Annotated in this window: 49 protein-coding genes (1 of these 49 only partly in view); 27 read left to right on the top strand and 22 right to left on the bottom strand. The window is 41.9% G+C overall.

What is annotated here, in order from left to right:
- The 6 genes from C4F40_RS19835 to C4F40_RS19860 all read left to right on the top strand — a co-directional run.
- Positions 1-189 carry the final stretch of an RNA polymerase sigma factor gene (locus tag C4F40_RS19835; RefSeq protein WP_196941170.1) on the top strand. Its footprint begins 390 nt before the window's first position, so the window shows 189 of its 579 coding nt (coding positions 391-579); its start codon lies off the left edge, out of view; it ends in the stop codon at positions 187-189.
- A 157-nt stretch (positions 190-346) separates the two neighbouring features.
- Entirely contained in the window at positions 347-1288 is a 942-nt protein-coding gene (locus tag C4F40_RS19840) for a FecR family protein (RefSeq protein WP_196941171.1), read from the top strand.
- Between the two features lie 172 nt (positions 1289-1460).
- Positions 1461-4811, top strand: coding sequence for a TonB-dependent receptor (locus C4F40_RS19845; RefSeq protein ID WP_196941172.1), 3351 nt, complete (start codon positions 1461-1463; stop codon positions 4809-4811).
- 38 nt (positions 4812-4849) lie between these two features.
- Entirely contained in the window at positions 4850-5695 is an 846-nt protein-coding gene (locus C4F40_RS19850) for a hypothetical protein (protein ID WP_196941173.1), read from the top strand.
- 149 nt (positions 5696-5844) lie between these two features.
- Entirely contained in the window at positions 5845-6054 is a 210-nt protein-coding gene (locus tag C4F40_RS19855; protein WP_196941174.1) for a DUF6965 family protein, read from the top strand.
- A 102-nt stretch (positions 6055-6156) separates the two neighbouring features.
- Positions 6157-6945, top strand: a complete 789-nt coding sequence (locus C4F40_RS19860) for an AraC family transcriptional regulator (RefSeq protein ID WP_196941175.1) — start codon at positions 6157-6159, stop codon at positions 6943-6945.
- On the opposite strand, the gene C4F40_RS19865 is transcribed toward C4F40_RS19860, so the two are convergent.
- Positions 6942-9386 (bottom strand): TonB-dependent receptor, encoded by a 2445-nt coding sequence (locus C4F40_RS19865; protein WP_196941176.1) that lies wholly within the window; start codon positions 9384-9386, stop codon positions 6942-6944. The genes C4F40_RS19860 and C4F40_RS19865 overlap by 4 nt on opposite strands.
- A 162-nt stretch (positions 9387-9548) precedes the next feature.
- Between C4F40_RS19865 and C4F40_RS19870 the strand changes: the two genes are divergently transcribed.
- Positions 9549-10850 (top strand): DUF389 domain-containing protein, encoded by a 1302-nt coding sequence (locus tag C4F40_RS19870; RefSeq protein ID WP_196941177.1) that lies wholly within the window; start codon positions 9549-9551, stop codon positions 10848-10850.
- Between the two features lie 124 nt (positions 10851-10974).
- Here C4F40_RS19870 and C4F40_RS19875 read toward each other — a convergent pair whose 3' ends face one another.
- Positions 10975-13038, bottom strand: a complete 2064-nt coding sequence (locus C4F40_RS19875) for a BCCT family transporter (protein ID WP_231390152.1) — start codon at positions 13036-13038, stop codon at positions 10975-10977.
- A 262-nt stretch (positions 13039-13300) separates the two neighbouring features.
- Here C4F40_RS19875 and C4F40_RS19880 point away from each other — a divergent pair, with 262 nt between their 5' ends.
- The gene (locus C4F40_RS19880; RefSeq protein WP_196941178.1) at positions 13301-14743 is read left to right on the top strand and encodes an alanine/glycine:cation symporter family protein; all 1443 of its coding nucleotides are present in this window, start codon (positions 13301-13303) and stop codon (positions 14741-14743) included.
- A gap of 4 nt (positions 14744-14747) precedes the next feature.
- Positions 14748-15926 (top strand): Na+/H+ antiporter NhaA, encoded by a 1179-nt coding sequence (gene nhaA / locus C4F40_RS19885; RefSeq protein ID WP_196941179.1) that lies wholly within the window; start codon positions 14748-14750, stop codon positions 15924-15926.
- Between the two features lie 156 nt (positions 15927-16082).
- On the opposite strand, the gene arsB is transcribed toward nhaA, so the two are convergent.
- From arsB to C4F40_RS19905, 4 genes are all read right to left on the bottom strand, one after another.
- Positions 16083-17123 carry an ACR3 family arsenite efflux transporter gene (arsB, locus tag C4F40_RS19890; RefSeq protein ID WP_196941180.1) on the bottom strand — a complete coding sequence of 347 codons (1041 nt, stop codon included), beginning with the start codon at positions 17121-17123 and terminating at the stop codon, positions 16083-16085.
- A gap of 3 nt (positions 17124-17126) precedes the next feature.
- Positions 17127-17741, bottom strand: a complete 615-nt coding sequence (locus tag C4F40_RS19895) for an arsenate-mycothiol transferase ArsC (protein ID WP_196941181.1) — start codon at positions 17739-17741, stop codon at positions 17127-17129.
- An 18-nt stretch (positions 17742-17759) separates the two neighbouring features.
- The gene (locus C4F40_RS19900; RefSeq protein ID WP_196941182.1) at positions 17760-18233 is read right to left on the bottom strand and encodes a DUF6428 family protein; all 474 of its coding nucleotides are present in this window, start codon (positions 18231-18233) and stop codon (positions 17760-17762) included.
- A gap of 65 nt (positions 18234-18298) precedes the next feature.
- On the bottom strand, positions 18299-18628 hold the full coding sequence (locus C4F40_RS19905; protein WP_196941183.1) for an ArsR/SmtB family transcription factor: 330 nt from the start codon (positions 18626-18628) through the stop codon (positions 18299-18301).
- Between the two features lie 162 nt (positions 18629-18790).
- Between C4F40_RS19905 and C4F40_RS19910 the strand changes: the two genes are divergently transcribed.
- A complete protein-coding gene (locus C4F40_RS19910) occupies positions 18791-19735 on the top strand; it encodes a CvpA family protein (protein WP_196941184.1) in 945 nt (314 codons plus the stop codon).
- Between the two features lie 47 nt (positions 19736-19782).
- Here the strand turns inward: C4F40_RS19910 and C4F40_RS19915 are convergent, their stop codons facing one another.
- Both C4F40_RS19915 and C4F40_RS19920 read right to left on the bottom strand, forming a co-directional pair.
- Complete coding sequence (locus C4F40_RS19915) at positions 19783-21165, bottom strand: FAD-dependent monooxygenase (protein WP_231390153.1); 1383 nt, start codon at positions 21163-21165, stop codon at positions 19783-19785.
- A gap of 269 nt (positions 21166-21434) precedes the next feature.
- Positions 21435-22253 carry a ZIP family metal transporter gene (locus tag C4F40_RS19920; RefSeq protein WP_196941186.1) on the bottom strand — a complete coding sequence of 273 codons (819 nt, stop codon included), beginning with the start codon at positions 22251-22253 and terminating at the stop codon, positions 21435-21437.
- A 202-nt stretch (positions 22254-22455) separates the two neighbouring features.
- Between C4F40_RS19920 and C4F40_RS19925 the strand changes: the two genes are divergently transcribed.
- On the top strand, positions 22456-22887 hold the full coding sequence (locus C4F40_RS19925) for a DUF2721 domain-containing protein (protein ID WP_196941187.1): 432 nt from the start codon (positions 22456-22458) through the stop codon (positions 22885-22887).
- A 26-nt stretch (positions 22888-22913) separates the two neighbouring features.
- On the opposite strand, the gene C4F40_RS19930 is transcribed toward C4F40_RS19925, so the two are convergent.
- Entirely contained in the window at positions 22914-23804 is an 891-nt protein-coding gene (locus C4F40_RS19930; protein WP_196941188.1) for an SDR family oxidoreductase, read from the bottom strand.
- A 133-nt stretch (positions 23805-23937) separates the two neighbouring features.
- Between C4F40_RS19930 and C4F40_RS19935 the strand changes: the two genes are divergently transcribed.
- Positions 23938-24900, top strand: a complete 963-nt coding sequence (locus C4F40_RS19935; RefSeq protein WP_196941189.1) for a TIGR03885 family FMN-dependent LLM class oxidoreductase — start codon at positions 23938-23940, stop codon at positions 24898-24900.
- Between the two features lie 2 nt (positions 24901-24902).
- Positions 24903-26531: an alpha-amylase family protein gene (locus C4F40_RS19940; RefSeq protein WP_196941190.1), complete on the top strand. Its 1629-nt coding sequence runs from the start codon at positions 24903-24905 to the stop codon at positions 26529-26531.
- A gap of 11 nt (positions 26532-26542) precedes the next feature.
- Here C4F40_RS19940 and C4F40_RS19945 read toward each other — a convergent pair whose 3' ends face one another.
- Positions 26543-26941 carry an SPW repeat domain-containing protein gene (locus C4F40_RS19945; protein WP_196941191.1) on the bottom strand — a complete coding sequence of 133 codons (399 nt, stop codon included), beginning with the start codon at positions 26939-26941 and terminating at the stop codon, positions 26543-26545.
- Positions 26942-27146: 205 nt separating this feature from the next.
- On the opposite strand from C4F40_RS19945, the gene C4F40_RS19950 reads away from it, so the two are divergent.
- The 6 genes from C4F40_RS19950 (at position 27147) to C4F40_RS19975 (ending at position 34330) form a co-directional block, all read left to right on the top strand.
- Positions 27147-27953 carry a chemotaxis protein CheB gene (locus C4F40_RS19950; protein ID WP_196941192.1) on the top strand — a complete coding sequence of 269 codons (807 nt, stop codon included), beginning with the start codon at positions 27147-27149 and terminating at the stop codon, positions 27951-27953.
- Positions 27935-30079, top strand: coding sequence for a CheR family methyltransferase (locus C4F40_RS19955; RefSeq protein WP_313785888.1), 2145 nt, complete (start codon positions 27935-27937; stop codon positions 30077-30079). Before C4F40_RS19950 ends, C4F40_RS19955 begins: the two co-directional genes overlap by 19 nt.
- 1 nt (position 30080) lies before the next feature.
- Positions 30081-31688 (top strand): PAS domain-containing sensor histidine kinase, encoded by a 1608-nt coding sequence (locus C4F40_RS19960; protein ID WP_196941194.1) that lies wholly within the window; start codon positions 30081-30083, stop codon positions 31686-31688.
- Positions 31689-31693: 5 nt separating this feature from the next.
- On the top strand, positions 31694-32692 hold the full coding sequence (locus C4F40_RS19965; RefSeq protein WP_196941195.1) for a chemotaxis protein CheB: 999 nt from the start codon (positions 31694-31696) through the stop codon (positions 32690-32692).
- 154 nt (positions 32693-32846) lie between these two features.
- A complete protein-coding gene (locus C4F40_RS19970; protein ID WP_196941196.1) occupies positions 32847-33590 on the top strand; it encodes a nucleotidyltransferase in 744 nt (247 codons plus the stop codon).
- A 2-nt stretch (positions 33591-33592) separates the two neighbouring features.
- Complete coding sequence (locus C4F40_RS19975) at positions 33593-34330, top strand: metallophosphoesterase family protein (protein WP_196941197.1); 738 nt, start codon at positions 33593-33595, stop codon at positions 34328-34330.
- Between the two features lie 7 nt (positions 34331-34337).
- Here the strand turns inward: C4F40_RS19975 and C4F40_RS19980 are convergent, their stop codons facing one another.
- Positions 34338-35876 carry an FAD-dependent oxidoreductase gene (locus C4F40_RS19980; RefSeq protein WP_196941198.1) on the bottom strand — a complete coding sequence of 513 codons (1539 nt, stop codon included), beginning with the start codon at positions 35874-35876 and terminating at the stop codon, positions 34338-34340.
- A 12-nt stretch (positions 35877-35888) separates the two neighbouring features.
- Positions 35889-36611 carry a type 1 glutamine amidotransferase domain-containing protein gene (locus C4F40_RS19985; protein WP_231390154.1) on the bottom strand — a complete coding sequence of 241 codons (723 nt, stop codon included), beginning with the start codon at positions 36609-36611 and terminating at the stop codon, positions 35889-35891.
- Between the two features lie 217 nt (positions 36612-36828).
- Between C4F40_RS19985 and C4F40_RS19990 the strand changes: the two genes are divergently transcribed.
- Positions 36829-37482: a YciE/YciF ferroxidase family protein gene (locus C4F40_RS19990; protein ID WP_231390155.1), complete on the top strand. Its 654-nt coding sequence runs from the start codon at positions 36829-36831 to the stop codon at positions 37480-37482.
- Positions 37483-37565: 83 nt separating this feature from the next.
- Here C4F40_RS19990 and C4F40_RS19995 read toward each other — a convergent pair whose 3' ends face one another.
- Positions 37566-38540, bottom strand: coding sequence for a glycosyltransferase family 9 protein (locus C4F40_RS19995; RefSeq protein ID WP_196941199.1), 975 nt, complete (start codon positions 38538-38540; stop codon positions 37566-37568).
- A gap of 681 nt (positions 38541-39221) precedes the next feature.
- On the opposite strand from C4F40_RS19995, the gene C4F40_RS20000 reads away from it, so the two are divergent.
- The 3 genes from C4F40_RS20000 (at position 39222) to C4F40_RS20010 (ending at position 41507) form a co-directional block, all read left to right on the top strand.
- Entirely contained in the window at positions 39222-40343 is a 1122-nt protein-coding gene (locus tag C4F40_RS20000) for a baeRF3 domain-containing protein (protein WP_196941200.1), read from the top strand.
- 199 nt (positions 40344-40542) lie between these two features.
- On the top strand, positions 40543-40941 hold the full coding sequence (locus C4F40_RS20005) for a hypothetical protein (RefSeq protein ID WP_196941201.1): 399 nt from the start codon (positions 40543-40545) through the stop codon (positions 40939-40941).
- Positions 40942-41045: 104 nt separating this feature from the next.
- Entirely contained in the window at positions 41046-41507 is a 462-nt protein-coding gene (locus C4F40_RS20010) for a PA2169 family four-helix-bundle protein (RefSeq protein WP_196941202.1), read from the top strand.
- Between the two features lie 56 nt (positions 41508-41563).
- Here C4F40_RS20010 and C4F40_RS20015 read toward each other — a convergent pair whose 3' ends face one another.
- The 8 genes from C4F40_RS20015 to C4F40_RS20050 form a co-directional block, all read right to left on the bottom strand.
- Positions 41564-43798: a mechanosensitive ion channel family protein gene (locus C4F40_RS20015; RefSeq protein ID WP_196941203.1), complete on the bottom strand. Its 2235-nt coding sequence runs from the start codon at positions 43796-43798 to the stop codon at positions 41564-41566.
- An 89-nt stretch (positions 43799-43887) separates the two neighbouring features.
- Positions 43888-44682, bottom strand: coding sequence for a rhamnogalacturonan acetylesterase (locus C4F40_RS20020; RefSeq protein ID WP_196941204.1), 795 nt, complete (start codon positions 44680-44682; stop codon positions 43888-43890).
- Positions 44683-44726: 44 nt separating this feature from the next.
- Positions 44727-45722, bottom strand: coding sequence for a pectinesterase family protein (locus tag C4F40_RS20025; protein ID WP_196941205.1), 996 nt, complete (start codon positions 45720-45722; stop codon positions 44727-44729).
- Positions 45723-45729: 7 nt separating this feature from the next.
- Positions 45730-46716, bottom strand: coding sequence for an alpha/beta hydrolase (locus C4F40_RS20030; protein WP_196941206.1), 987 nt, complete (start codon positions 46714-46716; stop codon positions 45730-45732).
- Between the two features lie 66 nt (positions 46717-46782).
- Positions 46783-49263 (bottom strand): glycoside hydrolase family 95 protein, encoded by a 2481-nt coding sequence (locus C4F40_RS20035; RefSeq protein ID WP_196941207.1) that lies wholly within the window; start codon positions 49261-49263, stop codon positions 46783-46785.
- Between the two features lie 39 nt (positions 49264-49302).
- A complete protein-coding gene (locus C4F40_RS20040) occupies positions 49303-50955 on the bottom strand; it encodes a glycoside hydrolase family 28 protein (RefSeq protein WP_196941208.1) in 1653 nt (550 codons plus the stop codon).
- A 326-nt stretch (positions 50956-51281) separates the two neighbouring features.
- Positions 51282-52202 (bottom strand): alpha/beta hydrolase, encoded by a 921-nt coding sequence (locus C4F40_RS20045; protein WP_196941209.1) that lies wholly within the window; start codon positions 52200-52202, stop codon positions 51282-51284.
- 187 nt (positions 52203-52389) lie between these two features.
- Entirely contained in the window at positions 52390-53244 is an 855-nt protein-coding gene (locus C4F40_RS20050) for a sugar phosphate isomerase/epimerase family protein (protein WP_196941210.1), read from the bottom strand.
- Positions 53245-53504: 260 nt separating this feature from the next.
- Here C4F40_RS20050 and C4F40_RS20055 point away from each other — a divergent pair, with 260 nt between their 5' ends.
- The 4 genes from C4F40_RS20055 to C4F40_RS20070 all read left to right on the top strand — a co-directional run bounded on the left by C4F40_RS20055 (position 53505) and on the right by C4F40_RS20070 (position 57138).
- Positions 53505-53963 carry a MaoC family dehydratase gene (locus tag C4F40_RS20055; RefSeq protein WP_196941211.1) on the top strand — a complete coding sequence of 153 codons (459 nt, stop codon included), beginning with the start codon at positions 53505-53507 and terminating at the stop codon, positions 53961-53963.
- An 11-nt stretch (positions 53964-53974) separates the two neighbouring features.
- Positions 53975-55501 carry an NAD(P)H-hydrate dehydratase gene (locus tag C4F40_RS20060; RefSeq protein WP_196941212.1) on the top strand — a complete coding sequence of 509 codons (1527 nt, stop codon included), beginning with the start codon at positions 53975-53977 and terminating at the stop codon, positions 55499-55501.
- 99 nt (positions 55502-55600) lie between these two features.
- Positions 55601-56668, top strand: a complete 1068-nt coding sequence (locus C4F40_RS20065) for a PAS domain-containing sensor histidine kinase (protein WP_196941213.1) — start codon at positions 55601-55603, stop codon at positions 56666-56668.
- Between the two features lie 191 nt (positions 56669-56859).
- Complete coding sequence (locus tag C4F40_RS20070; protein ID WP_196941214.1) at positions 56860-57138, top strand: hypothetical protein; 279 nt, start codon at positions 56860-56862, stop codon at positions 57136-57138.
- On the opposite strand, the gene C4F40_RS20075 is transcribed toward C4F40_RS20070, so the two are convergent.
- Positions 57132-57614: a hypothetical protein gene (locus C4F40_RS20075; protein ID WP_196941215.1), complete on the bottom strand. Its 483-nt coding sequence runs from the start codon at positions 57612-57614 to the stop codon at positions 57132-57134. The genes C4F40_RS20070 and C4F40_RS20075 overlap by 7 nt on opposite strands.
- Positions 57615-57671 lie beyond the last annotated feature (57 nt).

The raw sequence follows: 57671 nt of genomic DNA on the forward strand, positions 1-57671 counted from the left end.
AGGCAGGAAGTTTTCCAAATTGTAAGATTTGAGGATAAAACGTATGAAGAAGCGGCCGAAAGATTATCTATAAGCGTAGATACCGTTAAATACCATCTAAAAAAAGCAGATCGGGCAATTAGGTCACAAAGTTTATCTTTTGACAGCATTTACCAGATTGTCCTCATTTTCACTTTGCTCTACGCCTAACAGTGGTATACCCCCTATCTTCCGACAAATAAATAAAAAGTAATACCACTGAACGTCAAGCATTTGTGATTTAACCTAAAATAAATCACAAATACTACTACCCGTTTTGCGCTTCTCATGCATATAAGTTAATAAGTAAGCATAAGTAAACGTATACATGGAGGAGAACGATCCTAAAGAACTACACCGACGTTTTCTGGCCGGGGAGCTTTCGGCACAGGAACTGGAAACATATATCCAACAGTTAGCCGAAGGAAAATTCGACGACAGCTTTCCCGACTTTGAGCAGGTTGCTAGCCAATACCCTTATCCGGTAAAACAGGAGACCGTAACACAAAGACCAAAAACACGCGGGGTCTTATGGCGTAGCATAGCAGCAACCGCCGCTTTAATACTATTATTGGGGGGCTACCAGTTATGGGTAAAGAGGGATATGGATTCACAACAGATTGTCTATAAAACCATCCGGGTCGATCCGGGCAAAAAAACAGAGATCATCTTAACCGATGGAACATCCGTTACCCTCTCTCCGGGTACAGTTTTCTGCTATCCCGAAAGCTTTGCGGATACGCTAAGGGAAGTACATGTAGTAGCGGGAAAAGCATTTTTCAATGTTTCCAGAGATACGTTACGTCCATTTAAAGTCCATGTCGGAAAACTCGAAACCATTGTATTGGGTACTTCCTTTACCGTAGAAAACTATAAAGAACAAGGATTTGAAAAAATTAATCTCTATACCGGAAAGATTAAAATACGGAACACAAATACCAATACAGAATTGGCGCTTACACCTGGGCAGCTCTTCGAATGGGACGATCAAACGGCAATAGGGCGCCTTTCGGAATTCGACACCGAGGCCAATCCGGCAAAAGCAGAAAGCCTCTCCTTTGCACAGGCAAGTCTAAAAAGCGTTTTATACAGAATTGCTTACCTGAAAGGTATAAAGATCACATTGGAGGGTAACGGTCTAGCCAATTATTATATCAGCGGTACATTTGATGGTATGCCTATTGATCAGATACTGCAGTCTATGGAACTGGTACACAAACTGAAAATTAACAAAATAGACAACAAAACCTATACGATTATGAAAAAATAGCTACTGCAAAAAAGACGGAAGCACTGCCCTGACCGACAGTACTTCCTGATGTTGTGTAGGCAAGGCCCGTACAACTGTTAAATAATACGTAAACATGCACAGAACATTATTCACCCATTAATCTCCGAAAGTACGGAAAAAAGCAATGAAATCCATTAAACAAGCATTCATAATGATTACATTATGCCATATACTCCTTTTCCTCGCGGTGCCTTTCCAGACACAAGCGAGCTTGAAGGATATCAACGCTACTGTTAATGTTAATTACCAACATATACACGCCCACTTGCTCATCAACGAAATGGGCAAACAGACGAACATCAATTTTATCTTTGACCTCGAACAGATCAAGGGCATAGCACTCAAAAACATCCACTATCGGAATAAAGCTTTGGGAGAAACTCTTTTGGACCTGGAAAGTCTTAGCCCTTTGGTTTTCAAAATGATCAACAACAAAAGTGTAGTCGTGACGGTTGAAAACAATAAAAAACGCGCTCCGAAACCTCAAGCACAGCAGCGGGGTCGCATCTTCGGTAAAATAATTGATGACCGTGGCGCACCACTGCCCGGCGCATCCATAAAAATTGGACAAACCAACCAGATCGTACAGAGCAGTCTGGACGGAAGCTACAATTTCAGCCTCACCCCTGGCCCTTACACCATTGAGGTCAGTTATATCTCATTCCAGACCAAGCGCATTACACAGGTAGAAGTGAAAGCAGGGCAAACCACCAGCCTTAACATTGTACTGAATCCTGCCACCAATGACCTGAGCCAAGTAACGGTTACAGGAAGCTTCAAAAAAGAAAGCGTTGCCGGATTATATGCACAGCAAAAGAATGCCGCTTCTGTAACAGATGGTATTTCTGCTGAGCAGATCGCCCGAACACCAGACAACGATATGGGGCAGGTATTGAAACGTGTGACAGGTTTGACAACCGTGAACAACCGAAGTGTAATTATAAGGGGAATGTCCGATCGCTACAACCAGGCCATGCTGGATGGTGTAGTGATCCCAAGTACATCACAAAACAGGCGTGATTTTTCTTTTGACATCATCCCCACCGAGATGGTCAGTTCGGTAGTGGTCAATAAGACCGCCACACCGGACGTGTCAGCCGAATTTTCGGGCGGACAGGTATCGGTGAACACGATCGATATTCCCTCACAAAACTTTACCAGTATTCAATATGGTACTGGCGGTAATTCGCAAACTACCGGCAAAGATTTCTATCGGCTGGGCGAACGAAAGACCAGCGAGTATTTTGGTTTTTTTGATAAATCCGCAAAAATACCTGAAGGCATAAAGACCTGGATATGGAACAATAGATCATCACAATTGGATGCGCCTCCAGGTTACAATTTAACCGATCCCGAATTGAACGGTACTCCGCTCAATCCGGCAGAATATGGAAATGATATTAAATTTAATGACCTCGATGCCATTGCCCAGTCCAAAAAGTTGAACAATGATCCCATGCGGTTATACCGATATAAAGGTGCACCAAATCAAAACTTTCGCCTCTCGCTCGGACGTGTCTATGACCTGAAGAATGGAAACCGCTTTGGATTTGCAGCATCAGCAAATTTCAGAAACGAGCAAAACATCGTGTCTTTCAACAATGTGAGAAAATCTCCAGACGGTCACTATATAGACAGTTTAGGCCTTGGTGACAACGGTGCAGGCACATCCTATCGGTTTAACAGTAATGGAGGCTTGGTCGCAAATATGGGACTACAGGGGCGAAATTTTAAGATCGTCTTGAAAAATATGTATGCGCGGACCTACAGTGACAACTATAATGAGTCGATACAGAAAGCTCGTGAAGAGTCTATTCCGATACCTACTAAACTTGTCTATCAATTGCCTGAAGCGATGTCTTTACAACAGCACCAGTTAATTGGCGAATACCAATTACCCTGGAAGATAAAAGCCGAAGGGATGTTCGCTGTCAATAAAATCAAGCAGCAGATCCTGGATGAGCGTAAACTCTCGTATAGATTAACCGCTATCATTGGCGATAAGTCCTATTTTCAGACACCAGGTTTAATGACCCATTCCGCGGCTTCAACGGGAGGGACTTTTAGGGACTGGCGCATGTGGACAAATATCGATGAAACGGATTACAATTGGAGTGCGGCATTTTCCCGCAGATTTGGAGAAGGTAAACAGGTGTCTACGCTGATCAAATTGGGCTATCAGGCATGGTCAAAAAAGCGATCGCTGGATGTATTCAAATTTGCCCCCTGGACAAGATCATGGGTGGAGGGCACCAGTCAGAAAGCCCCCCCGATAGAGGCAAGCTATGAGCAAGTCCTCGCAACCGAAAACATCGGGAATGGCGAGGGCCAGGCTTATTACTATGCAGATGCACTGGGCGGGCGGTATTATAATGGAGATATGAGTTCGCATGCACTCTATTTGATGGCCGATCAAAAACTTTGGGACAAACTCCGCTTAGTATATGGGGTACGTGCCGAGTATTTCGGTTTAAATTCGAAACAGGAGGAACTCTATAAGAGAAAATACGGCCCTGGCAACTCAGACCCCGACGCTATAAAAGCCGCAGAGAACAGGGTCAATGAGAATAACTGGCGATTCCTTCCCTCGATTAATGCGACCTATAGTTTGACACCTGAATTCAACATCCGCGGAAGTTATTCGAGAACGCTGATACGTCCTGACTTTAGAGAGGTTGGTCTTTTTGGGATGTATGATTTTGAGATAGATGGATATGTACATGGTGAACATGTAGAATCCACCTTGATTGACAACGTGGATGTACGGTTAGAATGGTATCCTTCACCAGGTGAGATCATTTCCTTGACAGGATACCACAAAAAGCTGGATAAACCCATCGAATTGGTTCAATCTGACCAAGCCACCAATGCATACACATTTGCCAATATGGAAAATGCCAAAAATCTTGGACTGGAACTGGAGATCCGGAAAAATTTCAGCTTTATATCCGATCAGGATTGGGCTAAGGACCTGTTTATATCCGCAAATGGAACGCTGCTCAAATCCAAGGTCAATGTATTGACCCACTGGACCTGGGTCAATAATCCGGAAACACAGGTAGCCGAACGTGTCCAGCTGCGTTATCCCAACCAAGACAGACCTTTGATGGGCCAATCTCCCTGGTTATTGAATTTGGCATTAGGCTATTGGGGAGACCGTTTTGGCGCTACTGCAAGCTACAATCACCGTGGATATCGTACAAACCTGGCCAATGTTAACATGGCAAGAGTAGAGTATGAATTGGCACCAAAACAGCTGGACGCTCAATTTTATGCCCGCTTTTTAAAGAAAAAAATGGAGGTTAAGCTCAATCTGGCCAATCTGTTGGACGATTGGACGCGTTATTATGTTAACATCCACGATTACGAACAAGATGAAAACAAACTTTCTGTATTAAAAGAAGGCAAATCTATCCAATATAATAAGGAAGAAGGCGACAATATTACCTACCGTAAAAAAGATGGTCGACGTTTCAGTCTTAGTGTCAGTTATAATTTTTAATAAAAAATCATTGAATTTGAAAATCAAAAAATAAGCAGATGAAAGCATATATAAGAAACAGTATCGTTATTGTCCTGGTGTCGATAGGTTTATATTCTTGCCAGAAAGCAGAATATGTAAATTCATTCTCGGAATTTGTCGATGTATATTTTGATGCTGATAAAACCGCGTTGCGAGACAATGGAGCGGGTGTTTTTATTGCAGCCCGGTACAACGGAAATCCGATCGAATGGAATATAAACACTAAAAAGATCAGAGTAGTTGCAGGTGAAGGAAAATTTGAATTTTATGATACCCGCAATGGAAAAGTGGTTGCAGAAAAAGTAATCGATGTGAAACCAGGTTCCAAAGAAACCTATACCCTATTCCAGCCTACGATGGATGCTCCAGTCTCTTTTATCGATCCGAACGAACAAGATACCGAAAGTCCGGCTCCGGCTGGACATATCAAAGTGAAAGTAGCCAATTATGCCCAAGATCTTATTCCATTTGAAAATCTGGACCTCAAAGTATCCGTAAGTTATTTTGATGCCGATTTTAATACGGTGGTCGAGGAGATTGGGACGATCAAAGATGTAAAAAACAGCATTGATAAGGCCGAATACCAAGTTATCCCCAATGGTCTGCCAAACCCTTTACCTGATTATGGATACCAGTACGTATTCGAATTTGTAAACGGCAGCACCGGGCAGCCCTTACTCAACCATGGCGGAACAGGTTATTCAAATATCGCATTTAGCCCTGAGGGTATTAATCCACTGCCGGTTAAAAACATCTTTACGCTGTATATGGTTTCCAGGGAAGCTTGGGGAGAGGCTCCTCCTTTTATCAAAAAAGGAGACACGTTTTACGAAATAACTACCACCGTACTTTTTGCAAACTAATTTACAATAAACAAAGGTGGAAGCCATCAGCAAGCGAGCGGACATAAAAGATCAAATATTATCAGGCAGGTGCATAAAAAACACCTGCCTTTAATAAGAAAACAACATGGGATCAACCGAAAGTTCAAATTTGTTCATAAATTTACCCGATGACAGTAGAAGAATTACGCACTGCCTTATTAGGCAAAGAATATCCTGAAACGGTACAGATAAGCAAGGATCAGATCGTAACCGATGTAGATAAGTTCCTTCATATCCAGTTTCTCATGTGCGAACAGTGGACAAGGGATATGACCAAGTCACCGGCCTATGGTAGACTCTTGAAGTTTTATGAAGCTACATTTGTCCAGATCGGTTAGCAAATCTTTATTACGCGTACCAAGCAATACAGGACACATTCAATTTTATTTTTATCTTGGGATTATAATTGTGGAACGACGATGGATCGAAAAAAAATTGAAATGAAAGACAAACTGGAACCTCAACGACTTATTAAAGTCGCCGCTTTTGATCTTTCTAAGAATATCACAAAACCCCACAAACACAATGGCTATTTGGAGCTCGTGTTTCTGTCGTCTACTTCGGGAAAGCATTTCATAGACGGTAGGGAAGCCATCATAATAACACCATGCCTATTGGTGATTAGAAAGGATAATGTTCATCATTGGGAATTAGCTAATCCGGTAAATGGGTTTGTACTTTTGGTAAAGAACCTGTTTGTGAGCCGGAGTTTAGATTTTGAGATCAACAGGTTGATTGAAGGAATTAGCCAATTTGACACGATATATTTGAAAGAGAGTAGCACGATTGAAAGCTTACTAAAAATGTTAGCGGTTGAAGAGAACAAAGTATGCCAAGAGGGCCTGTTTAAGGTAATTTTGGCAAAAGCCCTCGAACATACAGAAAGCGCTAAACTAACTAAAGCAGTTCAGCAAAATCTATACGGCCAATTCTGTGGGTTACTCAATAATGATGTAAGAGTCGTAAACCATGTGGCGTATTACGCTTCCAAGTTGAATACGAGCCCGCAGAACCTAAGTGCTGCTTGCAAGAAGCATGCAAACTTAACTGCGTCTGAAGTGTTAGCGGCATATATCATTAAAGAAACTAAGCGATTACTATTCTATACGACCAAATCAATATCTGAGGTAGCATTTGAATTGGGCTTTTCGGATAAGTCAAATTTTTCTAAATATTTTAAACGATATACGGGTACTACGCCGAAGGCTTTTAAGAAACTGCAATCCTAGAACTCCTTTTCTCCAAATTCACTCTTCGGTAATTTTAGGATCTGGCCTATCTTGTGAACATTAAACTTCAGATTAACTAGGAATACGTTCTTTTCATAAACGTAATTTGTCGTGGTATAGAAGTCATTGGAGAATGTGGTGATGCGCTGCTCATTCACTCCCCAGTTACCCAACTCCATAAATTGCCATTGTAGCTGGGCTGTAATCGCGCCTTTTGCAAAAGCCTTGCTTACGTTGAAGTGGGGTGTGACAAATCTTGAGTCCATACCTTGTACGGTGGGTCTTTCTGACAGGTAATTTACCTGTAAACCAGCGCCCCAATTTTTTAGAAATTCGGCTTGGAGACCGGCATTGATGGAATATACCCATTCTCGATTTGTTCTCGTTTCCTCGTAATCCAGTACCTGACCTGAAATTTTGTAATTGTAAACATTAATACCGCCATTTACTTTCAACCAAGGCAGCATGTTACCTTCTCCGCCTAATTCCGCTCCGTAACGTGACGCATAATCTGCATTCGTGAAAACACGGCGGAGGATGGTGTCAGCGTAAACGGAATTGACCCGTTGGATCGGATTTTTGGTGTGTTGATAGTAGGCATTCAAAAAAATGCTGCCGGCATTTATTTTCTTGAACAATCCTGTTTCTGCATTGGTGGTAAACTCAGGCAATAGCTCTGGATCTCCTTGTTCTAGCGTTTCGGAGTGTTCACGTTCAGGAATAGGGTTTAATTCAAAATTATTGTTTCGTTGCACTCTTCGGGCTGCCGCTAATTTCCATGACCAACCTGAGCCTAGATCTTGCATTAAATTGAAGGTAGGGTATAATTGATGAATGGAGTATGGGTATTCTTGGCTGGTATTTAGTAAGAGCAGATCACGCTGATAATACTCATAACGAAGACCTAGTGAAAACTGCGTATTCGTTAATTTATGGTTGTATTGTGCAAAAAGGGCATGAATATTATTGGTTGCATTCAATTTACCCGTAAATTCTGGAATCAATTCAAGGTTATTTGTTCCATTTTCTGATGCAAGGTATTCAAAATCACCTTTCTGCTTATCGTTCCTTAATTGATACCCCGTTAATAATTCTGCATTTTCTAGGGCCCATGTATGTTGTAAAGAAAGCCTTAATCCTCGCAGTGGATTGGTATACTTGTTATGCGTCCATTGAACCGTATCGACTCCATTCTCAATATTTGCATTTTTAGTGGAACCATATATGTTAGCATATTCGTAAATGGCTCCCAACTGCAGGGAATGAGCCGCATTAATTTTGTATTGATACGTAAAATCCAACATGTAAAACTCACCCTGTTTATTCTGAAGATTGGGATTAAAGTAATTTGTTCTGGATATTTCCTCGCCTGTAGATGGTCGAGTCGTCTTATTGGTATAGTATATATCCGCAACTCTGTCCTGAAACCTTCTGGATGCCAGTACGCCTAAATTCAAGGCGTGCTTGTCGGATATTTCATAGGTGCTATTTAACCTGATCCCAAAATTGTATTTATCAAAACTCCGCTCACCCTTGGAAGGAAAGAAGGTCTGACGATCTGCGATAACGGTGTTTACATCTCCTTCTCTAAATCCCGCGTTGTCATTCCGAAGGTAGTTAGCCGAGCCATTTAATTCTAGCTTTTTCTTTTTATATTGGAATGCAATATCGCCTCCGAAGCGCTTCTGCTTTTGGCGGTTGTCATAGTCTTTAATACTTGGTAGCCCCCCTTGAAGATTAAGAATCCAGGCCAATCCATTATCCGCTGATTTTTTAGTTTTTAAGTTGATAATACCGCCTTTTCCATCTGGATCAAATTGCGCGGTAGGACTGGTGATATATTCCACCTCTGCCACATCGTTGGCAGCTATTTGATTCAATATGGTTGCTGGATCCAGGAATGAGGGCTTTCCGTTGATTAATACGATTACGCCGGTATTGCCTCGCATACTGATATTTCCGTTGGCGTCAACGGAGGCCGATGGTAAATTTTTAACTATATCCAATGCTGTTCCGCCGACAGCATTTTTATATTGACTGGCGTTGTAGCTTTGCCGGTCGCTAGTATGTCGTTGTCCTGTTCCACTGGCTGTAACCATAACTTGTTCTAACCTATTATCCGCAGCAGAAATAAGGATGGTTCCAAGATCTAAACTCTTTTGCCCCCTAATCTCTACTGTAGTTTTCTTTTGATTGTATCCAATGAATTTTACGGTTAGGTTGTATTTTCCGTTCTTTAGATTGGAAAGACTAAAGCTACCGGCGGTGTCGGCTACCACGCCATCAACCACCCTGTTGTTGGCGTCTAATAAACCAATACTGGCATAGGGGATCGGTACGGTCGATAAAGAGTCTTTAACGATGCCCGACAGCGTTGAGTTTTGCCCAAGTACAGTTTGAATCGTTACTAAATAGCAGAGTGTGATAAAAAATCTATTCACGGTGTTGATGTTTCCCAAAAATAGAAAAGGCCGGAAGGATTATTGCTTTTTTTTAAAATTATACCATTCTTTTTTCAAATAGACTATTTTGAGGTAGTTTATAGAATCAAATAATAGAGACATCAATAAAGATGTTTATATTAGCATTTAAACCCATATGAGATGAATAATATTTTTGGATTTTTCGACTTGCACCAAGGAGAAGAAAAGAAAGAGACCGTACTGCAAAATGTGATCGAAAATATTTCCTTCAGAGGCTCCAATGCATGGATTCTGGCCTGTGCCATCGTGGTGGCCTCTGTCGGGCTCAATGTCAATTCTACTGCTGTCATCATTGGTGCGATGCTTATTTCTCCGCTTATGGGACCTATTTTAGGCGCGGGTTTCGCGCTTGGCACATTTGATTTCCCACTACTCAAAAAATCACTTAAAAATTTATTAATCGCGACGCTGATTAGCCTGACTGTATCGTTCTTATACTTTTTGCTAAGTCCCTTTAAGGATGCGCAATCGGAGCTCCTTGCTCGCACTTCACCCAATATATATGACGTTCTGATTGCCTTTTTCGGTGGTACGGTCGGCGTCATTGCTATCACACGAGTAAATAAGGGAAATCCCATCCCCGGTGTGGCTATAGCTACTGCGTTAATGCCTCCTCTGTGTACCGCAGGATATGGTTTGGCGATCGGTAATCTAACTTTTTTTGCGGGTGCTATATTTCTATATATGATCAATTGTGTATTCATATGTCTAGCGACCTTCACCATTGTAAAATACCTTCGTTATCCAAAAGTACATTACGTGGATAAAAAGCGTGAAAAAAGGATTACACAGAGCATTACGTTTATCACCCTTGCGCTCATCCTACCAAGTCTGTATTTTGCTTATAACCTGTACCAAGAACGAAAGTACAACAACCGCGTAAAGCAGTTTGTACAGCAGGAGCTCTCTGACAAAGGGTATACCATCGTGTATGAAAAGTTGCAATTTAACAGCAGACCACGGAGACTGGAGCTTGCATTCCTTGCGAAAAAGTTTGATGAGAAGGAAATCGAACTGCTACAAACCGCTATGGTGGGTTTTGGCATAGAAAATACAGAGCTATTGATCCGACAGGATACGGTTGACCTACAATCGAGTATATTGAGCGAGATCGATAGAAGGACCGTTGCCGTGAACGAAAAAGACATTACAATACGTACACTTAATAACAAGATTTCCACGTATGAAATTGCCTCACCGACCTTGAAGAGAGATATAAGCGTTCTTTTCCCTGAGATAAGCTCATACAGTATTGGCCGGCAGCAGCAGTACGGGGCAAATGATAGTCTAGCAACCAACGTCGCATTCCTGTATACGACTGATCAAGAACTAGCGCCAGTGCAACGAGAAAAACTGGCCAGCTGGCTTGGGAATCGTTTTCCGACCGACAGTATCGATGTGATTCGGAAACCCATGCGTTAGACTGGCTCAGACTTTCATCGTTAACAGCAGAAAAACCTGAAAGTCTTCGTCAAGAACGATAGTTGTAATTCCTCCAGGTTGTAGGTATTTTTCGGTTGCGCTCTAGTGCCAGATTACAACTGAATTATGACCGCTCTCCGTGGTCGGAAGAACCCTTCTCTCGATTTCCACGCGTCTCATTGGTATTACTACTCACAAACATTTCATTTGCTTCCTCTGCCACAATGTTGACAAAGCGGTCGTAGTGCTTGAGCACGTCGCTGATCAGTTCATTCATTGTAAAGTACTGAACATCGTACCCCTCTCTTGAATCACCAAAGTAGGTTTTCGGAAAATAGGTTGTTTTACTTTCTAGATCTGGAAGGTTTTCGTCATTAACTAAGAACGCCGAAACTACGCGCTTCTCACTTTTCACACCATAAATAAAGTCGTTTACAACATCATGACTTATCGCAAGTTCAAGCCTGACGGGGTTATCGTATGTTTCTACCTTTGCTGTAATGCCATTTTGCTCAAATTCACTTTTTAACGCTAAAAAAGCAGTTTTAATATCTTCATAAATTAATTTATCAACTGCCTCACGAGTTTTGAAGGATACAATCTGCTTCAGACGCTGTTTCCAGTATTCGCCCGACCAGGGAACAGTAGAAACTGACACATCCCGTTCATAATATTTATAATCAATGACAAGCGCCTTCATCAACGAAACAGCAAATAATATCATAATTACAGCGAAAGGTAACGCCGTTAAAAGCGTCATCGTCTGTAGCGCTAGCAGTCCGCCGGCGTTTAAAAGCAACAGCGCTAATATTGCCAGAAGCGCTCCCCAAAATACATTTTGCCATTTAGGGGCATTGGGGGCATTCTGCGAGGAAATACTATTCATGACCATGATACCTGAGTCGGCCGATGTGACGAAAAAAATCATAATTATGATGATGACGAAATAACTCAATAAATCGCTAAGCGGAAGATATTCCAAAAAACGGAACAGCAGCGAGTCGGGATCTGAAACCAACCTGCTCAATGCGCCGTCGGCTACATTGACATCGAACCAAATTGCACTGTTTCCAAAAACGGACATCCAGATAAAATTAAATAACGTGGGCAGGATTAACACCGCAGCAATAAACTCCTTGATAGTCCGACCTTTGGAGATACGAGCGATAAATATGCCCACGAAGGGCGACCACGAAATCCACCATGCCCAATAAAGGATAGTCCAATTATAAAACCACGGTAACGTTTCTTCTTCATAAACATGCGTGTTAAACGTCAAATCGAAAAAGCTATTTACATAATTACCCAACCCATTCGTAAAACTGCCGATTAGGTATACGGTCGGCCCTAAACATAATACAAATAACATGAGTACAATCACGGCGGATATATTAATATTACTCAATATTTTAATGCCTTTATTTACACCTGATACGGCCGACAATACGGAAAACGACACCAGAACAACAACTATCGCTACTTGGTAAATAAAGCTAGCATCGGGAAGGATATTTAACGTTACTAAACCAGAATTGATTTGTACCACGCCGAAGCCCAGTGTGGTTGTAATGCCAAAAAAGGTACTACAGAGCGCAAACACATCGATTACAGATCCCCATGTACCGTAAATTTTGTTTTTAAGTAAGGGATACAGGCAGCTGCGGAGCGACATAGGCAATCGGTATCGGTAAGCGAAGTAGGCTAAGGTTAACCCTACCAAACCATAGATTGCCCAAGCGTGTATTCCCCAGTGAAAAAACGTATAGAGTTGTGCATTTTTTGCGCGGTTTACATCGTGATTACCTTGAAATACTTCGGAAGAATAATGTTGCATGGGTTCTGCAACACTAAAATACATCAGGCCTATACCCATGCCGGCGGCAAAGAGCATAGAAACCCATGAGAAAAAAGAGTGCTCCGGTTTGCTTTCGTTATTGCCAAGTTTGATATTGCCATATCTGCTGAACATAAGAAAGACCAGAAAAATCACAAAAATTGTCACGCACCAAACATACAACCAATTCAGGTTTACGAAAACAAAGTTCTTTATATCGCTAAGGTAACCGTTAATTAGTTTAGGGAATAGTGCGGCCAGCAAACATACACCAACTATGAATATCAGGCTTGGCAATATAACACTCTTATCGAATGTATGCTTGAATTGGTGTTTCTTTCTTAGTAGCCGCATGGTGATAATTATCTTTAAACTGCTCTTATATAGGCTTGCCGCAATAAATTCATTAACTGTATAGGACTTAATGTAATAGATTCAAATTTATCAAAAATAATTAACAGTTTCGGGAACTGTCGGTAAAAACACCTTATGTCCTAATAGTGTATCACAATACAAAAAAGAGGGTATCATAAATAATATCTATGCAATAATATCACGTAACTCATCTCATTTTGTCTAATTTAGCCGACATCCACGATGTGGCCTTCGATAAGATATGACAAATATAATAGATAAAATTTATAATATTATTTGGAGTGACGCTTTAGTGTATCTCTGCCTTCTTAGCGGGATTTACTTTTCTTTCCGCTTTAGACTACCACAACTGACTCAATTCCGAGAGATGCTTTACCTCCTTTTTAAAGGCAAAAGTTCCGACAAGGGAATATCCTCTTTTCAGGCTTTTGCATTGGCCATTTCCGGCCGGGTCGGTACGGGTAATATAGCCGGAGTAGCGACGGCAATAGCAATGGGGGGGCCTGGCGCGGTCTTCTGGATGTGGGTGATTGCATTTCTTGGCAGCTCGTCTGCAATTATTGAAGCGACACTTGGTCAAATGTATAAAGAGGTGCAAAATGGCCAATATCGCGGCGGACCCGCCTTTTATATCCTAAAAGGACTTGGCTCAAAACCGTTCGCGGTTACCTTCGCTGTGGTGACTATCATCAGCACTGGATTTTTATTGCCGGGGGTACAGAGTAATAGCATCAGTGCGGCGGTAGATGCCTCCTTTGATATCTCTGCCGAATGGACGGGGATATTGTTGGTCTTATTACTAGCTACCATCATTGTGGGTGGCGTAAAACGGATCAGTAAGGTTGCTGAAATTGTTGTCCCGTTTATGGCGGGGGCATATATTTTAATGGCAATGGTCATCATGGGGCTCAATTTTACGCAGATCCCGGATGTCATCTCACTGATTGTCCGATCAGGTTTAAATATGGAATCTGCCTTTGCTGGCATCATTGGCATGGCTATCTCATGGGGGGTAAAAAGAGGCATCTATAGCAACGAGGCCGGTCAGGGAACGGCTCCGCACGCGGCAGCCGCCGCGGAAGTTTCCCACCCTATCAAACAAGGGTTGGTACAGGGCTTCTCGGTTTATGTAGATACCCTGTTTGTTTGCACTGCGACCGCTTTCATGATACTTTTTACCGGACAGTATAACACAGTGGATCCATCTGGAGGCTTCATTGTAGAAAATCTCCCTAACGTAAAGATCGGGCCGCAATATACACAGTTCGCCGTTGCGCATCACTTTCCCGCAATCGGAGATAGCTTCGTGGCACTTGCCTTATTCTTTTTTGCGTTTACCACGATTATGGCTTACTACTATATTGCAGAAACGAATGTAAGCTTCATCATGGGAAAAAGCAGTAGCGTGTGGCTCGTTTGGGTCTTAAGGTTGATGATCTTGGTATCCGTATATATTGGCTGTATCACTACGGCCGAATCGGCATGGAAAATGGGTGATATCGGCGTTGGAGTCATGGCTTGGCTTAATATGATTGCCATTATTTTGCTACACAAAAAGGTGCTGACCCTATATCGGGACTACAACCGACAACGAAAAGAAGGAAAGGATCCTTCCTTCGTCAATACAGATCACAATTTCGCAAATATGGAGATGTGGGATAAAGAAAATTTAAATAAAACGTAATATCATGAACCAACGCATCAATCTCGAAGTATTTAAGAACTTTTTTAAATCTACCAATGCAGGGGGCATACTGTTGTTCATCTGTGTGGTGCTTTCCATCATCATAGCTAACTCACCGTTTGCATCTCACTTGGCCTCTCTACTCGCTTATCGTGTCGGATTTGAAACGGAAACGGTGCATCTAAATTATAGTATTTTGTTGTGGATTAATGATGGTTTAATGGCTATATTCTTTCTTCTGGTAGGCCTTGAAATTAAACGGGAAATCGTAGAGGGAGAGCTTTCTTCACCACGTAAAGCATCCCTACCTATTCTTTGTGCTATTGGCGGTGCCGTTGTACCCGCTTTGATCTATCTGGGTTTCAATTCGGGCACCGAAACTTCAAGCGGATGGGGTATACCGATGGCCACAGATATCGCCTTTGCACTGGCGGTAATTGGTTTACTCGGTAAACGCGTACCTACGAGTCTTAAGATATTTCTCGCGGCTCTAGCGATCGTTGATGATCTGATTGCGATTTTGGTCATTGCATTTTTCTATTCCTCAGGTATTGAGATGAGCTATCTATTATATGCAGCACTAGGTCTATTTATACTAGTTATCATGAACAGATTTAACGTATTAAATCCCTATCTGTACTTAATCCCCGGCATATTTATCTGGTATTTTGTTCACCATTCTGGTATTCATGCCACTATTGCCGGTGTATTGGTTGCGATGACAATTCCTACGAACGACACGGAAAAGGAATCGCCTCTAGAAAGACTAGAACACGCGCTGGTACGACCTGTAAATTTTTTGATCATCCCATTATTTGCCTTCGCCAATACCAATATAACGCTTGAAGCAGAGATGCTCCACGGGCTAACAGCTCCTTTAGGATTGGGTATTAGCATGGGGCTGCTTCTCGGAAAGCCGTTAGGGATATTTGCCATGGCGCTTATATGCACGAAAATGAAAATCAGCAGCTTACCGGAGGGAAGTAACTATATGCATATCGTTGGAGTATCCTTGCTGGCGGGGATCGGTTTCACCATGTCTATCTTTATAGCGATACTGTCATTTGATGATATGTTACACATCAACGAAGCCAAACTTTCTGTTTTACTGACTTCATTAATTGCGGGTTTGGCAGGGTACTTTTTACTAAGCAATACTAAAACAACGTATCTACGTCAATAATATGCTGCAGGTGTTGCCCCGAAGCCTTTATTTCCTAACGGATCTGGTTTTCAGATGGAAATTATTAATGATTGTAAATACGAACGCCAGTTAGCGATCTAGGCATTCATTTACGCACTGAGCACATTAGCTGGAGCTATTCCGAAGGGTAGAATTTTAAGTAGTTAATGGGTAATATTTTTTCTTTAACCATAAACTTACTCTTACCAAAAGTATAAGCACTGGAACTTCTACCAACGGCCCAATTACGCCGACAAATGCCTGCGGTGAATGAATTCCGAACACCGCTATTGATACCGCTATAGCAAGTTCGAAATTGTTTCCTGTAGCTGTAAATGCGATCGATGCATTCTTGTCGTAAGGAACATTTAGCGACTTATTGATAAAGAAGCTCACGAAAAACATCAGCACAAAATAGATGATCAACGGTATAGCAACCTTTGCGACATCGATTGGCAACTCAACGATCTTATCACCTTTCAGGCTGAACATTAGTACGATGGTAAATAGTAACGCATATAGCGTTATAGGTGATATCTTGGGCACAAATTTTCGGTTATACCATGCTATACCTTTAGCTTTTACGAGAAGGTAGCGGCTTAGAAAGCCTGCCAGGAAAGGAATACCTAAGTATATCAATACGCTTTCTGTAACATCCCCGATTGAGACGCTTACATCGAAATTGGCTAATCCTAATTTGCCTGGTAGTACATTGATAAATAGCCAAACCATAAAGCTGTATGTAAAGACCTGAAAAATACTGTTTAGCGCGATCAATAAAGCGGCGTATTCCCTATTTCCTTTTGCAAGGTCGTTCCATACGATGACCATCGCAATACACCTAGCCAAACCGATCAGTATTAAGCCTATCATGTAATCCGGTTCACTTCTTAAAAAAAGAATGGCCAATCCAAACATCAGGATTGGTCCGATAAACCAGTTAAGCAACAAAGAAATGCTTATTACTTTTTTGTCCCTAAATGCCACCGGCAACAGGGAGTAGTCCACCTTTGCAAGCGGAGGGTACATCATCAGTATAAGCCCTATGGCCAAGGGAATATTGGTGGTGTTTACCGACAGGGCATCGTTAAGATTAGAAATACCCGGAAAGAGATGCCCTAGCGATATACCAGCCGCCATAGCAAGGAATATCCATAAGGTAAGGTATCGGTCCAAGAATTTTAATTTTGGTTGCATGGGCTACTTGTTGATTTTTGAAAAGACGTAAAACATTTCTGTTGCTATCTGTAAGCTCCGTTGTGCATATATCTGTGCTTGTTCGGGTGTACCATCTGAAACCTTGGGATCTTCAAATGTGACGGGAATCCGTTTTTCAGCTCCAGCGATGAACGGGCATCCACTGTCAGCTTGCGAACAGGTCATTATAGCCGCAAAAGCGGACACCGGATTGAAGAAACTGTCGTACTTTTTAGAGAATCCGACTATAGGCAGCGAATTGTCACTATATTTTATAGCATATACCGGATTATTACCATCACCAATTTTGAAAACATTAAATCCCTGATCGGCTAGCGTTTCTGCTACTTTAGGAAATAATGCTGTTTCTTCAGTACCTCCCGAATAACAAACCACATTCTGAATACCAAAATGAGCAGCGGCAACCTGAGCCCAAACCTGTGACAGATGGCTTCTACGTGAGTTGTGCGTACAGATAAAATTAAGATTTATCTCCTGCCTGTTATTTATTTTTTGCTGAATAAAATCAATCAATGGCTGCAAATTACTTTTACGCCCATCATTATTGATTTGATCCCATTGTAATTGTTGAATTGTATTTGATAATTTCGGATACATAATATCTAATTTAGAGGTCTAACAACAGCCGGAATCGGGAGTGCAACAAGATGATGGATTTAACGTTAACTCAGACAAGCTTTTCTTTTGTTTTCCGGAAGGAATACCGCAGGCATCCTGAGCCAAACAGGCTGTAGTTTTGTTTTTCAATACGAATGTATTTCCGTTAAAATCCAAATCGTATTTGCCTATGGTATCGCTTTGGTACTCTACTTCAATCTCCGCGTCTTCAATCCCTAATTTTTCTTCTGAAAGTTGGATGATGCTTAATAGCTTTCCCGGTTTCAATCGGTGTTCATAATCATCTGCATTCCACAATTGAAAATTGACCACTTTTTCTTTACGGATTACGCCACCGCAGTCAATAAAACTTTTAATGATTTGTCCAACTTCGGTAACGTGGAAGTGTTCTGGAACACATGTTCCGTTTTCTAACTGAAATTCAACATTCGCTAATGCTGGTAAGATTTCCTTGATTTCTGATAACTTCATATTTCTAACTATCTTATTAAAACTTCATATTGCAATGTTACGATAATAAAAAACAAAAAAAAGCACTAACAGCATTGTAGGGTGCTCGCATCCTGGTTAAAAAACACATTTAGATTTTCCTGAAATTGTTTCCATACCTTTTCATCAATACAATAGCATACTGATTTGCCTTCTATCGTGCCTTGAATGATTCCGATCGTCTTGAGTTCCTTTAGATGCTGTGAAATAGTTGCCTGTGCCAATCCCAATTCCTCCACCAAATCATTACAGATGCAAGCCTTTTGATCAATGATATGTTGAAGGATAGCAATCCTCGCCGGGTGGCCCAAAACCTTAAAGAGCGAGGACAGTCTATTCTGCTCTTCGGTAAATATTTCTGTTTTAGTAAGTCCCATACATTTTAATATTACATCGCAATATTACGATAATAAATTTAAAAATGAAAGAATTTTCATTTTCTATCTGCGAAGCTCAATTAATGGAGCTTTCTCACGGAATATTTTCTTTTTCAATAAAACCTTTAATCGTATTAATTGTACTATTGAAACGGTATGAACATGATCGATATTATACTTTTGCTCATCGTCCTAACCTCGATATGGAATGGGGTGGCTAGGGGCTTCTTTGCCGGAATGACCGGACTGGTCTCTTGGCTGGGAAGTCTGCTGATTACTTTTGCAGTATATAGACATGTGGCTCTTTTCCTTGAAGCTAATCTGACATTAGGTATATGGACCATGCCGTTATCATTCCTGCTCACGTTGCTTATCGTTGGATCCATCCTGTCGCTGTTTGCCGCTAAAGCTTTGAACGCTATTCCGCTAAAAATACAGGAGCATCGATTGAACAACATTTTCGGAGTTGTACCCGGCGTTGTTACGGGACTACTCTATGCTGCAATCCTTTCTACCCTTTTGCTTTTATTACCCTTCTCGGAAGCTTTGACGCGACACACACGGGAAAGTAAAATCGCAGAACGGTTGACAAACGGATTGACATGGATCGAGCGGCCGTTTGCTCCAGCGCTTGAAGCTGTAAACCGTTCCATCAATAAAATGACCATAGAACCCGGATCGTCCGAAAGCATAAGCCTTCCCTTCGTAGTGGAAGCCCCAAAGCCTAGGCCAGATCTGGAGCGCCAGATGCTCGGTCTTGTAAACGAAGAGCGCGCAAAAGCGAAACTGCCGGCGCTTACGCTAGATGAGGAACTAACATCGGTAGCCCGCCAACACTCGGAAGACATGTTTGTAAGGAGCTATTTTTCGCACATTTCACCGGAGGGCAATACACCTTTTGATCGCATCCGCGCAGCTAATATTCGGTTTCTCACGGCAGGCGAGAATTTGGCGCTTGCACAAACCCTCCCCTTAGCCCACGATGGGTTGATGAATTCACCGGGACATCGTGCCAACATCCTTCGAAAAACATTCCGTCGCGTGGGAATCGGTATCCTCGATGGCGGCAAATATGGTTTGATGGTCACGCAAAAATTCCGCAACTAAGAAAATTTCGTTTAATTTCTTGATTAATAAATTATTTAAAATGGGCGTCAGCGGAATTCAATTTCATCGGTAGGACATTCCCCTTTTAAACACCGTCCTCTTGGTTGATCACCCTCATGAAGCACAATTTTAGAATGTAGAAACTGCGCCGCGTCTGCCGAATCTTTCACTTTAATTGCACTGCGCTCTAGCATTTCCGATTCAAACTCCGTTAATACACTTTCTCTGACTCCAATTTTTCTCCATGGAGAGGATTGACATCCTTTTAAGATCCCCCGAGCCAGTGCGAGTGCATCTAACAGCGCTTGATTTGCACCCTGTCCTTTAAACGGGCTCATGGGATGAGCTGCATCTCCGATTAGTGTCACTTGCCCACTTTTCTTCAACAATTCGGATTCGAGGATTTCTCGGTCATAAACCGGATAGCCAGAGATCTTAGCTTCCGGGGTAGCGGCTATAACCTGAGGGATGGGATCATGCCACTGCGTTCTTCGGCACGCTTCTTCCTTGAGTGCTTGAGTTCCTCTAGCACTTAATGCCTTAGCCTCTTGTTCAGGCATTGGAAAGCTAAGTTGCCACATCACTGAATCTGAGGTGTAAGGCATCATATAGATCCGTTCATTGCCGTTGGCGGTTTGAAATACCGTAGCAGAATCCAGCAAAGAACTATTAAGATCTTCGAGCGTACACAACGGACAGATACCCAATATCACAATACATCCTAAGTAACGTAAAGGGGTAATATCCTCACCAATCAAAATACGACGCACCGAACTACGAATACCGTCGGCTCCAACCAAAAGATCCGCCTTGGCGCTCTTCATCTCCCCGCCCACTTTAAAGCTTAAGACAATACCTTCATCTTCACTTTCCTTAAAATCTACGAACTGATGCCCCCACTGTACCGCGTCATGCCCGCCGAGTTGTTCAAGGAGAGCTAAGCGTAAAGATTGCCGTGCGATATGTACATTTGAGCGTTTAGGAGCGGTTTTTATACCTGACTGCGTCCACTTTCTGAGCCCCCATTCGCCGATCACTTTTCCTTCTGTGGTATGAACGATATGTCTTGTTGAAATCACTCCTTCTTTTAACGAGCAAACACCGAATCCCTCGATCGCTTTACTAGCTTGTTGCAAAGTGAGTCCGTAGCCCTGTGATCGAGCATAGAAGTGGCTATCGTACTCATAAAGGGTAAAAGGGATACCGCGATGCAAACAAGCGACAGCAAGAGCCACTCCTCCTACACCGCCACCAACAATAGCAATGTGTGGGTAGTTTTCTTTATCCGCTATTGGACGATCAACAGATCGAAGCAAGCCTGAGCCGCGACAGTTTAAGCATGAATATAAGCGCCCCCTAGGGCGCACTGGCATCGTTCCTTCTTTCGTTTTTTCAAATTGATCGAGTGCTGCTTGATAACGGAGCCGCATCTTATTGGTGAGTCTTCGACTTTTTTTCCCACGTCCCTGACATTCCCCACAAATAGTCCAGTTTGTTTTTGCGTCTTCTACTTTCGTCACTTCCTCTTTATTTAACTTGAATTATTGTTGCCTTAAAATCGTCAATTTCCCCGTGATCATCTGTATACTGGAGGCGATAGGCTGAACCCGTGTAATGCAACGTTGTGCCATCAAATGTAGCTAGTTGAGAAAATTGTGTGACCAGATAACGTATTATCTATTTGTGAGCTCAGAAAAACCTATTCATGATTATGTCCGTCATGCCCCTCTCCATCATGTGAATGGCCATGGTGATGATCTTTATGGATATGCTCGTGATCGCTGTGATCATGGCCATCAAATAATAAATTTCCGACAGCCAGCAGCATTCCAATTAGCACAGCCAGCATCTTTCTCCTGTTAAATCTATGGTGGTCTGCTGACCCTGATTCAAATAAGATCGTGGTCGAGACGTGTAGGAAAATACCAATAACCACGGCCATAATCTTATCATAATACAGATGTATATTTCCTAAATTTCCATCACTTATTCCCTTACTAACAAGGAAGCCAAATGGCGTCATGAAAGCAAAGACTAATAAGCAGAGGGCTATTTTTGTTTTCGATAATCTAGTAGCGATCAGCAAGCTGCCCAATGCAAAAGCCGCAGGTATATGATGGACGGAGATACCAAATACCAATTGCGATTGCTGTCCTGCTGCCAAAGGCATACCTTCTAAAAATGCGTGCAGACAAAGACTTATCATGATACCAAAGGGGAAAACATGATGATTTCCATGATGTACATGACCGTGTTCAATCCCTTGCGAAAAATGTTCCAGCACCAGCTGAAAGATAAATCCGCCCAAAATATATAAGCCGATTACTGTTCCAGAAGTTCCATTGTCCTGATAAACATGCGGAATAAGATGAAGTACCGTAATACCAAAAAGATATGCTCCACTAAAAGAGAGGATGAGTTTAAGCAGGGAAGAGTTATCTCTTTTAACAAAAAACACGGATAGACCACTAAATAGGGCCGGTAAAAATAGAATAAGAATAACGAGTAATGGATGCATATTAGTTGAATTTTCAATGTGTTAGCGTTATAAAGGGTTGATCTTGAACACATTTTATCGCAACACGGTTGCGAACTTAAGATAAATATTTAATATTTCAGCGAAAATTATCAATTTGATAAACAACATGGGAAATGTCTGTTCTTAATATTGAAGTAATCGTAAAAGAGTTGAAGCCGCAATATGCGGCTTCAACGTATTTATGTTAAAGATTATAGGATACCATTCGGTTAATCTCCGTGGCGGAGATTCCTCGGGAATAAAAAAAACCAACGGAGAAAACGAAAAAAACGGAGAACAGGAAGAGGTTCTTGCCATCTACCAACAACTAAAACGATCTACGAGGCGTGTTATGCATTTGCAAAGATCGATGACAAGTTTATATCTATCCCTTCTTTTCTTTGTGGCGACCAGTGTTAGTATTGGGGTCATAGACATCTTGCATTTAAACTATAACTGGCTTCCCGTTACACTCGTACTTATAGGAGCAATACTTTTATTCTATGCCTGCCTGGAGCTAATCAGCGAATCCCGGCTTGCCTTTCTAGCCGTTAATTTTGAGATGGCACGCGCAATAAAAACGGTGAATAGCTATTTTCCGTTTCGTTATAAAGATCCAACCAATCGCCCATAAACAATGGACCAATTGCAGAATGCGTTTTAGGGATGTCCTCCCCCGCCAGCTGCACCGAAAATCTGTCCCGTCGAATAACTCGCATTATTGTCTGCCAATTGTACAAAAATCGATGCTAGTTCGGCAGGTTGTCCGGCTCTTCCCAACGCCGTGTCTGCGCCGAAGTCGACCAACGTTTCTGGCTCTTTACTACATACCTGTAAGGGTGTCCAAATAGGGCCAGGTGCCACCCCGTTTACTCGGATACCAATCGACCCCAACTGCTGTGCTAATGCTTTGACCAAGATTACATTCGTAGCCTTTGTTTGCGCATAGTCCAGTAGCGTCGCTTCCGGATCATATGCCTGGACAGAAGCGGTAACTATAATAGATGATCCTGCCGGCATGTGAGGAATAGCGGCCTTTGTAATCCAAAACGGCGCATACACATTTGTTTTCATAGTGGTATCGAAACTTTCGTCGGGAATATCCAAAATAGAGTCGTAGCTCTGCTGATAAGCCGCGTTGTTAACCAGAATGTCCAATCCTCCCAGTTTACTAACTGCTTCGTCTATTAGCTGCCGGCAAAAATTCTTGTCGGTAATATCTCCGGGGATAGCATAGCCTTTTCGTCCGGCTTTTTCAATCAAATCGATAACCTGCTTGGCGTCCTCTTCTTCCGCCGGCAGATAATTAATCGCCACATCGGCTCCTTCTCTAGCAAATGCAATAGCTGCAGCGCGCCCGATTCCGGAGTCTCCACCGGTAATCAATGCCCGCCGATTTTCCAAACGGCCTGATCCAAGATAGCTATTTTCGCCATGGTCGGGAATAGGATCCATTTTTCCGGTTAATGCCGGAAAAGGTTGTGATTGTTTTTTGAACGGTGGCCTAGGATATTTGTCCACCGGATTTTCAAGTTGTGATTTTAGCTCCATGATCTACATATATGTTCCTTAGTGACTCAACAACTTTTTCGGTATTCGGTTTTACTTTTTTAATATATAACTAGGTTGATTTCTCGAGAACTATCGAAGCGGAAATGTGTTAATAAGAGAAAGAAAGGTTTTTATGACAATTGGATACCATGCCTCTCACGAGCAATTTTCACCGAGTCAACTTCTCACCTATGTTCAACTAGCGGAAAAAGCGGGCTTTAATGCGGTAATGTCTTCGGATCATTTTCATCCATGGAGTGAAAACGACAGTCAAAGCGGGTTTGCGTGGAGTTGGTTGGGTGCTGCTATGCAAACTACTTCAATGGAGTTCGGAATTGTGAATTCACCCGGCCAACGCTATCACCCAGCCATAATTGCACAGGCTGTAGCGACACTTGATGATCTGTTTCCAAATCGATTGTGGATAGCTTTGGGTAGCGGACAAGCCTTAAATGAAAAGATTACAGCTCAGGTATGGCCAAGCAAAGAGATCCGCCACGCTCGTCTCGAAGAATCTGTTCAGATTATGAAACGTCTTTGGGCGGGCGAAACGGTCACACATTACGGCGTCATTGCCGTTGAAAATGCTACGCTGTATACCAAACCCCTTTCTTCTCCACCGGTATATGGCGCTGCCCTTACTGAATCTACTGCTGCTTGGATCGGCACTTGGGCCGGGGGCCTAATTACAGTCAACCAGGATACATCCAAATTACACCAGATTATTCGTGCTTTCCGAAGGTTACGTCCTAACGGCAGACTGACTTTAAAACTTCAGGTATCATATGCTTCTACCGAAGAAGATACGATAGAAGCTGCTTGGATATCATGGCGCAATAATACACTAGGCAACGAATTACAGGCCGAACTGGCCCTACCCGAGCTCTTTGACCGCGCCGGATTGCACGTAGCACGCGAACATGTAAAGAAACATGTGTTAACAAGCATCGATCCTTCACGTTATATCGACGCAATCCATACTTATTTTGAGATGGGGTTTGATAAAATAATCATACACAATGTGAATCGACAACAGGAGGAGTTTATCGCCTTTATGGGAAAAGAAGTTCTGCCATTCATTAAAAAAACAACATAGTTATGCGTAATAATCGCTGGTACAAAGACGCCATTATCTATACATTAGCTATTGAGTCGTTTAAAGACTCCAATGCAGACGGTTGTGGTGATTTCCAAGGGCTTCAACAGTCTCTCAAGTATTTTCGGCTTTTAGGGGTAGACTGTTTATGGCTACTACCGTTTTATGACAGCCCAAACAAAGATGCTGGCTATGATGTACGAAATTACTACGATGTGGACAAACGTTTTGGTGATCTGGGGGATCTTGTTGAGCTGATAAATGCGGCTAAGGCAGCTGGTCTACGGATTATTATTGATTTAGTCGTAAACCACACTTCACAAGAGCATCCATGGTTTTTGGAAGCTGCGCAAAATCTGCATTCTCCTTATCGGGATTATTATATCTGGTCTACTGAAAAACCCGAAGAAGACGGAAGCAATGCTATTCTGGCGGAAGAGCAGGATTACACGAACTGGACGTATAACAAAGAGGCCGGTGCGTTTTACTACCACACGTTTTATAAGGACCAACCAGATCTAAACATGACCAATCCTGCAGTGACAGAAGAAGTGAAAAAGATCATGCGATATTGGCTTAAACTTGGTGTCGACGGATTCCGCATAGATGCGGCGCCCCACATGATAAAAGAAAAGGGAGATTGTAAATTCAGTATTGACCCTCATGATATATTTAGAGAATGGCGTGCATTTATTAAAGAGCTTAACCCCGAAGCCGTATTTCTCGCAGAAGTAGATGTACCTCTTACACGCTATACAGATTTTTTGGAACACGATAAGCAGATGCACATGTTGCTTAATTTTTATCTAAACAACTACTTCTTTTTAGCTTTTGCGCGTGAAGAATCGGAGCCCATCGCAAAAGCCTTACAGAAAATCCCGTTACTTAGCGAAGAGGAACACTTGGCCAACTTTCTGCGAAACCACGATGAGCTCGACTTAGAGCGGTTGAGCGAAAAAGAACGCCACGAAGTGTTTGCCGTATTTGCGCCTCATGAAGATATGCGCATTTTCAATCGTGGCATACGACGAAGGCTACCTCCTATGTTCGACAACAACAAGCCACGTTTGGCGCTAGCCTATAGTATGCTATTGTCTTTACCTGGTACACCGATAATAAGATATGGGCAAGAAATAGGCATGGGCGATAACCTTCAAAAGGACGGAAGAAATAGTGTCAGAACGGTGATGCAATGGAACGCGGAAGAAAATGGGGGTTTTTCTGAAGTAAAGGCGGGCGCGATCGATGGAGATATCATTCCCAATGGCCCATACGGGTATAAAAAAGTGAATGTAAATCAACAACTAAAGGATGATAAATCTCTTTTGAATACGATACGAAAATTTATACATGCAAGGAAAAACCTGGATTTTCGACAAGGGGCATTTACTGTGCTCGATACCTCTTCGAAACATTGCTTAGCCTATCGGTATGAACTTGATAAACGAAACATATTAATCTTACATAACCTTAGTAGCAAACCTATCACGATTTTATTGGAATTAAACCACCTAGAACGATATCATACCGTTGTCTCCGATAAAAAATACGGTAGCGCCACGAACAATGAGAGCGGAATATATTTAAATCCCTATGGCTACAAGTGGATGACTGACAACTGGATTTTTTAGCGCAAAGCGAATTAATGATCCCGTTGCGGATCGTCCACGACCTCTACCGGCGGAACCCGCTTCCGCAGTTTAGAACTCGTAAAAATACCGCCTCCCAGAACGATCAGACCACTCACAATATGGAACGTATTTCCCTCTTCTCCAAAGTCAAACAAAAAAGGTGAAATCATCAAAAGTAGGCCTACAACAATGTCCATAACCAAATGAAGTGGCATAGGAATTACGCGAATAAGCCCACCCTCATATCGTGTGAATATTGACAGTCCGGCTATGGCGGCTCCGCTCCATAAACTTACATTCGTGGCAGCTACTGATTCATGAAATGTGAAAATCCAAGGTCCACCCACTAACGTAAACACCATTACATAATCTAAAAATGCATGCCAATGTGTTGGAGTAATATTTTTCATAGTTCGATGTTTTTATGTTGAACAAAGAACGCAATTCCAAGGTTTATTGGATATGATCGAACAAGTATTTTAAGGTTTAAATAGCGTATTTTACTGGAGAGGTATGTATAAAATCATTGCAGAAAAAATTCACACCATAGGTATCGATTGATTTTATTAGATTACATTAGCATTATTAAAAAGAGGAATACTGATCATTCAAAAAATGAAAAAAGAAGAACATACAGACCTAAACCGGGTGCAGATACAAGATGAAGAAGGCAGAAGCAAACCGCAGCAAAATCCCTTTCCGATAATCGGAATGGGTGGTGCCAGTGGCTCATTACCCGCATTCGAGACTTTTTTTAAACATATGCCAGCCCAATCTGGCATGGCCTTCGTTATCGTCATGCATCAGGATTCAAAAGAAAACACCGACTACATTAGTCTATTAAAATCTTTTTCGTCTCTGCCTGTTTTGTTTGCAGCAGATGGGACAAAGCTTAAGCCAGATCATATTTACCTTGCGCCAAAAGATATAGACGTCGGGCTCCACGATGGCCATCTACTCCTCTTCAACGCCTCCAGAGAAAAAGGCGCACATATGTGCATTGATCATTTCTTTCAGAGCTTGGCCGAAGATCAGTGGAATATGGCTGTAGGTATCGTTTTCTCCGGTCTCGGAGCGGATGGGGAAACAGGAATACGAATGATCAAGGAAAAACTCGGCATGACCATGGTACAGGATCCTGAAACTGCGGAATACCCGAGTATGCCACTGGCATCCATCAAAACCCAACTGACAGACTACATCCTGCCAGTAGAAGAAATGCCGATGAAGCTTATACAGTATCTCAGTCATCCCGCGTTGAGAGCATCCATCGAGGAAGAAGTCGACCCCGGTAAAAATAATAGGATACATGTTCAAAAGATACTGATGCTCCTGCGGTCCCATACCGGACATGATTTTAGTCTATATAAAAAAACACGATATCCAGACGTATTGAACGTCGGATTGCCTTTCATCAGCTAGCCGACTACGAGCACTACGTCAATTACCTGCGCGAAAATCCGGGAGAGGTAGAGGTTCTTTTCAATGAATTGCTCATCGGTGTCACCAAATTCTTTAGAGACCGACAGGCTTTTGATGCGTTGAAAGAACGAATCTATGCATTACTTCGGAACAAAAAAAACGAAGAGCCGATACGCATCTGGATCGCAGGATGTTCTACCGGAGAAGAAGCTTATTCGGTAGCCATCATCATTACCGAATACCTTGATGGTCTTCAGACCAAACGTAAACCCAAGGCTCAAATCTTTGCGACGGATCTCGATGCAAATGCCATCGAGCATGCTAGAGCAGGCTTTTATTTTTCCAATATTATTTCTGAGCTTAATCCGCAACAGCTTGACAGGTTCTTTGTTAAGAAAAACAACGGTTATACCGTAAAAAAGGAAATCCGTGAAATGATTGTCTTTGCACAACACAATTTAATCAAAGATGCACCTTTTACCCGTCTTGACCTATTATGTTGCCGCAACGTAATGATTTACCTTACTGCAGAGCTCCAAAAAAAAATTATTCCCATTTTTCACTATTCGCTGAATGTAAACGGTCTCTTATTTCTCGGTCCTGCAGAATCGATCAGTGGTTTTCATGATATATTTAATATTGTAGACTCCAAATGGAAATTGTTTGAGCGCAAAGAAGGTGTATCCTCCATGGGAAAATTATTGGATTTTCCGTTTCACGTCGCAAATCAGGATAAATTGGCCAAAACGGATGTTGCCATAAAGAGCGGCCATAAAAACCCGATTGCTGAGCACTTCAATAAGCTGTTGCTGGACAACCACACTCCCCCTTCTCTCTTACTAAATGACAAAGGAGAAATTCTTTATATCAACGGCAAAACGAACAGGTATATACAGCTGCATCCCGGCGAAGCGGTGATGAACATCCATCGCATGATTCGAGAAGAGCTCAAATACGTTTTGGGCAACGCGCTCCATCAGGCACAGAGTAGTCGCGCCCGAGTCGAAATAAGTGAAATAAAAATCAAAGAGCTGGACAAAGTACTTCTTATCAGCTTTTGTGTGGAATATCTCCAGGAACCAGGGCTCCAAGGATTGCTGCTGGTTACTTTTTATGAGAAGGCCGCACCAAAAAAAACACCGCGAAAAACCAAACAAAACAGTACAATCAGCGAAGGCGCTGTAGAAGAGCTAGAAAAAGAGCTGATCTATACAAAGCAACAATTACATACCACTATCGAGCAGATGGAAACATCGCTGGAAGAGCTTAAATCAACCAACGAAGAGCTGCAAAGCACCAATGAGGAACTACAAAGTACCAATGAGGAAGCTTTGACGACAAAAGAGGAAATGCAATCGCTGAATGAGGAGCTCATGACCATCAACATGCAGTATCAAACAAAGGCAGAGGAGCTCACACAGCTCAATAATGACATGAAGAACCTGTTGGATAATATCGAAATCGGGACTATTTTTCTAGACAACCAACTGAACATCCTACGTTTTACTCCTCAGGTGACACGGCTCTTCAATGTAATTTCCAGTGATGTGGGCCGTTCGATTACACATATCGTATCCAACTTTGACTATCCTTCCATTGAATTAACCATCAATGAAGTGATTGAAACGCTAAATGGGAAAGAGTTGGAGGTGAAAACTAAAAAAGATGAATGGTATAATTTAAGGATTATGCCCTATCGGACCATGGATAACTTCATCAACGGCGCCGTGCTTACCTTTACCAAAATCACGCCTATAAAGTCGATGAATGCACAAATCCAAGGTCTACTGAGCTATACACAAGCCATCATCGATCGATTTCCGGATGCCACCTTGGTGTTGGATGCAGATAAAAAGATATTGGTTCACAACAATCTTTTCCTTAAACTTTTTCACCTAACTCATGCAGAAGTCAGCGAACTTTCCTTCCTGGAGATTGTTAATAACAAATGGGACATGAAAATACTTTCGGAGAAACTGTCGATCACAGAACCTACCGGCGAGGATTTCTACGTACAACACCATTTTAATGGGATTGGCTTATTGAATCTCCAGATTTCGATAGAGCGAATTACTGCAGAGACAGAAAGCCTTTACGTACTGATTTTAAAATTTAGGGAAAAATAACATGAAAAAGTGGGGCGAAACGGGCAAAGAAGCCATCTTCAGTACATTGAGGACTAAAGCAGAACAACTCTTAGCATCCGAATCGGCAGAGCAACAGGTACGCGCAGGCAACGAAGTGGAATTGCTGCTTCACGAGCTTGAAATCTACGAACTAGAACTGCAGATGCAGAACGAAGAGCTGAAAGCCTCCCATAATTCCCTGGAAATCGAACGTTCGAAATTTGCTGGGCTGTTCCATTCAGCGCCGGTCGGTTATTTGATTTTAAATCCAAATGGACTCATTAAAGAAATTAACCAAACAGGGGCTATACTGCTCAACGCTCATCCGAGCGAACTCCATGATAAAAATCTCGCTACTTTTATAGTTTCAGATTCGCAGCGGGATTATTACGCTTTTATTAAACATATTCAGATATCCCCGAACGGGGCGCAATGTGAGCTTAGACTTAAAACTGAAAACGCAAAGGCAAAATTTATACAGTTCAATGCGACCACAGTAATTAATCCGGTCACCGAAGAAAAAGCACATTATATCACCATCACCGATATCACGAGCGCGAAAAAAATCCAGCAGCGGTTGACGGAGACATCTGAACGGCTCAATCAGACGCTAAGGGCGTCTCAAACAGGGACGTGGATGGTAAACCCTGATAAGAAAGAGATATTTTTGGACGAATACAGCAAAAACATTTTGGACCTCCACACCGGTGCTGCGGTAACTACCAATTTACTCTCAGCACGTATTATGGAAGAAGATAGGTCAAAACTAGCATACTTATTTGCTGATTGCAAAACCGGTTGTGAGATCGACCTGGAACTTAGGCTTCTACCGATCAAACGCGAAATTAAAACTGTCTTAGTAAAGGGAAAGATAGTAGAGCGATATGATGGCTCAAACTACTTCGCAGGTATTATTACAGATATCACGGAAAGAAAGCGACACCTAGAGTTGGCAAACGAGCATGAGAAAACCCAACAGCGTTTGCTCTATAAAGCTTCTATCGAAGCGCAAGAACGCGAAAGGGAAAAAATAGGTTCGGCACTGCATGACAGTGTATGTCAGATCCTTTATGGCATACGGTTTAATATTAACCATATCAGCAAGAAAGGCGCGCTCAAAACAGAATTTAACAACATCAACAACCTGCTTGATCAAGCAATTGGGGAACTTAGAACCCTTTCCATCGAGCTTACTCCTGCTATTTTGAAAGATTTTGGTTTTACGACCGGACTAAGAGACATGATCCGACGGCTGGAAACAGTTGGTTTCAAAGTACATACCACAATCGATCCACGTGCAGACGATCTACCTGAAGAAACCCAGCTTTATATCTTTCGGATTATACAGGAGCTACTCAACAACAGCATTAAACATTCTGGAAGCAGCGCGGCGAAGGTCAAGATATGTACGGAAAATAGCGCTGTCAACATTTTGGTTAGCGATAATGGCCGAGGTCTTTCGGACGGGGTGGAAGAATCGTGCAAACAAGGTTCTGGTCTTCGCGGGATTAAAAACCGGGTTGCTCTCCTCAAAGGAAAAATGGAAATTTTAAACCAAAACGGTGTCACTTTCAAGATTTACTTTCCGCAGGATAACTTACAAGCATAAGGAAAATGAAAGATACAGAGATCAACAACATCATCACAATTGGCGCATCAGCCGGGGGACTATCTGCAGTATCGGATCTACTCTCTTCTTTGCCTAAGGATATCGATGCAGCTATCTTTATCGTCATCCATCTGAGCAAAGGGGCTAATCCAGAAACGGTACTGTCCATGTTGAACCGTAACTCCAAACTGTCGGTTCAGATTCCCAAAGACGGTACATCAATCCAAAATGGAATTGTCTATGTCGCGCCTAGCGATGCACATATGATGCTCCGACCTGGCCTGATTTCAATCAAAAAAGGACCTATGGAAAATCACTGGCGGCCGGCTATTGATGTGCTGTTCCGAACTGCTGCGGCAGCATACGATTCCTGCGTAACAGGCATCATCCTTACCGGTTTACTTGACGACGGAACATCGGGCATGACGGCAATTAAAAGTGCCGGTGGCACCTGCATTGTGCAAGAACCAGAGGAAGCGGAATTTCCGGACATGCCTAATAATGTGATCAATAACATAGAGGTGGACTACCGCGTACCACTTATTGATATTCGATACATTTTAGAAGACATCTATACGCGTGGAACCTGTAAACCCAGCCAAGTGCCAGAACACATCAAACAAGAATCTGATATTACCATTCGCATGGCGAGCAGTTACGAACAAACCAAACAACTTGGAACCCCCACAGCTCTTACTTGTCCTGACTGCGGCGGAGTATTAACCAAAATCGAAGAAGATGATGTTACCCGATACCGTTGTTTCACCGGACATGTATTTTCCGAACGATTCTTGGAAGAGCAGTATATGAACAAAACAGAGGAGACCCTTTGGGTAGCCATCCGCATGATGGAAGAGCGGCGAAATTTTATTTCCAATACAGCGGGCTATGCTAATGAGCATCCGATCTTGCATGTTGAAAGAACGAAAAGGGCAGCAGAGCTTAAGCTTCATATTGACCATTTGAAGGAAATCCTTACGCATCTCGGTAAACCTGTTGAATAAAAACAGTCGAGATTCCAAGTACGCACACATTGGTGCATTGATCTCGTATTCACGGTCGTAAGGAATTCCACTATTTTATCTAATGATAAAAAGATACCACCCGAGCCACCAACAAAATGACAAGCAGGATTGTTGTATAGGTAAAGTAACTCTTATGATTGAGACCCAACGCCAAAAACAAGATTCCAACGCTTTTTATAAAGAAGCATTACAGCTGTTAAATGACAGTTCCTGTCATTTTATGCTCGGAGGAGCATTTGCCATGTTCCATTATACCGGTATCTTTCGTAACACAAAGGATCTTGATATATTCTGCAAAAGCAGCGAATACCCGAAGATTCTTAAATTTTTTGCAGAAAATGGATACGAGACCGAACTGACGGATGTACGCTGGTTGGCCAAAATTTTCAAAGGAGAATATTTTATTGATATCATTTTTGACACGGTCAATAATATATGTACAGTAGATGACAGTTGGTATGCGCGCGCAAGCGAAGGCATGTTTGTGTGTACACCTGTGAAATTCATTCCGGCAGAGGAGCTGGTGTGGTGTAAAATTTATGTGCAAAACCGAGAGCGGAATGACAATGCGGACATCAACCACATTTTATTAAAGCACGGTAAAAATATAGATTGGCAACATTTGCTTTTTAGACTCGATCCGCATTGGCACCTGCTCTTATCGCAGCTTCTGATTTTTCAATTTGTATATCCTGCAGACTACCGTGATATCGTGCCGAAATGGTTATTTGATGAGCTTATGTCGCGCGCTAATGAGCAGTATGAACTTCCCTCTCCTGTTGAAAAAGTATGCAGGGGCCCCTTGATAGATCAAACCCAATACCAGGTAGATATCAAAGAATGGGACTATAAAACGTGTACCATTAAAACGATATGAACATGACAGAACGAAAAAAAATCAGAATCGCCGCTTTGGGCGATCTACATGCCAAGCTTTCTGACAAGGGTATGTTCCGTCCGATTTTTGAACAGGTATCACGGGAAGCCGATGTGTTGGTAATCTGCGGAGACCTGACGGATACCGGAGATGAAGATGAAGCAAAAATATTAGGTGAAGAAATGCAAGCCTTACAGATTCCTGTAGTAGGTGTACTCGGGAACCACGATTATGAAAAAGGCCGCCAAAAAATCATAAAACAAATTTTGGTAGACCATCGGATGACGATTTTAGATGGAGAGGCCATTGTCGTTGCAGGAATAGGCTTCGCAGGAGTGAAGGGCTTCGGAGGCGGATTTGATAAATATATGCTCTCTATCTTCGGAGAAGATATGATGAAAGGATTTGTACACGAAGTGGTTAACGAGTCGCTGCAGCTTGATCGTGCACTTACCCGTTTAGAGCAAGAACATCCAGACTTACCCAAAATAGCCATTCTGCATTATTCTCCAATAAAAGAAACGATTGAAGGTGAACCTATAGAAATATTCCCCTTCTTGGGATCTTCGCACCTCGCAGAACCCCTTAATAGGCGCAAGGTACATGCGGCTTTTCATGGACATGCACATTGTGGAAAGCTGAAGGGGCATACTACAATGGACATTCCGGTTTACAACGTAGCACTTCCTGTTCTAAAGAGCGAAAACATAGAAACCCCTTACTACATTATAGAAGTGTAGTAGAGCGTTATTTATTTTCTGTCAAGTCAATTTGATCCAAGGGCGACCGAGCCGGACCATTAAGCATCAGACCATCGATACTATAACGAGCACCATGGCAGGGACAATCCCAACTTTTCTCTGCATTGTTCCATTGCACGATACAACCCGCATGTTTGCATACCGGATCCAACGCATATACCTTCCCTGATTCATCTTTATAAATCGCTAGATTTTCTTCCTCATAAGACACCACCTTTCCCTCTCCCCGACTAAGCGCCGCCAATTCTGCCATTGTCTCTTTTTTAAATCGATCACCGATCAACCGCTTGACTACATTTGCATTTTCATTAACAAATGCCTTGAACCCAGTAATGGGGCTATTGCGTAAAGGGGCATATATGTCGCTGTAAGGGCTTTCCCCTGTTAGAATTAAATCTGAAATAATCTTGGCAGACAGGGTACCAAATATCAGTCCGTTCCCACTGAATCCTGTTGCTACAAATTCTTTCGGGTTCTCTTTTGACAGCGCTCCTATATAAGGGAGCGCATCTGTGCTCTCATAATATTGGGAAGACCATGTGTTACGAATCGATTTTACCGCAAAATGCTTTCGTACGTAGGCTTCCAAATCTTTGAAACGATAGTGTGGATTTTCTTCCTGTCCGGTTTTATGATCCGCTCCTCCTACAATCAACACATCGCCCGAATCATCGGATGCTTTACGGAGATAATGAAAGGGGTTTTGCATATCATAAATTAATCCATCCGGATAATCGCTCGAATTCTGAAGTTTCACCGCCAATACGTAACTTCTGTAAGGTCCCAATTTAAAATTAAGCTTGTTGATACCCGTATACGTATGCGTGGCATGCACCACCCGTGCAGCTGTAAAATTAAAATTCTGTCCCACTACTTTCAGATTGCCTTCTTCCTCTTCCACATTTTGCATAGGCTCGTTCTCAAGAATACGCCCTCCATTTCTGATGTAAATATCCAATAAACATTGAATGTATTGAAGGGGATTGAACCGTGCCTGCTGATCAAAATAAATTGCCTTGGTAAATTCGATCGGCGCATCTATATTAGATGTATATGAAGTAGGAAGACCAACTTTTTTTATGGATTGATATATTTTGTCCAATTCCTTTTCTTCCTGCCCATCCGTAGCGTACATATAACCTTTTACCTCTTTAAACTCGCATTCAATCTGATATTCTTCTACAAATCGCTTAATAAGCTGGATTGCTTCTAAGGCGCTTTCTGCTACTTTTTTGGCAACTTCTATCCCACATTTGTCTATAATATCTGAATAAGGTGTATCCAGTACGGAATTTAAGTGTGCTGAAGTGCCGGCTGTGGTGCCAAAACCGATCTTATTGGCTTCCAGTATTAGACACTTCTTCCCTGCTAGTTGTAACATGAGCGCGGTCGTGACTCCTGTAATGCCACCGCCAATAACGATGGCATCAAAATGCATTTTGGAGTAGATCGTTTTAGATATGGGGGGCTGTAATGGCGTTTTATCTTGCCAAAATGATTTTAAATTTCCATCTCTTTTCATCATCTGCTGTCTATATTAAAAATTTGTTGAAGCGGCTGCCTTTTGTACAATACGTTTCAAGAGCGCTGTGGCGGTTCCGTTGGCTGACAACGGATTTTGCCCCGTAATCACATCTCCGTCGATTTCGACATGAGCCGCAAAAGGTAGCGTGGCCGACGAGAATTCGACGCCTTTTGCCTTCAACGCGGTTTCCAATTCGTAGGGGATATTATTTTTTCGTGCCACCAACGCTTCTTCTGCATTGGTAAAAGAAGTTACTTTTCTTCCCATTAAAAAACTTGGGTCAAGCTTAGCACTCATTAAGAACGCTGCTGGACCGTGACATAATGCTGCAATCGGTTTACGCTGCTTATGAAACTCCAAAATCAGGCGACCAGATTCGATACTCCGTGCCAAATCCCATAATGGACCATGGCCTCCGGGAATGAACAGGCCGTCGAAAGGATCGGCAATAATGTTTTGTAAGGCAAGGGTATTTTGAAAATGAAACTGCGCTGCATCATCCTCCAAAAAACGCCTATTGGATGCTGTGACATGTTCTGTTAATTTACTCATAGGGTCGATTGGTGGCTCCCCGCCCTGTATGGTTACAAGTGTAACCTCACACCCTGCATCCAAAAAAACGTAATAGGGATCGGTAAATTCGCCTAACCACACACCCGTTTCGTGCTGTGTATCTTCCATATACCGATGCGCCGTAAGTAACATCAAAATTTTTGTCGTTTCCATCGTTGTCATACATCTAATGTTGTACTGATTGTATTGAACTTGAACAATTCACGGTAGCAAAAGTTTACTGGGGGATAAATAACGTAGTAATAGTCCATTTAACGACACAACTACCTGGCAACGCGATATTTATACCCTATTTCAACCCGAGATATTGCGATTCGAAACAAGATCGAAATCCAACTTGTTTTGTATTAGCAACGTTCAACTTTTAATATATATTAACATGACAACTACAACAAAAACCCCTACGGCAAAAAAGAGTAGTACATCTGAAGGAGCAGCTAAAAATACTGCTTCCTCGAAAACTGCGACCATGGCCACAACTGCCGCGCACAGTACGAGTACCCGTGCCACTAAATCAGATGCCGCAAAAGTTAAAGCAAAGAGTGGCGCAGCCAAAGATCTTGCCGATTTATTTGAGGATGGCTTAAAAGATATTTATTGGGCAGAAAAAGAACTGTTAAAAGCCCTACCAAAGATGCAAAAGAATGCCAGTACGGCTGACTTGCAACAGGCCATTGAAAAGCACATCACGGAGACCAAAACTCACGTGAAACGTCTGGAAGAGTGTTTTAAAGCTATCGGTAAAAAAGCACTAGCCGAAAAATGCGAAGCAATGGAAGGTCTGATCGAAGAAGGAAATAGTATCATAGAAGAAACGGAAAAAGGCTATGTTAGGGATGCCGGAATAATCGCAGCAGCGCAGAAAGTCGAACACTATGAAATTGCAACGTACGGAACTTTAGCGGCCTTTGCTAAAGTACTCAAAGACAAAATTAGCTTGAATCTTCTTCTTCAGACACTTGAAGAAGAAAAAAACTGTGACGAAACCTTATCCACTATTGCGGATACAAATCTGAATACCAAAGCGAAATAAATCATTCTGTTGCATTTACAGCGCCACAGGCCTTAGATGCACTGCCACTAAAAAGTTAGACCCAATTTGGTGGCGGTGTAACATCATCCGTATTTCCCGATACCGTCGTCGGCAAGCAATATATCAACGACGCTGAAGATATCGTGCATCGCTATTTCTCCTGTCGCATCGAAGGTATGGTGCAGTTTCTTATTTTTAGGTCCCCATCTTTCCGGCTCGCCATCCATACTGAATACGATACTTTTCGTTCCAATACCCGCAGCAATATGAGAAATACCAGTACAGTTGCAAACCAGAAGGGAAGCGGTTTCCAGTAAAACGCCTACTGTTCCTAAATCCGTTTTACCACATAGATTGATGGGAATGTCTATTAGGAGATCAGCCAAATTATTTATTAGATCCTGTTCTGCCAATGTACCTGTGAGTACAATTTTATATCCCTGCCCGGATATTCTATTCGCCACTTTGGCAAAGTTAAATGTAGACCATCGTCGCCTTTCATCTCTTGAGCCCGGATGGATGACTACGAATTTATGTTCATCACACATATCTTCCAGCAATCGAAAATTCGCTCTATCCCGTTCGAAAACTGGGAATTCCATATGTGTATCTTTTATATTCAAACCAATATGACGAAGTAAAAGCAAATGTTTTTCTGTTTCATGTACTCCATCTGGATACATCATAAAATCTGAATCTTGTTCTTCTAGACTCACGCAAAAGCCTACTATCTTATCTGCACCCCACCTTCTCAACAAATCGTTTACAATAGTTCCGTTTCCCTGCATTTGAAAGATGATATCAAATTTCTTTCGTTCCATCTCTTCGACGAATGCGTCCAATTGATCCAAATTTTCTTCCTGCTCCGGTAAGCCTGGATAACCTGGAAAATCAATATATTCGTCAACGTAATCAAAACGAGCTATAAGCGACTTCATTGTCGGCAAACCTACGAAAGCAATATGTGCTTTTGGGAAATTATAGCGTATATTACGAATTGCAGGTATAGCACATAATAAATCTCCCAATTGTAAGGCTCTAAAAACAGCAATTTTCATACTATATAAATTTGAAATAGTAAGACGTTAAGAACATAAACAATCGTTCCTTCTTGAAGTTGTTTTTTTTGAACGCTTCTTTTCATGATTTTCCAAGCGCTGAAAGACGGTAGAGTGAGGCATTACCTTTTAATTACATACCGTGATGTTACCGTTTAATCCGCAGTTAATCTGATACAAATACCTATAATATAATAATTGGAAACGTAATGTGATTTTAAGTGTTGTGTTTGTTCATAAAAACAAAAGCGTTATGTTCTTATCAATCATCTTTGGAATATTATTTATTGTAATTGCCATCTATCTGGTGAATAGAAACCGCAAAAAGAAAGAGGTAATACCTCGCAAAAAATAGTTATATAGGTTTCATTTTGTGGGATTAGTTCGTCCTTGGAAGCACTGGCATCGATATCTAGAAAGTAAAAGCATCTTGAATGTTTCATTTTCGTACGTAATATGTTACTTAACACGTTCTCAAGCTCGGTGGTTCATTTGTAGTAACAAAACGGGCATTCTGCCTTAGCTATTGCTCACGTATAAACAACGGATAATGCAGTTTTTTAACTAAAGCAGAAACATTAAAAAGGGGCAGGTGTTAATTAAGTAATATGGCTATTCATTCATGACAACATAGCCCTTGCCGAAATTGGATATTATTATTTATAAACTTAGAAAACGAGTATGGAAAAAATTAATTCGACCCTATTGAAACAATTAACAGGGAAACGTGGGGAACCTTGTATATCATTGTATATGCCCACCCATCGGGTTCATCCGGAAAGTGCCGCAGATCCTATCCTGTTTAAAAATCTACTAAAAAAAATCCAACATTATATTACAGAAAATAAGTTAGCGGATTACATCCCTTTGTTAGAGCCCTTCGAGAAATTGCAGAGCGACTACGATTTCTGGAACAACAACGATTGCGGATTGGCCATTTTTATAGCTAAGGACGAAACACATATTATACGATTGCCTGAGCGCGTAGAGGAAATTACATGCGTTGCAGATTCGTTCTGCGTCAAACCGTTATTCAAATTCCACGCGGAAAATAAACATTACTATCTATTGGCTTTGGGGCAGGATGACGTACGGCTCTATGCCGGAGATAAATACCACCTCGAGGAAATAACCATAAAAGGCAAAGTGCCGACCAGTATGACCGAAGCACTGGGTGACGAGCTTACCGATAATCATGTTCATGCCCCGTCAGCACCTACCTCCCATGTTCACGGCTACATGGAAAAAAGCCAAGAAATAGAGATCGACATCGAACGCTTTTTCCGAAGTGTAGACCAAGCACTGAATAGCCATTTCGACTTTTCAAATGACAGACCGTTGATACTTGCGGCCTTAGCAGAGCATCATACCGAGTTTAAGGCAATTAGCAAAAACCATCATTTGTATGAACGCCATATCACCATCAATGCGGAAGCACTTCGTATAAAAGAGCTATTGGCAAAAGTAAAGGAAGTGATCGAAGCCGAACAAGCGGAAAACAGACGTAGACTGTTGAATAGACAACAAATTGCTGTCCAGGAGAAGCTAAGCAGCCACCAACTCCAAGAGGTTGTACGTGATGCTATCGATTCCAAGGTAGAAACTCTATTCATCGAAAATGGACGTAATATTCCGGGCCATATTGATCTGGAAGCGCGTAAAGCCCATCTACAAGAAAATCAAACGACGGACATATTGAATGAATTAACTTATCACGTATTTGAAAAAGGCGGACAGGTCATTTTATTAGACAAAGAAGATATGCCCTACGATACAGGGGCATTTACGATAAATCGTTTTTAGAGCCGAGGGCAAAGGCTAGCGGTTCAACCTACGGTATCTATCACGTATTAAATGAGAAAAAAAACGTATTTAGCGTACCAACATTGAAGACCGTTTCATGTTGATTTTGTAGAAGGTAACCAGGAAGCCAAGATGTAAATAATACCGACACACACTGATTATTTATGTCAAACTTTCATTACCATAAAAACACAACAAGATGAAAACAACGAATCTAATACAGCTATTAAAGAGGCAAGGTCTTATATTAGCTATGATTAATGTAGGTCCAGAACGAGAAGGACAGCCTTCCAATAATCCGGAAGTGGGTGAACCAAATGATCTTGATAGAGACGAAAGGGATGATTATGACATTACCGAAGAGCCACTAATCGGCGGCGAAGACGATATAGATCGCGAACCGCTATCTGATGATGATGTCGATGTTTCCGGTCTGCCCGGTGAAGAGCCATTACAGGACGATATTGACCGCGTAAATGTTGTTGAGGAACAGATCCGCGAAGATCGTCAAGAAGATGAAATCGGCACGCCCTATGACGTAGACAACGAAGACGATACGATCAGTAATTTGGATGATGATGTCCTAGGCGAAAGATAATTTATAACATGATCCAATCATCTCACAAAGTGGATAAAATGAATTAACTTCAAATCTCATGTATCGATAAAAGTATACATGAGATTTGCTCAAAAAGCTTTTTGATGGATATAATAAAAAAAACAGCAGACTTAACCAATCAGTTAATAGCTATAAATAACGACCGTCAAGCGTGGTATGCTAAGGCGTTGGAAGAACTAACAGGAATAGAAAATTTGGATCTTAAATCAATATTAGAAGAATTATTGGAACAAGCGAAAAAATTTGCGAAGGAGCTTAATCCTTTTGTGGTGATCAATGGACAAGAACCGGCTACCAACACAACTGTTTCTGGTAAATTTCAACTCTTTTGGGCCGATGTGAAATCGACACTTGCCCGGTTAAAGCGAAAACAGCTTTTGGTAGAATGTGAACAAATTGAAAGCACAACACGTGAATTATATAAAAAGGTACTGGATCATGCACCGCACCTTTCTGATAAATTAGTAACCGTTTTGCAGACACAGGCAGAAATCCAACATATGTCGTACGAAAAGATTCATTCCGTCAAGGAACGGTGTTTTTAATTACGAAATCGTAACACCATAAATCCGACGAGGCACGCCTGCAAGCACCTCGTCCCCTATGCTGTAGAGGCAACTCCGATCTCCTGCTCTTTTAATTCTTTCTTAATATCTTCCAAAAATTCACTTTTAAAACGTTCAATATGCTGTACATTCAGCATTCCGATCTGTATGGCAAGCACGTAATTATCGGCATTCACAGATTTCGTATAGACTTTTATCGGGATTTGCTGATCCACATATTTATGGGCATCCAGCTTCTGCACCAGCATGGATTTTACCGGTTCAATTTCTTGTCCTCCGGTAATGGTAAGCTCCATATTGAGTCGAATATCATCGTTTAAGAATGTCCAATTAACCAATCTGCCAGACAGCAGATCTCCATTGGGAATGATCACACGGGCACCCTGGTCGGTCAATAAGGTGCTCGATCGAATACCGATTTCAAGTACTTGTCCTTTCTTATCTGCCAGTTCAATATAATCCCCAATTTTGAAAGGTTTTTCAAAAACTAAAATAATCCCGGAAACAAAGTTATTGATGATGTTTTGTAAACCGAGACCGATCCCCACACTCAATGCACCAATGATAACGGTGAGTCTATCTGTACCTATTCCGATGATGCTGATAGCTATCAAAAAACCAATCACAACAATGAGCAGGCGGAATAAGGGAAAGAGTGTCATCCGTTTGACTGGCACGGTATGCGAGACCGGGTCATTTAAAAGGCTCTTGAGATTCTTTTGAAACCAATTGGCCGTAGCTAGCACTGCAATAGCTAATAATACGTTGCCGTATGTATATGCTACCGTACCTATTTTACGCTCATTATTAAAAATATGATTCAGCAGCTTGCCTACTTGATCAGTTATGTTCAAGCTATTGACCAACACGACAGCAATTATTATTATACAACATACATTTAAAACCCGATCAAGCGCTTTACGCATCTTTGGCAGATCAAATCGTTTGATAACATGATCTGCCGGTGCTACCTCAAATTGATTTTCCAAGTCGTGCAATAACATATCCCGAAATGCCTGGAGCGAGAGGGCCTGCAATAACGCAATCGCTGCTACAATTCCCCACATCCGTGCGAATTCGATATATCCCATTATATTGGATAATATGGATAATATATATATCAGTATAATCGCCCACCGCGCATATTTATTAATATAGGCTACCGGATTTTCCATATCAATCTTCTTCCCTAGCGTATGGATCAGATATATCCCGAAAGCACACATTCCACCCGCGAAAATACGCGTCCATATGTCTTCTGCGATAAGTAGATTTGCAACGATTAATAATGCGTAATGTAAGCATGTCAATCCGAGCGCCCGCTTCTTATAAGGGGTCAGCTGCTCATACAAAATAATCAACAAGAGTGTGAAAATGATGAAATAACTAAACTCCAATACCAATACAGGAATTACAAAAGATACCAAAGGAAGCAAGGTCAAAAAGAAAACCGCCGCCTTGAGTAGCGGAATCCACAAGGGGTCATTTTTGTGAATATTGAGTTCATCTGTCTCATCATCTGACCGTCGGCCTAACCGAAATATCCAATAAAAGTAAAGTCCGCTGAGTAAAATCAGAAAAAGTCGGCTACTCCAAGCGGAATAGTCAAAGTAGGCTATGTTTGCCTGATCCCGGGCTAGGTTCCTTTTCACATTTCCAATAATCCTGCGCTGTAAGACAGGGAGCTCGGCCGTGGCCATCGAATCTGCTGATTCTGAAAGGATAGCTGAAGCTGTTTTGAAAGCGCCATCCATGTTATGGATCTCCCTTTTGAGTAAGTCCACTCGAGTCTTCAAAATAGCTAAACTATCTGTCAGCGTTACATACGTTACGGAATCCAAGAGTTCGTCGGTCGACAGCCGCGCGACGAGACTATCCTTTATGGATCCTGTACCTTTTTTCTGAAGCAACGATTTCTCTACAAGCAGCATATCTATTTTTGATTTATCTATGCTTGAAGAAATCCGATTAAGCTGCCGATAGGCACTATCGGCAAAAGCACTGTCCATGCGACCTTCACGTTGGTGTAGTTGCTGATCTCGCTTCAAGCTATCTACCTGAGCAATAAAAGATCCGATCCGGATACGCAACCTCTCTATGGATTTCCATTCTTTTGTTCCAGTCGCCTTAGGAACTTCCACCATTCCAATACGATCCGTATTTTCTGTCGTATCCCGTATTTCCTGTTCTTGTCCAACCGTAAATGCTATTGCCGAAAACAGCATAGCACTTAATATACACCCATACAATAAACTGCTTTTTACTTTCATACGCTTTCACGGTAATCCTATCCAAAAGTAACAAATAAATATGCGTATCGTTTTACTGTTTTGCTGCTGATTTGCATTCGTAAAGTTACTTACAAGCGTAGTTTTTTCATCGCAGAAAAAACTAGCCTTGCCACTTCTTTTCCGCCTTCAACCTGAAAATGTGTATTGTCTGTCTGCCCTTGGGGATATGCAGCGAATTGACCGGGAGGAAAATTCATGAAATAATTTTTCGTTACATATTCTTTTCCCTTACTATTGAAAAAATTCATTGAAATCTCATTGAGATCTATCAAAGGCACTGACATTTCGGCCGCAATCTTCTTTACCGCATCCGGATAATCCCCATGTACATTGTGCAACATGCCCTCTTTCCACGGATAATTTCTAGCAACGGGAGTCAACAAAATAGGGAGTCCTTTTTTCTGACGTGTTTGAGATATAAATAGTCTCAAAAATTCTTTATATCCCGTTGTATCGACGTAGCGTTCGGGATGAGCTACAGACCCGTCGTTATGTCCGAATTGTATCATCACGATATCACCCGGTTTCAAATTTTCAACTATGGATCGCCAACGACCTTCTTGAAAGAAAGTACGTGTACTACGTCCTCCTTTTGCCCTATCATCCACACGTACCTGTTGTGCATTTCCGATCAGATGCTTTAACTGTAACAAGCTATCTTCGACAAGCAAGGGTTGCAATAGCTGCCCCCAGCCAACCAAAGGATAGCGTTTTTCCATGTACCCTTCTTCCAATGCGTAATCGGCTACGGTTGAATCACCGATAAGGTAAATAACGGTTTCTTTTCTCTTTACCGCCAAAAAAGCTGTTAGAACCGTAAAGGTCAAGAAAACTCCTATAGTAATATAAATTGATTTCGACATGCTGCGTATTATTAATTAAAGCCTTTTAAAACGACGAGATCGCTTTAAAACGACGAGATCGCTTTAAAAGGAGTCCAGTCTCCCAATACATTTCCTACCGTATATTTAGCGGCTTCCTGATCCGTTATCGATTTGCTCCACGCTACACGGTCTGTCGCGTATGCACCTTTTCCGATAGATTTATATTCCGCATAATAAACCGTATGTTCATTCTCTACTTTCCCCCAATTGTCCCAGCCCCGAGGAGCTACAACATCGTCCATTCGACAATGAAGGAATACGGTTTTTGCATACGGACGCCAAGGCCTACCCAACAGAAATGTGCTCGTTGGGGTATCGCCTTTCAACTCACAATAGCGAAAAACGTAGCCAAATTCACGCCCCTCCGGTGTGGATGCTGCTGTGTAATACCCCCCCTTTTTTCCAAACAGTACACATTTATCAAATAAAGCGGTTGAAGAACCAAAAATAAAATCCACCGTGCCCTCTATATAGCATTCGAGGTAATATTGACGACTCTGTTTGCCGTAGGTGTAGAGGGTATCCTGAAAGCCTAAAAAACTACATCGGTAAAATTGCACCTTATCACCTGCTACTAAAACGGCTACAGCCTGGCCCACCGGACCAGCGGTATTCGCAAAGGTTATATTCTCAAAATAAATATCAATGCCGTAGATGTAAAAACCAGCCGATCCGGAGGTACCAAGTTCCTCTCCGAATGCATTTTTCTTAGACGCATAATCGTCGTATGTTATGCGCACATTTTCCCGGCTTTCGCCGACAAAATGAATATTCTGCTTGGACTCGGCCAGCACAATCTTTTCTTTGTACTCCCCGTTTTTGATCAAAATATGTGTGATCGATTTTCTAAAGTTTGGCACGGCGTCAATCGCTTCTTGGAGTGTCTTATAATCCCCCTTACCCGATTTATCGACTGTAATATCGTATTGGTCAATTTTGACTTTTCCCATCACACAGCCGGAGAATATGGTCGTCAGTAATAACAGAAATAGGAACGCTAAACGAATTTGAACTTTCATAACGAAATTAAATAAATATTGCATTTAAAAAAGAAGCAACGGTATCAACACAACCGTCTATCCAAGGGTGAAATAACCAAAAGGGATGTACTTTTACATCGATCTCGTGTACTTCATGATAAACATTCCACCTTTTTAACATCCCACGCAGTTCATCTTGCCCAGCGTGAAATCGTGGAAAGCCACTATTGAAGAACAACATCGGTACAATACGCGTTTCGTCGGCCCAGAATATTGGCGAAGCTTCCTTCCATAAGGCTGGATGGCTTTCAAAGCTTCCGCCTAACCACGAAATATCAGCAGCATCTTGTTTTCGCTCCAAATTAAGGGATGCGGGCGCCATAAAATCAACTACGCCGTCAAAATTTATGATGGCCTGCACATCAGTAGAGATGGCCTTTTCGCTTTGTGCCGTTTCAAACGCCGCGAGACCATTTGTCAAACCGACTAGAGACGCCAAGTGCCCCCCTGCAGAACAGCCCGAAATCGCAATTTTCGCCGTATCGATATGAAACTTATCTGCATTTGCTTTTACCCAACGTATTGCTTCCTTGATGTTATGGACAGCAGCGGGATACTGTGCTTCAAGTGATAACTGGTACTCCACCGGAATAGTTACAAAACCTTTTGCGGCGAGCATTTGTGCCAAAGGTACCTGCATGTCTTTTGTGCCCGAACGCCACCCACCTCCATGGATCAAAACGACGGCAGGCAATTTTTTCATATTGTCAGGGCGATATACATCAAGATGAAGCTGACGTTTACCATAAGCTGTGCTTTCCAACTCCAGGTATATATTATCGATATATCTTCTAATACCTGCGGGCAAGCTATCTTTGACAGGCACTGCATAGGGAAATTCCTTCTTTATCTGTCGATACACCCGCATGATATTGTAGGTGGTATCGGTCGGAATTGGCGTTTGTGCTAACACCGGTTGGAAACATAGGTGCATGGCTAACAGCATCGTTATATGAAAGCGTGTTTTCTTCATAGGGCTTATTTTCATCGATTTTATAACACAAAGATATGTCGGAAGCGTGAATTTCATTATCCACTCCTACCGGGTAACTACAAAATTATACTGTTTTCCAGCTTCGGTATTAAAGTCCCACAAATCCGTGTCTGGTATTTCATACCGCTTAACAGACGATTTTGCAGACTTTAGCGGTTCTTTTATTGCGTTTACCGAATAAAAAGAATTAGGATTTTCAAGCTGTGCTTTACTAACTGATGTGCTGCCGGACAAAACAATCCCCTTTGCAAGTCGTAAGCGACAGTTTCCACCTAAGGTGGACTTGATCCGCAGCTGCGTTAACATACCTTGCTTCCACGCTATATCTACCGAAAATCCCCCGCGTACACGCAGTCCTGTTACCTTCCCGTCTGGCAACGCATCAGGCAGCGCCGGTAGGATAAAAATATTTCCATCATATGATTGAACCAACATTTCTGCAATTCCGGATGTACAGCCAAAATTGCCGTCTATCTGGAAAGGAGGATGCGCGTCAAGCAAATTCGGGTAGGTTCCACCTCCCTGGCCTGTTTCTCCCTCCGGTGGGCTCAGCTGATCCTGAATAAGTTTATATGCTTGGTTACCGTCCAGTAGTCTCGCCCACCAGTTTACCTTCCAGCCCATAGACCAACCAGTCGATTTATCACCTCTGTACAGCATCGAATTCTTTGCCGCCTGAGTCAATTCCGGATGACGAAACGGAGAAATTTGTCCTGCAGGGTATAAGCCATAAAGATGTGAAATATGTCTATGCTTATCCTCTTTGCTATCCAGATCGGTCAGCCATTCCTGTAGTTGATTGTGCTGTCCAATCTGCATAGGAGGCAATCTATTTAAAGCATCTTGCACAGAATCTGCCAACTCAGTATCCATGCCGAGTATTTTGGACGCGTTCACAAAATTATGAAAGACGTCGAAGATCAGCTGATTATCCATCGTGGTACCAGCGGACACACCTACGCTACCGGCCATATACGAATTTTCTGGTGACATCGAAGGGCTTAATACCAACCATTTTCCCGTCTGATCTTCATGTAAAACGTCTAAATAAAACAACGTTTTTCCTTTCAGTACGTCGTAGTATTCCTTCAAAAAATCTTTGTCCCCATTATACAAATAGTGTTGCCATAGGTGCTGGCTCAACCAGGCTCCTCCCATAGGCCACATGCCATAATATCCTCCATCTACCACACCCGTAATTCGCCAAAGATCAGTATTATGATGCATATTCCATCCCCTGGCGTTATACATCTCTCGTGCACTCTCTCGGCCTGTTACCGATAAGTCCTTTAACATGGAGAACAAGGGCTCGTGCATTTCACTCAAATTCGTTACTTCTGCTGGCCAGTAATTCATCTCGGTATTGATATTAACGGTATATTTACTATCCCAAGGTGGAGACAATTTATCATTCCATATCCCCTGAAGATTAGCGGGTTGACCTCCAGGCTGTGACGAACTGATCAACAGATAGCGACCAAATTGAAAATATAGGGCGACCAACTGCGGATCATGTGATTGAACAAATTCTCGTACGCGTATATCGGTGGTCTTATGTGATTGGTTCGACGTTCCTAAATCTAATTCAACCCTATTAAAAAAGCGCTGATATTTTTTTATATGGCTAGACAGGGCATTCGTGTATTTTATTTTTACGGCCTTGTCCAGTATATGCCTAGCACGTTGCACAGGATTTCCCGTCAAATCATTATATCGGTTAAAGTTGGTTCCTATCGATACGTAAAGCAATACCTCATCTGCATCCTTTACCTCAAGTGTACCTAAGTTTTCGATCAACTGTCCACCCTTCAGAACGGGCTTCACTATTCCGTAAAAATCAACTTTCCCAATTTTACTGTCCACGGAGCCACTCGTCCCCGTTAGCGCTAAAAGGCGATCTTTGGCTACGATATTGTGCTTTATGTGAGGAGTGGTAAGACCGATTGTAAAGGATAGCCCCTTCTTTTTTGAAGACGTCAGCTTTACAATCACCACATCATCCGCGAACGAAGCAAATATCTCTCTTTCAAACTTAACGCCCTCCACTGAATAAGAAGTTCGCGCGACCGCGTTCTCAATATCCAGTTCACGGTGGAAGTCCGTATAATGGTCGTGCCCCAAAAAGTTAAGCCTTAGGCTTCCAAATGTCTGGTAGGGCATTCCGTAGTCTAGCCCCTCAGGCACCTGGCGAGGGAAAGTTTCATTAGATAAGGCCTGTGCCTCTCTAGCTTTACCATCGGCCAATAAACGTCGCATTTTAGCAATATTATCATGCGTATTTTTCGGCACGTTATTACCAGGTTCACCCGCCCAAATGGTTTCTTCATTGAGTTGGATCTCTTCGTTAGCGGGATCTCCAAACACCATAGCTCCCAGTCTACTATTACCTATGGGCAATGCTTCATTCCACTCTGCAGCTGGCTTATCATAAAATAGTTTGAGCGTTTGCTGCGCCATCAATAAATCGACCGTAGACACATTCATTGTCAAGAGAATCGCCGCAACTTTCAAAATAGGTCTTGTCATTATTCCTGTCATTATTTTTTAATATATATTTGAAAAAATCTAATCTAGCCGAACGGCGGTCTTTTTAGCACCATGTTCAAAAACCAATTTCGATCTATCAATCTTGGAGTTTTTGAACACTAAATTTGATGAATTTGCTCCGCTGACTTCAAGTATTTGCTTTCTCGAATTGTCAAATTGGATATGATCAAAATTGAGGTCTTTAGCACTTTCGATATAGACCAACGGATCGTTATCTTGTGTATTCAAAAATACATTTTCAAGGGAAAGATACTGTGCATCCTTAATTTCAACACCTTTGGTTACTGTCAGATTTAGATTTTTCATATAAATGTGCTGAACGGGCATCTCTGGCAATCCGCGTACAAATACGCCGATAGCGGCTCCGTTGCAATAAATATTCTCAATATACACATGCCTAATTTGTGGAGTTTCCACTGTTACGTCGGGTATCACTTGCACTTCATTTGCCAGTGGCGGTTTGGTCCAATAGTACATATCAAAAAAGATCGCCTCGTGTCGGATATTGGACATGTTTATATTACGGATATGGATATTTTCAACGATGCCGCCCCGACCCCGCGTCGTCTTAAACCGAATCCCCTTATCCGTACCCATAAAAGTACAATCCTCCACAAAGATGTCACGTGCGCCACCAGACATTTCGCTGCCCACGACAAAACCACCATGACCTAAATACACTTTGTTGCGACGGATAATAACCTTTTCCGTTGCAATTCCTCGTTTACGTCCTTCCTCGTCTTTCCCAGATTTGATACAGATTGCGTCATCACCGACATCGAGGATGCAATCTTCGATCAGAACGTTTGCACAGGACTCGATATCTATCCCATCCCCATTTTGTGCATAATCGGGATTCTTAATTTTAACATCTCGTATGGTTAGGTGCTGACTCATCAAGGGATGCAGGTTCCAAGCTGGTGAATTTTGAAAAGTAACTCCTTCCAGCAGGATATTTTTACAGTTTGTCAATACCACCAAGTTGGGGCGCAGGTAATCTTTTATATCCGCAAAGTCAGCTAATGTTTTCCCATCAGCCAACAAGACAGATCTTTTATCTTCATGGGCCAGCTTAGTCTTAGCCGAAGGAAACCAAGTCTTGCCGTCAGCACTTAGCAGTCCTCCAGAAGCAACTTTCTGGCGCCATTCTGCTTCCGTTAATGCACCTTTGCCAACCATACGCCAGGCGTCACCATTGCCATCTATAGTACCATGGCCAGTGATGGCAATATTCTCTACATTCTTTCCACTGATGGGCGACTCATTGCGTGCGGAAGGCTTTCCCTCATAGTTGCCCTCCACAATTTTATATTGGTCAAAGTCTGCGGTAAACTGCAAAAAGGCACTTCCATGTAAGTGCAGATTGACATTGCTTTGCAGTACTATCGGACCGGAAAGCCAGTAACCACTAGGTATCAATACGACTCCACCACCTTTTTGACTGACAGCACGGATCGCATCATTGATACTTTTGGTGTTTAGGGTATGTCCGTCACCTTTCGCGCCGAACTGCTGTATATCGAGCGTATCCTTACGGAATATAGGCTGGTTTACATCCGGTAGCTTGTCCCAGCTATACACGCTGCCATGTTGTGCAACTGTATTGCCAGCTAGTATCGTAAGTAGAGACAGCGTGCCGAAAATTTTCGTTTTGTGTTTGTTAAAAAGCATTTCTTCTGTTATTATATTATAATTTAGTTTATATCCCTATGTACGTACAGTTTTCTTACCCATCCGCAGTAATCTTAGCTGTCGCCTTTTTCATTGTCATCCAACGTATTGACGCAGTACATCGCCCCCACTACCGCCCGTGTGTACATGCCTGCACTTCAGCGCCAGAAAATGCAACCGCTTGCGCGTTAACCTCCAAAAATAACAAACATGCTTATTCTACCTAAAATCAGCCTTTTCATATGTCAGTCCGTTTATTTATAAATAAAGTGCGAGCATTATAAACCACCACTTTTGGATCATTATCCCGTACAAATTTGAGCAACTTATCTGGAAGACGTAACAAAGTCATTCTCCATCAACCATTTTTCACAAAGATCAACCCAGCTTTGCGTCGAACCTGGATTATCCCTTAAAGCTATAGCATGTTTCCCATGTGGAAATATATGTAATGAAGATGATACACCAGACTCCAATAACTTATCGTAGTACAACAGACTATTTTTCGCGCTCACGGCATTGTCGTTAAAGGCATGTACAATAAACGCTCTGGGTGTATCTTTACGAACCTGTCGATGTAGGCTGAACTGATTTAAAAGTGCCGGATTTGGATTTTCGCCCAGTAGCTGTACGCGACTACCCATATGTGCGTATTCCCCCATATCAATTACAGGCGAAATCAAAATCTGAAACGCAGGAGCATAATCGTAGCTATCTGTTGAATCCCCGGCTTCCGAAATATCTTTCTGACACGTACTTAATGTCGCCGCTAGATGGCCACCTGCAGATGATCCCATCACCCCGATCCTTAATGGGTCGATTCCCCACTGAAGCGCATTTCGCCGTATAATACGCATGGCACGCTGGGCATCCTGCAAAGGCGCTAATTCTCTCTGCTGTACATCGGGGGAATGCGGCAGTCGATGCTCCAACACAAAGGCATGCATACCGAGTGTATTGAACCATTTTGCCAATTGATAACCACTCACCTGATACGCCAATCGCGAATATCCTCCTCCGGGGATGATCAATACGGCTGTCCCCTTATTTTCTTGCTGCGAAGTAAAGAATGCCTGTATTCTCGGACGCCCTACCTGATATATGCGTTCATTGGCGATACTATCCTGGACGTCAATCCGCTTTGAATTCGGCATCTTTCCCTGCGGCCATAAATTGATCCGCTCCTGACCGACGCAAAAAAAATGGAATAGCAATACATACGATAGAATTGATATTGTTTTGATCATAACATGATAGCGATAAACATAGATTTTAATTGTAGGCCTAAAATACGGATTTATACAGTTGAGAAAGTTAAATATTTGATCGAAATCGTTCAATTTCTCACCTATACTTGCTTAAACTAGCAGCTTGCTTAGCAAACAACTGATGTGACCATGCTACCCATGTATTTCGTTTGCGCCGGTATCCGGCTCATCGCTTATTCGATGCAGTTTTCCATTGTTCTCTGATGGTACGAAGAGCTAAGGGTAGCTCTGCCTCTAGGTCTTTAAATCTACATTCTAAAGCTATTTTACCTGTATACCCAATTTTCTGGAATGCGCTAAAGAAGGCAGTGAAATCGTCTCCGATTACACCTGGAGCAGTGCGATTTTCTTTTTCACCAATATCACAATGGTAAATGTATTTTGCCCCCTCTAAAATGACAGCGGCAGGTTCATTTTCTCGCATCATGTGGTAAATATCAACTGTAATCTTAAAATTCGGATGATTGACGGCGTCTGCGACTGCTATACATTCTTTCAGCGTATTTAGAAAATTACATTCCTCTTTATTTTGGCTTTCTAAAGCCAACACCACATGATATTGTGCAGCTAGAGCAGCTAATTTCTTAGAAATATGTACAAACTGTACAAATGCAGTGTCTCTGTTAAAGCCCTCGGGGATATGACGGGAGGCACCGCTTCCAAAAACGATAAGAGGAATATTTAAGCGTTGCGCTCTTTGAAAAACAGTGGTTGCGTAATTCATGACCGCAGCTTCATCCACTTCCGGCCCGGTTGTTTTGATCGTACCCGGAATAAACACATTGACAACGGAAACGGAGACTTCGGAATTCTTTACTTTCTCCCCATGGAAAGAGGAATCCGGCATGGTCGGTTGAAGCACCTCTGAAACAGTGGGTTGAATGAACGTGTAACCTGCTTTTTTCACGAGCGCACTTTGGGCTACACTTACACATACTCCTAATTCAGGTAAGGTCGATTGGGCATAGCTCGCTTTTTGAAAAGCAAAAGCAAAAAGTAGGAGAATTGTTATTTGTTTCATAAATAGATTTTATAGGAAATTTCAATATAGTTTATGCCCATAAATATAAGTAAATTTTTTATTTCTCATCGTGCCTGATCTTATATATACTACCGGAAAAACACGCAATTCGATGTAAAATCTAATTAAAATTATTAATCGATCTTATTTCTATAAATACTTTTTAATACTTTTAAAAAAACACGTGTTACATGCCATACAGGCTGTGATGCATATTTCTAATATTATAACGTTTATTTTAACTAAAAAAGTAACTTGAGATGGTAGCAATCAACAACTTCGAAGAGTATAAATCCTACGAGGGGAAACAATTAGGATTTTCTGACTGGCATAAAATAGATCAAGAGCAGATCAATCGTTTCGCCGATGCGACGCTTGACCATCAATGGATACACGTAGATCAGGAAAAGGCCCAGTCTGTCGGTCCGTTCAAATCGACTATTGCACATGGTTATCTCACCCTTTCCCTCATCCCCTATCTTTGGAAACAAATTGCGGATGTTCGCAATGTGACAATGGAAATTAACTACGGCATAGAAAATCTTAAATTTGGTCAACCTGTATTGGTGGACTGTGAGGTACAGCTGCATGCCAAAGTAAAATCAATACTAAATCTAAGAGGCGTTGTAAAGGCTATTATCGAGGCCACTTTAATCATAAAAGATAATGCTAAGCCAGCCTACGTGGGCGATGTTATTTTTCTTTATCATTTTAAATAAGGAAGAATGATATGAAAGTACTTTCTGCTACACAAATGAAGCAAGTAGATGCATTAACCTTACAGGGAGAAGGAATTTCCGCCATTGATCTTATGGAACGGGCATCAAAAGCACTTTTCACACAACTAAATAAGGATCTTGATTTAGGAAATACATCCCTAGTTATCTTTTGTGGTCCAGGTAATAACGGCGGGGACGGTCTGGCACTGGCAAGGTTACTCCACGACGCGGGGCATCAAATTTTCGTATATCTACTTACACGACACCGTTATTCTCCGGAAAATATTACCAATCAAAAGCGTTTACTCGATAAGGGTATTATTGTTGAAAAAATTGATCCCACAACCGTAATAGAGATACCATCCGACGCACTTATTGTCGACGCTTTTTTTGGAAGTGGTACATCAAGACCTTTATCTTCTGACTGGAAGAAGTTCATCGGCTATCTCAATAGCCATTCAAATACTCGGGTAGCCATTGATATACCTTCTGGTCTGATCGCAGACGCACATGTCGATCAGCATAGTCCTGTAATTAAAGCAGATTACACGTACACCTTTCAATCCCCCAAATTATGTTTATTACTTCCTGAAAATGCCCGCTATATTGGAGAAGTAGTCGTGGTGGATATCGGGTTAGATCAATTAGCCATGAAAGAGTCAGGCACCTCATACTATTATACGATACGTGAAGATATAATAGATATGATCCCTAAATTCAATAGGTTTGCGCACAAAGGCACCTTTGGGCATGCATTCATTGTAGGAGGCAGTTTTGGAAAAATCGGGGCTATTGCCTTGAGTTGTAAAGCAGCGCTAAAAACGGGGTGTGGCATGGTAAGCAGCTATATCCCAGCATGCGGGTATGCCATACTTCAAAGTAGTTTTCCCGAAGCCATGGTCCTTACCGACGAGGATACAAATAGCTTATCAACAGTTCCGGATAATTTCCTTTCCTATTCATCTATTGGCATCGGTATGGGTATGGGAACAGATCAAAAGGCACAACAGGCTTTGTTTTTACTGTTAAGCAAATTATCAGAACAACAAAACGACATTCCTTTAATGGTTGATGCTGATGCACTCAATATTCTGGCCATCCATCCAGAATGGCTAAAACTTTTACCTCCTTTGAGTATTCTTACTCCGCATCCGAAAGAACTCGAACGTCTAATAGGTCCGTGGAAAAATGATTTCGAGAAACTCCAAAAGGCGCTTTACTTTTCCAATACATACGAAGTGATTACCATTATTAAAGGTGCCAATACGGCTATCGTCTTCCCCGATGGTCAGATCCATTTTAATTCGACAGGAAATTGGGGCATGGCTACCGCAGGTAGCGGTGATGTACTCAGTGGCATGATATCCTCGTTACTGGCCCAGGGATTTTCACCTCAGGATACAGCCCGAGCGGGTGTTTTTCTGCACGGGTTAGCTGCTGATTTAACCATACGTAAGATACATCCCAAAAGTCTTATTGCCTCGGATCTTATCGAACATATTTCTTCAGCATGGGATACCGTGGCGCCTATGAGGTAAAGAATACCAAAAAAATATATTAATATTTCAAATGAGCCCGAAATAAGATTTTCGGTTAAATTTTCGTTAACTTAGGAAACTATTCAGCGATATATTTTAATGGAAAAAGATGATTTTTCGATTTTTAAATACCTAGCAGATCAAAATGATCACATTGTATTTGCATATCGTATTGACAAACAGCACATCTGCTATTTAAATGATGCGTTTAGGCAAATAACACACCTTGATATCGGGCAGGTGTTGAATAATACTCGACTATTGTTTGACATTATCCATTCAGAGGATTTTGAATATGTAAAAAAAAGTTTTCAGGAAGCGCTAAAAAAAACACCAACTACTCCTGTAAAATTTAGAATTATATGTCCAGATAAAAAGGAAAAATGGATTAGCCTAACATTTTATCCGCTACTGCGTGCTGATCAATCTTATTTATGTGGAACTGCGCGAGATGATACTACTCGACAAATAAGTCTCCAACATTTACAGCAGATTAACGCATGGAAAGACACGATGCTCGAAATCGTATCCCACGATCTGCGTGGCCCAATTGGGACGACAAAGCTCCTTGCGTCTATAATCGCCAATAAAGTTCCCGACAATAAAGAAGTGATTAAGCTGACAGGTATGATTCAGGACATTGCGAAGCGTAATCTTGATCTTATCCGTCTTCTTCTAAACCGGGAGTCCTTGGGTACGGTTTATGAATCGCTGCGTCGTGGACACGTGGAAATTGTACAATGCATAAGAAAGATAATCGATACTTATCGCGAATCACATATTGGGAGAAAATTTATACAAACGTCCGCAGAGACCGAGATATATACTGAGATCGATGGTAGTAAATTTCTTCGCATTATCGATAGCCTGCTTTACAACGCAATACAATTCACATCGGAGGGTGACCAAATTCATATCCATACGCAGCAATTAGAAGACAGCTTTTTGATGACTGTAACGGATGACGGAATAGGGATTCCAAAAAATCTACAGCCATTTCTCTTTACAAAGTACACAAGGAATCAAGCAGAGGAACTGGGATTAGAGAAATGGGGGGAACTTGGATTATGGGTAACGAAATCCCTTGTAGACTTACACGGCGGTAGCATCTGGTTTGAATCCGAGACCGGAAACGGCAGTATATTTTACGTGAAAATACCTTTTTAAATAGGAACAAACCCGAGCAGGATCACTCACCATCTATTTTTGAAGCTAAAAAAGGATTGAAAGTTATTGAAATTCTAGAGCGGTCGTGGTCATATTATCAAGATACCGATGTATGTACACTTTAAGACGAAAGCAAGTCGACAGAAACAAAACTTAATGATATACTGTTAATATTTATAAATTAAGTTACTATGAAATTTGTTAAGGTGACACGTCAAATATTGTGCTCTTTGCAGGAAAAAGGTTTTAACATACTCGCGTCTACCAACACCCTCCATGAGATACCCGGGACCTATATACCAAAAAAGGTGGATGATGTATGGCTATTCCTTGAACATTGGGACTTCTCGGGTACGATATTAGGAAGCGAGGGGAATGAACTGCTCGTCATTGAGGAAGCATTGCTTACCAAGCAAGAAAAAGATTTAAAGGGAATGGTCTGGATCGAAGACGAGGACCTATTCTATTGAATAATGGTGTTAATCAAGAACACCTCTCTTTCTTCTAGGAATAATATTTCCGGCAATACAAAACAATTAATCAAATTACCCCAGCTTTCATACATGTCAAAATGATCGACATAGTGTGAGGGGGCGGTAAAAGCTGATAGAATTGCGTCCTCATCTAAAATATAAATATCGGATTGAAACAGCAAAATCTTATTCTCTTCAACGAAATGCATAGCGGCTTCCCTATTCATTGCATCAATTTGTGAAGAATAGCGCGTAAACTTTTTTGTTTCTTCATCTAGATGCTGGGGGTAGGTGTGCTGAAGATATTCGGTATAAAAACGTTGGTCACCTGTTCTATAAGCCTCGTTTTGGTAAATCACCCGTTCGTAATTATACTCAAAATCAGGATTCCTGATATCGGAGAAAGCTTGATTATACTCAGCTAACCGCTCTTCCGTGCTCTTGGGTTTGATATAATTCGTATCGCGTTTCATAAATTATGAATAGTATTAAAACTCCTTTCTTATAGGACGAAGTTCGTCCTGCAGTGT

Source organism: Sphingobacterium pedocola, assembly GCF_015209965.1.
In the GTDB taxonomy this organism is placed as follows: Bacteria; Bacteroidota; Bacteroidia; order Sphingobacteriales; family Sphingobacteriaceae; genus Sphingobacterium; species Sphingobacterium pedocola.

Excerpts from the sequence above, each read along its gene's own strand:
- C4F40_RS19840 (WP_196941171.1), top strand. The coding sequence starts at position 347 with ATGGAGGAGAACGATCCTAAAGAACTACACCGACGTTTTCTGGCCGGG.
- C4F40_RS19845 (WP_196941172.1), top strand. The coding sequence starts at position 1,461 with ATGATTACATTATGCCATATACTCCTTTTCCTCGCGGTGCCTTTCCAG.
- C4F40_RS19850 (WP_196941173.1), top strand. The coding sequence starts at position 4,850 with ATGAAAGCATATATAAGAAACAGTATCGTTATTGTCCTGGTGTCGATA.
- C4F40_RS19855 (WP_196941174.1), top strand. The coding sequence starts at position 5,845 with ATGACAGTAGAAGAATTACGCACTGCCTTATTAGGCAAAGAATATCCT.
- C4F40_RS19860 (WP_196941175.1), top strand. The coding sequence starts at position 6,157 with ATGAAAGACAAACTGGAACCTCAACGACTTATTAAAGTCGCCGCTTTT.
- C4F40_RS19870 (WP_196941177.1), top strand. The coding sequence starts at position 9,549 with ATGAATAATATTTTTGGATTTTTCGACTTGCACCAAGGAGAAGAAAAG.
- C4F40_RS19875 (WP_231390152.1), bottom strand. The coding sequence starts at position 13,038 with ATGCGGCTACTAAGAAAGAAACACCAATTCAAGCATACATTCGATAAG.
- C4F40_RS19880 (WP_196941178.1), top strand. The coding sequence starts at position 13,301 with ATGACAAATATAATAGATAAAATTTATAATATTATTTGGAGTGACGCT.
- nhaA (WP_196941179.1), top strand. The coding sequence starts at position 14,748 with ATGAACCAACGCATCAATCTCGAAGTATTTAAGAACTTTTTTAAATCT.
- arsB (WP_196941180.1), bottom strand. The coding sequence starts at position 17,123 with ATGCAACCAAAATTAAAATTCTTGGACCGATACCTTACCTTATGGATA.
- C4F40_RS19895 (WP_196941181.1), bottom strand. The coding sequence starts at position 17,741 with ATGTATCCGAAATTATCAAATACAATTCAACAATTACAATGGGATCAA.
- C4F40_RS19900 (WP_196941182.1), bottom strand. The coding sequence starts at position 18,233 with ATGAAGTTATCAGAAATCAAGGAAATCTTACCAGCATTAGCGAATGTT.
- C4F40_RS19905 (WP_196941183.1), bottom strand. The coding sequence starts at position 18,628 with ATGGGACTTACTAAAACAGAAATATTTACCGAAGAGCAGAATAGACTG.
- C4F40_RS19910 (WP_196941184.1), top strand. The coding sequence starts at position 18,791 with ATGATCGATATTATACTTTTGCTCATCGTCCTAACCTCGATATGGAAT.
- C4F40_RS19915 (WP_231390153.1), bottom strand. The coding sequence starts at position 21,165 with ATGCGGCTCCGTTATCAAGCAGCACTCGATCAATTTGAAAAAACGAAA.
- C4F40_RS19920 (WP_196941186.1), bottom strand. The coding sequence starts at position 22,253 with ATGCATCCATTACTCGTTATTCTTATTCTATTTTTACCGGCCCTATTT.
- C4F40_RS19925 (WP_196941187.1), top strand. The coding sequence starts at position 22,456 with ATGTTAAAGATTATAGGATACCATTCGGTTAATCTCCGTGGCGGAGAT.
- C4F40_RS19930 (WP_196941188.1), bottom strand. The coding sequence starts at position 23,804 with ATGGAGCTAAAATCACAACTTGAAAATCCGGTGGACAAATATCCTAGG.
- C4F40_RS19935 (WP_196941189.1), top strand. The coding sequence starts at position 23,938 with ATGACAATTGGATACCATGCCTCTCACGAGCAATTTTCACCGAGTCAA.
- C4F40_RS19940 (WP_196941190.1), top strand. The coding sequence starts at position 24,903 with ATGCGTAATAATCGCTGGTACAAAGACGCCATTATCTATACATTAGCT.
- C4F40_RS19945 (WP_196941191.1), bottom strand. The coding sequence starts at position 26,941 with ATGAAAAATATTACTCCAACACATTGGCATGCATTTTTAGATTATGTA.
- C4F40_RS19950 (WP_196941192.1), top strand. The coding sequence starts at position 27,147 with ATGAAAAAAGAAGAACATACAGACCTAAACCGGGTGCAGATACAAGAT.
- C4F40_RS19960 (WP_196941194.1), top strand. The coding sequence starts at position 30,081 with ATGAAAAAGTGGGGCGAAACGGGCAAAGAAGCCATCTTCAGTACATTG.
- C4F40_RS19965 (WP_196941195.1), top strand. The coding sequence starts at position 31,694 with ATGAAAGATACAGAGATCAACAACATCATCACAATTGGCGCATCAGCC.
- C4F40_RS19970 (WP_196941196.1), top strand. The coding sequence starts at position 32,847 with ATGATTGAGACCCAACGCCAAAAACAAGATTCCAACGCTTTTTATAAA.
- C4F40_RS19975 (WP_196941197.1), top strand. The coding sequence starts at position 33,593 with ATGACAGAACGAAAAAAAATCAGAATCGCCGCTTTGGGCGATCTACAT.
- C4F40_RS19980 (WP_196941198.1), bottom strand. The coding sequence starts at position 35,876 with ATGATGAAAAGAGATGGAAATTTAAAATCATTTTGGCAAGATAAAACG.
- C4F40_RS19985 (WP_231390154.1), bottom strand. The coding sequence starts at position 36,611 with ATGACAACGATGGAAACGACAAAAATTTTGATGTTACTTACGGCGCAT.
- C4F40_RS19990 (WP_231390155.1), top strand. The coding sequence starts at position 36,829 with ATGACAACTACAACAAAAACCCCTACGGCAAAAAAGAGTAGTACATCT.
- C4F40_RS19995 (WP_196941199.1), bottom strand. The coding sequence starts at position 38,540 with ATGAAAATTGCTGTTTTTAGAGCCTTACAATTGGGAGATTTATTATGT.
- C4F40_RS20000 (WP_196941200.1), top strand. The coding sequence starts at position 39,222 with ATGGAAAAAATTAATTCGACCCTATTGAAACAATTAACAGGGAAACGT.
- C4F40_RS20005 (WP_196941201.1), top strand. The coding sequence starts at position 40,543 with ATGAAAACAACGAATCTAATACAGCTATTAAAGAGGCAAGGTCTTATA.
- C4F40_RS20010 (WP_196941202.1), top strand. The coding sequence starts at position 41,046 with ATGGATATAATAAAAAAAACAGCAGACTTAACCAATCAGTTAATAGCT.
- C4F40_RS20015 (WP_196941203.1), bottom strand. The coding sequence starts at position 43,798 with ATGAAAGTAAAAAGCAGTTTATTGTATGGGTGTATATTAAGTGCTATG.
- C4F40_RS20020 (WP_196941204.1), bottom strand. The coding sequence starts at position 44,682 with ATGTCGAAATCAATTTATATTACTATAGGAGTTTTCTTGACCTTTACG.
- C4F40_RS20025 (WP_196941205.1), bottom strand. The coding sequence starts at position 45,722 with ATGAAAGTTCAAATTCGTTTAGCGTTCCTATTTCTGTTATTACTGACG.
- C4F40_RS20030 (WP_196941206.1), bottom strand. The coding sequence starts at position 46,716 with ATGAAGAAAACACGCTTTCATATAACGATGCTGTTAGCCATGCACCTA.
- C4F40_RS20035 (WP_196941207.1), bottom strand. The coding sequence starts at position 49,263 with ATGACAAGACCTATTTTGAAAGTTGCGGCGATTCTCTTGACAATGAAT.
- C4F40_RS20040 (WP_196941208.1), bottom strand. The coding sequence starts at position 50,955 with ATGCTTTTTAACAAACACAAAACGAAAATTTTCGGCACGCTGTCTCTA.
- C4F40_RS20045 (WP_196941209.1), bottom strand. The coding sequence starts at position 52,202 with ATGATCAAAACAATATCAATTCTATCGTATGTATTGCTATTCCATTTT.
- C4F40_RS20050 (WP_196941210.1), bottom strand. The coding sequence starts at position 53,244 with ATGAAACAAATAACAATTCTCCTACTTTTTGCTTTTGCTTTTCAAAAA.
- C4F40_RS20055 (WP_196941211.1), top strand. The coding sequence starts at position 53,505 with ATGGTAGCAATCAACAACTTCGAAGAGTATAAATCCTACGAGGGGAAA.
- C4F40_RS20060 (WP_196941212.1), top strand. The coding sequence starts at position 53,975 with ATGAAAGTACTTTCTGCTACACAAATGAAGCAAGTAGATGCATTAACC.
- C4F40_RS20065 (WP_196941213.1), top strand. The coding sequence starts at position 55,601 with ATGGAAAAAGATGATTTTTCGATTTTTAAATACCTAGCAGATCAAAAT.
- C4F40_RS20070 (WP_196941214.1), top strand. The coding sequence starts at position 56,860 with ATGAAATTTGTTAAGGTGACACGTCAAATATTGTGCTCTTTGCAGGAA.
- C4F40_RS20075 (WP_196941215.1), bottom strand. The coding sequence starts at position 57,614 with ATGAAACGCGATACGAATTATATCAAACCCAAGAGCACGGAAGAGCGG.